A 57,671-nucleotide genomic window follows, 5' to 3' on the forward strand; every position below is an offset into this window, starting at 1 on the left:
CCCACTGACCCAACGCCTGCGCTGGAGTGACCTGGAGCTGGTACGGACCACCACCGGTGCCGCCCCCGGGGCCGGCACCCGCACCAACAACCCGAACCTCAACGGAGTGTCGGTCGACATCCCGGTCAGCGCGCCCGGCCGTACCGGTCGACACCTCGTCTACACGATCTGGAAAGCCAGCCACGCCGACCAGACCTACTACTTCTGCAGTGACGTCAACTTCGGCGGTACCGGCAGCACCCCGGCACCAACCACGCCGGCACCAGCACCAACCACGCCGGCACCAGCACCCAGCACCCCGACGCCGTCGACACCAGCACCGACCACGCCGGCACCAGCACCCAGCACCCCGGCACCGGGTACCGGCGGCTGCCGCGCCACGTTCTCGGTCGTGGCCACCTGGCAAGGCGGCTTCCAGGCCGACGTACGAGTGACCGCCGGCTCGTCGGCCATCACCGGCTGGACCGTCGGCTGGACCAACCCGGGCGGCCAGCAGGTGACCCAGGCCTGGAACGCGACCCTCAGCAGCAGCGGTTCCGCGGTGACGGCCCGCAACGTCGGCTACAACGGAAGCCTGGCCGCCGGGGCGAGCACCACGTTCGGTCTACTCGGATCGGTCAGCGGCACCCCGACGGCGGCGTCGCTGACCTGCTCGGCGACCTGACCGCCGCCGAGCCGACAGGGCGCGGCGTGCGGGTCGGTGATCAGCGGGCCGGCTGATCACCGACCCGCACGCCCAACAGGGCGTCGCAGGTCGCCGCCACCAGCCGCGGAGCGTCCCGGTCCGTACTACCCTCGCCGGCGAGCGCCCGATCGGCCCACTCGTCGACCAGAGCGACCGCGCCGGGAGTGTCGAGATCGTCGGCCAACCGACCGCGCACCCCGGCCAACAGGTCGGCCCCCGAGGGGCCCGCCGCGCACCCGGCCGCCTCCCGCCACCGCTGCCACCGCTGCTGACCGGTCTTGAGCACCTCGTCGGTCCACTGTCGGTCCGCGCGATAGTGACCGGCGATCAGCGCCAGCCGCAAGGCCATCGGATCCACCCGGTCGGCCCGCAGCCGGGAGACGAACACCAGGTTGCCCCGGGACTTGGACATCTTCTCGCCGTTGAGCCCGATCATCCCGGCATGCACGTAGTGCGCGGCGAACGGTGCCTGACCGGACAGCCGCTCGGCATGCGCCGCCGAACACTCGTGGTGCGGAAAGATCAGATCGTTGCCGCCGCCCTGCACGTCGATCCGCGACCCGAGCAGGCGCAGTGCGATCACCGCGCACTCGATGTGCCAACCCGGCCGTCCCGGGCCCAGCGGCCCACCGTTCCACGCCGGTTCGCCGTCACGAGCGCCCCGCCACAGCAGAGGGTCGAGCGGATCGCGCTTACCGGGCCGCTGCGGGTCACCGCCGCGTTCGGCCGAGAACACCAGCATCTGCTCTCGGGAAAGGTTCGACTCGTAGCCGAAGCGCGGCGCGGCCGCCACGTCGAAGTAGACGTCCCCGGTGCCGTCGTCCAACCGGTATCCGGCACCACCGTCGAGCAGTACCCGTACCTGGTCGGCGATCGCCGGGATCGACTCCACCGCACCGACGTACCGGGTCGGCGGCAGGATCCGCAACGCCTCCATGTCCTCGCGGAACAACGCGGTCTCGCGCATGGCCAGGACCACCCAGTCCTCACCGTCCCGCGCCGCCCGCTCCAGCAAGGGATCGTCGATGTCGGTGACGTTCTGCACGTAGTCGACCTGATGGCCGGCGTCGCGCCACATCCGCTGCACCAGGTCGAAGGTGAGCATCGTCGCGGCATGGCCGAGATGCGTGGCGTCGTACGGGGTGATGCCACAGACGTACATCGTCGCCCGGTCCGCCGGCCGGGTCGCCGCCACCATCTGGCGCGCCGAGTCGAACAACGCCAACGGCTGGCTGGTGCCCGGCAGACGGGGCACCTCGTGGCCGGTCCAGGAGTCCATGCCGTCAGACTATCCAGCCGCACCGACCACCACGCAGGGTGTCCGCTATCGCATCACCGGGTAGACTCGATCGCACAGGCCCATCTCGATGCGCGGCCTGGCGATGATGACGCGCATCACGGCGATCACACCGGCGGCCACGGAATGGCGCTGCGCTCCGCCGGGGGCGCCGGAAACCGGCCGTCGGTGACCAGCCGCTCGGTCCGGACCGTCAACGCGGCGATCTCGGCCGGCGTCAACAGCTGGGCCAACCGCTCGGCGAGCGGACCGCCCAAGGCGTCACGCAGTCGACCCAGCGCGGGCTCCGCGCCGTCCGGCAGCGGCCGGCCCGAAAAGCCCCACAGCACGGTCCGCAGCTTGTCCTCCACGTGGAAGCAGAGCCCGTGATCGACTCCGTACAGCCGGTCGCCCGACCCCACCAGCACATGGCCACCCTTGCGGTCGGCGTTGTTCACCACCACGTCGAAGACCGCCATCCGGGCCAGCCGGGGATCGTCGGCGTGCGCCAGCGCGTACGCGGTGCCGGCCGGGTCCCGCGCGGCGGCGATCGGCAGCCAATCCGGTGGCACCTGGTCGGCGGGGACGAAATCCACAAGCGGCGTCACCTCCGCCGGCTCGTCGATCCACAGTTGACACGCGCCGGGACCGAACGGCCCGTCGCGCAGGACGGTCGGCGGCACCATCGGCCAGTCCAGCGCCCGCGCCACCAGATAGGCCGAGACTTCCCGGCCCGCCAGGGTGCCGTCCGGGAAGTCCCACAGCGGGCGTTCACCACGGATCGGCTTGTAGACACAGCGCGCGGTCAGACCATCGGCCGCGATCACGCCGCGCAGCGTGGTGTTGGACGCGTCGACCAGCTGCCCCTCCACCTGGACGGTGCCGGTACGCAGCAGCCGCAACGCGTCGGTGTCGTCGCCCACCGGCCGCAGATCGGAGGTCACCGTCGCCTCAGCGGTGGTAGCCGTTGTTCCGTGGACAGAGATGCCCACGTGGATCCAGCGGCTGGCCGCAGAGCGGACACGGTGGACGACCCGCGGCGACGACCCGCCGAGCCCGGTCGATGAAGCCCCGCGCGGCCGCCGGGGTGAGCCGGACCCGGAGCCGATCGAGACTGGCGTCGACCGCCTCCGCGTCGTCGTCCACCGCCTCCGCGACGACGTCGTCGTCGTCGCCGAGCTCGGCCTCGACCTCCTGCTCACCGACGGCGATCGCCTCGATGACCACCGTCGCGGTGTCGACATCGAACGCCAACCCCAACGTGCCGACCCGGAACTCCTCGTCGACCGGGGTTTCCAGCGGATCGTTGTCCGACTGACCGATCGGGCTCTCCGGCACGTCCACGCCGAAGCGGCGTTGCGCCTCGGCCAGCAACTCCTCGAGCTTCTCGGCCAGCAGCGACACCTGGACCTTTTCCAGTGCCACGCTCACCACACGGCCGCCGCCCCGGGCCTGCAGGAAGAACGTCCGCTCCCCCGGCGGCCCCACGGTTCCCGCGACGAACCGCTCCGGCGGCTCGAAGGCATGCACCTGGTGGGTCATGCCGTCGACCCTATCGGGCGGTCGCACCGAGCGCGTAACGCACCGACCCGATTGCGTGCCACCGTCACCGGAGTGCACCTTTGTCGCCACTCACGCCGGTGCCACCACCGACCGGGGCGTCGGAGTCGGTCGCGTCGGCTCGGCGGGCATGGCCCTGTTTCGCCGGGACCAGAGCGGCCAGGTCGGTACCGGTGTCGTTGAGCCGCAGCAGGAACGGCCGGGTCGGGGTGTACCGGATCACCGTGACCGAAGCGGGGTCGGCCACGATCCGCTGGAACATGTCCAGATGCAGACCGAGGGCGTCCGCGACGATGGCTTTGATCACATCACCGTGGGTGCAGGCCAACCAGAACGCGTCGGCACCACGTTCGGCCTCGACGACACCGTCCCAGTGCCGCACCGCGGCGACCGACCGGGCGGCCACCGCAGCCATCGCCTCACCCCCCGGGAACACCACGGCGCTGGGATGCTCCTGCACCACCCGCCACAACGGTTCCTTGGCCAGTTCGCCCAGCGGCCGGCCTTCCCACTCGCCGTACCCGCACTCGACGAGTCGCTCCTCCAACACCGGGTTCACCCCGGGCAGGGCCAACTCCACGGTCTGCCGACACCGGACCAGCGGGCTGCTGACCACCTGCGCCCAGGGCACCCGGGACAGCCGGCTGCCGACCGTTTGAGCCTGCTCGCGGCCGGTCTCGTCGAGTTCGACCGGTCGCCGGCCGGCGAGCCCGCCCTGAGCGTTGGCCGTCGTCCGGCCGTGTCGTAGAAGCACCAATGTCGCCACGGCCGCCAGCCTACGCCGGCCGTGGCGACAGTCCGGCCGCCGCGATGGTCAGGTCGCCGCGATGGTCCCCGTCATCAGCAGCGCCATCACCAGAGCGCCGAGTGCGACCCGATAGAGCACGAAGGCGTACAGGGTGTGGTGCGCCACGAACCGCAGCAGCCAGGCGATCGCCGCGTATCCGACAGCGAACGCGATGACCGTGGCCACCACCATCTGCGCGACGGTCGGTGCCCGGCCCTGCGGATCGAACACGTCCGGCAGGCTGAACACTCCGGACATCACCACCGCCGGAATGGCCAGCAGGAAGGAGAACCGGGCCGCCGCCTCCCGGGTGAGGTTCAGGAACAGGCCCGCGGTGAGGGTCCCGCCCGAGCGGGAGACGCCCGGTATCAGCGCCATCGCCTGCGCGAAGCCCATCACCACGCTGTCCCGGGCGGTCAGCCGCTGCAGGGTGCGGGTCTGCCGCCCCCAGTACTCGGCGACGGCCAGGATCAGCCCGAACACGATAAGCACCGTCGCCGTGATCCACAGGTTCCGCAGCCCGGTGCGGATCTGATCCTTGAACAGCAGACCCAGCACGCCGATCGGAATCGAGCCGATGATGACGTACCAGCCCATGCGGTAGTCGGGGTCCGACCGTACCGAGGAATCCCAGATCCCCACGATCCAGGTCTTCGAGATCCGCCAGATGTCCTTGGCGAAGTAGAGCAGCACCGCCGCCTCGGTGCCCAACTGGGTGACAGCGGTGAACGAAGCGCCCGCGTCGGCCTCGAAGAACAGCGCCGACGTGATGCGCAGATGCGCCGAGGAACTGATCGGCAGGAACTCGGTGAGCCCCTGCACGACGCCGAGCACGATGACCTCGATCCAGCTCATCGCCGTACCCCCGATCGGCGCGACCGACCCCGACCCCACCGTGCCGGCCGTGACCCGGACTGATTCACGCGCCCACCCCGGCGGCGTCGAGCGCCTGCGCGACGGTCCGCAGGGTCGCGACTCCCGCGTCGGCGTCCGGGGTGAACAGACTGACCGACAGGGTGGTCACCCCGGACGCCGCGTACTGGCCGATCCGGTCGGCGATCCGCCCCGGCGGACCGAGCAACGAGGTCCGGTCGATGAACTCCAGCGGTACGGCCGCCGCCGCCTCACGGTAGCGGCCCGCCAGGTAGTGCTCCTGGACCAGGTCGGCCGCTTGCCCGTAGCCCATCCGGGTGGCCAACTGGTGATAGAAATTCTGTGTCCGGCTGCCCATCCCGCCGACGTAGAGCGCCGCGTAGCCACGGACCAGATCGGCGCAGGCGGCCACGTCGTCACCGACCACCACCGGTACGGTCGGCACCACGTCGAACCCGGCCAGCTCCCGGCCGGCCCGGGCCCGGCCGGTGGTGAGCACCGCCAGCTGCTCGGCGGCGGTTTCCGGCGCGTAGAAGATGGCCAGCCAGCCGTCGGCGATCTCACCGGCCAGCTCCAGGTTACGCGGGCCCACCGCCGCCAGGTAGACCGGGATGTCCGGCCGGGGTGGGCGGAAGTTGAGCTTCAGCGTCTTGCCGGGACCGTCGGGCAGGGGCAGGGTGTAGTGCTCGCCGGAGTACTCGACCCGCTGCCGGCCGACCGCCATCCGGACGACGTCGACGTACTCCCGGGTCCGGGCCAGCGGACGGCCGAACCGGACCCCGTGCCAACCCTCGGACACCTGCGGGCCGGAGACACCCAGGCCGAGCCGGAACCGGCCGCCGGACAACGCGTCGATGGTGGCCGCAGTCATCGCGGTGGCCGCCGGGGTGCGGGCCGGGATCTGCATCACCGCGGCACCCAGGTCGATCCGGGCGGTCTGGCCAGCCAACCAGGCGAGTACGCTCGGCGAGTCGGATCCGTAGGCCTCGGCCGCCCAGACGACCGCGTAGCCGAGCCGGTCGGCTTCCTTGGCCAGGGCCAGGTGAACCGCCGGGCTACTGGCAGTCGTCAGGTAGCCCAGGCTGAGTCCGAGTCGCACTCCACTCACCCTCCATCCCCGTGTGCGGGAGTCGACGACGCCGTCGGCGTCGGTCGTGTCTCAAGCCGCATCAGGGTACGCAATCGCCCGCCGTCATCGGACGACGGCTCGAACGACTCGCCGGGTGGGGGTCCGGGTAGGCCGAGGGAGTCGACGGGAGTGAGGATATCCGTACGGCCGGGTTCTGCATAAGGTGCATCCATGCAGCAGCGACCGCTCGGCCGAAGCGGGCTGGCGGTTTCCCGGCTCGCGCTCGGCACGATGACGTGGGGCCGGGACACCGACGCGGACGACGCGGCGGCACAACTGAAAAGCTATCTCGACGCCGGTGGCAACCTGGTAGACACCGCCGACGTGTACGGAGACGGTGACGCCGAAGCGGTCATCGGCTCCCTGCTGGACAGTCTGGTCCCCCGCGACGAGCTGCTGATCGCCACCAAAGCGGGGCTGCGGCCGGGTACGGCACGCCGCCGGGACACCTCCCGTGGCCACCTGTTGCGCACGCTCGACGCGTCGCTACGCCGGCTCGGCACCGACTACGTCGATCTGTGGCAGGTGCACGGGCACGACCCGCAGACGCCGCTGGAGGAGACGCTCAGCACGCTGGACCACGCGGTGGCCAGCGGTCGGGTCCGCTACGTCGGGGTCTCCAACTTTGCCGGCTGGCAGACCGCCCAGGCCTCGGCCTGGCAGGCGGCGGTGCCGGGCCGGGCTCCGGTGGTCGCCGCCCAGATGGAGTACTCCCTGCTGGAACGGGGCATCGAACGGGAGTTGCTGCCGGCGTGCGCGGCGCTGGGACTGGGGGTGCTGCCCTGGTCCCCGCTGGGTCGCGGGGTACTCACCGGGAAGTACCGACACGGCCGACCCGGTGACTCACGGGCCGCGTCGACACACTTCGAGCGGTTCGTCGCCGGTTATCTGGAACCCCGCTGCTCCAGCATCGTCGAGGCGGTCGCGACCGCGGCCACCGGACTCGGCGTGGCACCGCTGGAGGTCGCCCTGGCCTGGGTGCGGGACCGCCCCGGGGTCACCGCGCCGATCCTCGGCGCGCGCACCGCCGGGCAGTTGGTCGGGGCACTACAGGTGGAGCGGATGACGCTGCCCGTCGAGATCGCTCATGCGCTCGACGACGTCTCGGCGCCGCCGGTCGGGTACCCGGAGCGCGACGGGTGACATCCCCGCGGATCATTGGGCAGGATGGATCACATGGACTACGAATACACGCCGCTGCGGTTACCACCGAACGTCGACCGGGTGACCGCGGCCGCGCAACTGGCGATCCAGGCCGAATTCGCGGGGTGGGAACTGGCCCGGGTCCGGCTGTTCCGGGACGGGACCCGGCAGGTGATGCTCCGCCGCAAGCTGGTCGCCCAGCGGCAGCCGGGCCTGTCGGTGTGACGGCGACGCGGGCCGGCGAATCGGACAGCGGCCCACGTCGCCGATAGGTTCAGCGGATCGACGGAACGTCCGGTTCGTCGACTGCCCCGTCGTCTGGCAGATAGGCGTGTTCGTCCAGCCGGCCGACGATCTGATCACCGGCGGCGGACCGGAACGGTCCGTCGACGTCGCCGTCTTCGAAGGCGTCCGGGTCCAACGGGGTGTCCACCTCGTGCACCATGACCACGCCGTCGAGCGGTTCCAGTTCCGGGATGTCCAACGCGCCGAGGGACCCGTCACCGGCCTGGAGCAGCTCCAGCACCGCCTCCCCCACCCCGTCCACCGGCTCCACGGCCTCCCCCGACGGCGAGCCCTGTCGACGCGCGGCGTCGGCGATCCGGACCAGCGCGGCGACTGAGGGGACCCGGTAGTCGCGCCGCTGGCGGACACTGACCACCTGGGGGTGCGGGTCGTCCGGCTCCGCGCCGTCGACCCCACCGGCGCCCACCCCGAACCGTTCGTCCGCCTCCTGGGGGTCGATGGATTCGACATCCCAGGGAGTCACCTCGCCGAACGCGTCGAGCAGCAGTTCGTCGTAGGCGTACGAAGCGTTGTTCAACGCGACGTACGCCTGCCAGACGTCGTCGTCGTCGATGCGACCCTGCGCGGCCTTGACCGTGGCCAGGTGGGCCCGGGCGGCCTGGAACACCTGCTCCAACGCGGCGTCGAGGGCGTTGTGCTCGTCGGACATTCGGTGGGGTTCCCTTCACCGTCGATACGGTCGGCGCTGCCCGGCGGCAGCGCCGACCGGTGGATGCCGTGGGTCGGCTGTGGTGTCTCGTCTGGTCAGCTCTGGCGCAGGAAGCGGTCGAGCACTCGCACGCCGAACTGTAGCCCCTCCACCGGAACCCGCTCGTCGATGCCATGGAACAACGCGGAGAAATTCAGGTCGGCGGGCAGCCGTAGCGGGGTGAAGCCGAAGCAGCGGATCCCGAGTTGTTGGAACGCCTTGGCGTCGGTGCCGCCGGAAAGCATGTACGGCACCACGCGAGCGCCCGGATCCACGTACCGCAACGCGGCGGCCATCGCGTCGACCAACGGGCCGTCGAAGCTGGTCTCGATCGGCGGCTGCCGCTCCACGTGCTCGATCTCCACGTCCGGCCCGATCAGTTCCCGCAGCTGTTCCAGGAACTGCTGGTCCTGGCCGGGCAGGATACGGCAGTCGAGGGTGGCGCTGGCCCGGCTCGGAATGACGTTCTCCTTGTAGCCGGCGGCGAGCCTGGTCGGGTTGGCGGTGTTGCGGATCGTCGCGCCGATCATGTTCGCGACCGGCCCCAGCTTGGCGATGGTCAGCTCCGGGTCGTCCGGATCGAAGGTGATGCCGAGCAGTTCGGAGACCTCGGTCAGGAAGTCCCGTACGGTCGGGGTGACCACGACCGGGAACTGGTGTCGCCCGACCCGGGCGACCGCCTCGGACAACGCGGTGATCGCGTTGTCGTCGTGCACCATGGATCCGTGTCCGGGCCGGCCCCTGGTGTGCAGGCGCAGCCAGTTGATGCCCTTTTCGGCGGTCTCGATCAGGTACAACCGCAGATCGTCGCTGACGGTGTAGGAGAAGCCGCCGACCTCTCCGATGGCCTCGGTGCAGCCGTCGAACAGATCCCGGTGCCGGTCGACCAGGTGGTGCGCGCCGTACCGGCCGCCGGCCTCCTCGTCGGCGGTGAAGGCGAGCACGATGTCCCGGGGCGGCCGGATCCCGGTGCGCTGCCAGTCGCGGACCACCGCCAGCACCATCGCGTCGAAGTCCTTCATGTCGATCGCCCCGCGACCCCAGAGGTAGCCGTCGTGTAGCTCACCGGCGAACGGGGGGAACGTCCACTCGGCGGCGTCGGCGGGCACCACGTCGAGGTGTCCGTGGACGAGCAGGGCACCGCGTCCGGGGTCGGTGCCGGGGATCCGGGCCACCAGGCTGGCCCGGCCGGGTGCCGACTCCACGATCTGGCTGTCGACCCCGACTTCGGCGAGTCGACCGGCGACGTACTCCGCGGCGAGGCGTTCCCCGGCGCTGGTGAGCGGGTCTCCGGTGTTGGTGGTGTCGATCCGCAACAGGTCACGGCAGATGGTGACGACCTCGTCCGTCGGTACGGGCGGCGCGGCGGGTGTGCTCATGCGGTTCTTCATACCAGTACGGCCGGCCGTACCCCAGCCCCGCGTCGAGCCGGGCGGTGACTCGGGGGCACGCCGAACCGGGGCGGTGTCGCCGGATCGTCTGGTTTGACGAGTGCGTCCATCGGGTACCGCCCCACCGCCGGAGACGTCGGCGCGAACGCGCCGAGCGACGGCCGCGCCGGAGGCATCCGGCCACGCTGGTGAGGAGGCGGTCATGTCGGTAGGGCTCCCCCCGATTCCGTCGCTGGGCGACGACCTGGACCCACGACACGACCCCGGCGGGCGCGACCTGATCGATCTGCTGACCGAGGAGCATCGCGCGATCGACCAGCTGTGCGCCGAGCTCACCGACGTCACCGACCCGCCCCGCCGGCGGGAGTTGTCCGAGGTGCTGGTGGCGACGGTCTCCCGGCATCTGTCGGGCGCGCAGCAGTACCTCTACCCGGCGGTCGAGGCCGCGCTCGCCGACGGTGCCGGTCTGGTGGCGGCGGCGATCGCCACCGACCGCGCGCTACGGTCGGCGATCGCCACACTGGACCAGGAAGGACCGGAGCACCCGACGGAAGCCGGTCCCGAGCCGGTGGACGCGGTCAGGGTCGAGCCGGGCGCGCCGTCTGCTCCCGGCGCGCCGGCGCCGGCGACCACGGCGGTGATCGAGGCGTGGCACCGGCATCGGCAGCTGGTCGCGACCCGGTTGCTGCCGTCGTTGCGCGAGGCCGCCACGCCGGAGGAGTTGATCCGGCTGGGCAACCGGGTGGAAATAGCCGAGGAGGCGGCACCGACCCGGCCACACCTGCACGCCCCGCTCAGCCCACCGTGGAACCGGGTGGTGGAGCCGGCGCTCGGAGTCGTGGACAAGGTGCGCGACGTGCTGGCCCGACGGACCACCTACGCGCAGGACCTGACCCCTCCCCGGGGTGCGTCGCCCACGGCTCCCGGTGGCACCGCGATCCGCGGACCGCAGCGAGGTCCTGCCGCCGAGGAGTGAGGGGACCGAGGCCGGTCAATGCGAAACGATCACCGAAGGTTCGTTGCCGACGGCGGCGAGTAAGGTCGGCCTGTCCGTTCAGTTCCGTTTCATAATGATGTCGGAGAACGTTTCCCACATCGAAGGTCTTCCCGTCGATCCCGTTCTGGTCCTACCGTCACGTTATGAACCTGGAGCTGCGGCACCTGCGGGTGGTCTGCGCCATCGCCGAGACGGGTAGCGTCACCAAGGCGGCCTCCATGTTAGGCCTCGCACAACCAGCACTCACCGCCCAGCTGCAGCGCATCGAGCGGACGTTGGGCGGCCCACTGTTCGAACGCGACCGCCGGGGTGCCCGTCCGACGGCCCTGGGTGAGCTGGTCCTGGCCAGGGCCAGGGTGCTGTTGCCGGCGATGAAGGGCCTGCAGGACGAAGCGGCCCGGCTCGCCGGCACGGGCAGCGTGATGAGCCGGTTCCGGCTCGGCGGGGTGAACAGCCCCATCCTCGGGGGTCTGGTGCACCGGCTCGCCGCCGACCAACCACAGGCACAAATCAGCACCTACGCCTCCTGGTACGTCGACGAACTCGCCCAGATGGTGCTCGGCGGCCGGCTCGACTACGCGCTCACCGGCGTCTGCGGTGACGCGACGCCGTCAGCGGAGTTCGGACTCGCCTGGCGGCCGGTGGCGGTCGACGCGATCTTCGTCCTGTTGCCGGAGGGGCATCCGATGGCGCAGCACCGCGAGGTGGAACTCGGCATGCTCGCCGACGAACAGTGGGTCGCCGCGCCCGGGGACGGCTGCTTCGGCGACTGCTTCGCCGCCGCCTGCGCCCGATCAGGCTTCACTCCCCGCAAGATGTACGAAACCGACATCCGCGGGTGCGTCGACCTGGTCGAGTCCGGGGAGGCGGTCGCCCTGTGCCAAGCTACCTTCCGCCCGATCAGCGGGTTGGTGACCCGCCCCTTGGCCGGCGCGCCACTGCGGTGGCGGCTGTTGCTCGGTTGGCATCCCGACGCACCGGCGGCCACCCTCGCCGACCGGGTGTTCGACCACGCCGCCGCCGCCTACACCGACTCACTGGCCCGCAATCCGCAGTACCTGGGGTGGCTGGATCACAACCCCGGCTTCGGCGCGCAGACCAGGACCAGGACCGACATCACGCCCACCTGAGTCTGTCGATGTGACGGTATGAGTCAGCTGGTATCTGCCAGGTGACATAGACCGCCTTTACGGTGTCAGGAACTCGACGTTCCCGCACCCGCCGGTCCCGACACCACGAGACGACCACTCGGACAGCGGCACGGTGCGCCGGTCACGCCGGGTTGCCCCGCCCCGGGTGGTCGGGGTCCGCCAGGTGGCCCCTGGCGGACCCCGACCACCCGGACTCCCATCCGATCCAGCTCAGGGGAGCCCCATGAGACGAACACTGATCGCGGCGGCCGCAGCTGTCGCCCTACCGCTCGGCGTGGTCGGGGTGGCGACCTTGCCCGCCGCCGCCAACCCGGCACCGGTCACCCAACCGGCCGCCGACGCCGCCTCCGCCGAGATGCTCGAGGCGATGCAGCGCGACCTGCGCCTCACCGCCGAGCAGGCCCGGGTCCGCATCGCCAAGGAAGCCCGGGCCAGCAAGGCCGAGTCGATGCTGCGGACCACCCTCGGCGCCGACTTCGGCGGCGCCTGGCTGTCCCCGGACGCGGCGACCCTGACCGTGGCGGTCACCGACGCCAGCCAGGCGGCGGCGGTCACCGCCGCTGGCGCGACGGCCACGGTCGTCGACCGCAGCGAGGCGGAGCTGGACCGGATCAAGGCGACTCTGGACCGGCACGCCCGGCTCGCGCCGGCGAGCGCCGTCGCCGGCTGGTACGTCGACGTCACCAGCAACACGGTCGTCGTACTGGCGCGCGGAGACGCCACCGTGGCCCGGTCCTTCGTGGCCGGCAGCGGTGCTGCCACGGACGCCGTCCGCGTGGTGCGGTCCCAGGAGAGTCCGACCACGCTGTACGACGTACGCGGCGGGGACGCCTACTACATGGGCGGCCGTTGCTCGGTCGGCTTCTCGGTCACCGGCGGCTTCGTCACGGCCGGTCACTGCGGCACGGTCGGCACCGCGACCCAGGGCTACAACCAGGTGTCGCAGGGCACCTTCCGGGGATCGTCGTTCCCCGGCAACGACTACGCCTGGGTGCAGACCAACTCGAACTGGACCCCGCAGCCCTGGGTGAACAACTACAGCGGTGGCAACGTCACCGTGGCCGGCTCGGCCGAGGCTGCCGTCGGCGCCTCGATCTGCCGCTCGGGTTCGACCACCGGCTGGCGGTGCGGCACGATCCAGGCGAAGAACTCGACGGTCAACTACCCCCAGGGTCGGGTCACCGGCCTGACCCGGACCAACGCCTGCGCCGAGCCCGGCGACTCCGGTGGCTCGTGGCTGTCCGGCCAGCAGGCGCAGGGCGTCACCTCCGGCGGATCGGGCAACTGTTCGAGCGGGGGCACCACCTACTTCCAGCCGGTCAACGAGATCCTGTCGGTGTACGGGTTGACCCTGCGGACCGGCAGCGGCGGGACTCCGCCGCCGACCACCCCGCCGCCCGGCGGTGGCACGTGCAGCGGCTACCAGAACACCTACACCGGCTCGCTGTCCAGCGGCGGCACCGCCATCCAGCCCAACGGCACCTACTTCACCGCCAGCGCCGGCACCCACCGGGCCTGCCTGGACGGGCCGACCAGCCGCGACTTCGACCTCTACCTGCAGCGGTGGAGTGGAAGCAGCTGGGTGAGCGTGGCCAGTGGGACCAGTCCCGGACCGGACGAGACGCTCACCTACTCCGGTAGCTCCGGCTACTACCGGTACGTGGTCCACGCGTACAGCGGATCGGGTAGCTACTCCCTCGGCATCACCCGCCCGTAACGGCACCAGCGGATGCCGCCGGTGGTGCCCGGTCGGGTACCACCGGCGGCGGCGTCGGGCGGCGGCGGCGTCGTCGGGCCGGCCGCACGGCGGGCACGAGGCCGTACCACCGCGGTCACCCGGCGGTGTCGACCCCGCTGTCCCGCAGTGGATCGTGGCCCAGGTCCAGCAGCGCGTGCCGCCACTGGTCGTCGCTGGCGCCGCGCGCCGGCCGTCGCCGGCGCAGGGTCCGGATCTGGTCGACGACCTCGGCCATGATCCGTCGATCGGCGTCGGTCAGGTCGACCCGGCGCTTGCCCAGCACGGCGAGCACCGCGCCGCCGGGCTGCGGCAGCTCGACCCCGACGCCCTCGCCGGTGCCGGCGTAGGCGACCTCACCCGACGCCTCGGTCAGCAGCCAGTCGCGCAGCTGTTCGGACGTCATGTTGACGCAGGAGTGGAAGTCGTTCCACAACGTGTCGACGTCGGTGTCCGTCCGCCGGTGTGCGGCCATGGCGCAGTCCTCTCCAGATCGTCCAACGGGCGCGGGTCATCGTCCGGCCGTGGCGGCGGCCGGGCTGCGGTCGGCGGCACGGCCGCCGCTCACGTCGAAGTGCAGTCCCCCGTCCCGTACGTCGATGACGACCTGCTGTCCGCCGCGCAGACCGCCGTCCAGCAACATCCGTGACAGCTGGTTGTCGACCTCGCGGGCGATGGTGCGTCGCATCGGTCGCGCGCCGAACTCCGGCTGGTAGCCGACTTCGGCGATCCAGTCCGCCGCCGCATCGGTGATCTCGATGGTGATGTCCTGGGCATGCAACCGACGGCGGGTCTCCTCCAGGAGCAGGTCGGTGATCTGCCGCAACTGGGCGGCGGCCAGCTGCCGGAAGATGATGATCTCGTCGATCCGGTTGAGAAACTCCGGCCGGAAGTCGTCCTGCAGCCGGCGCAACAGCCGCTGGCGCAGGTCGTCGTCGGCGCTGTCCGCACCGCCGGCGCCGAACCCGACGCTGCGCCCACCACCGGTGATCAGCTCCGATCCCAGGTTGCTCGTCATGATCAGGACGATGTTGCGGAAGTTGACCACCCGACCCTGACTGTCGGTGAGTCGACCTTCGTCGATGAGCTGCAACAGGATGTTGAACACGTCCGGATGGGCTTTCTCGATCTCGTCGAGCAACACCACCGCGTACGGACGCCGGCGGACCGCCTCGGTCAGCTGCCCGGCCTCCTCGTAGCCGACGTAGCCCGGCGGGGCGCCGACCAGCCGGCTGACCGTGTGCCGCTCCTGGAACTCGCTCATGTCCAGCCGGATCATCCGATCGGCGTCGCCGAACAGCGCGGCGGCCAGCGCCCGCGCCAGCTCGGTCTTGCCCACCCCGGTGGGTCCCAGGAACAGGAAGCTGCCGACCGGACGGTCCGGGTCACCGAGACCGGCCCGGGAGCGGCGGACCGCCTCGGCGACCGCGGTCACCGCGTCGTCCTGGCCGACCACCCGCTGGTGCAGCTCCCCTTCGAGCCGCAACAGGCGTTCCCGTTCCTCCTCGGTGAGCTGACTGACCGGGATCCCGGTGGCCCGGGACACCACCTCGGCGATCTCCTCGACGCTGACCTGCGGTACCGACGAACCGTCCGGGCTGCGGGCCGCGTCGATCCGCCCCTGCACCTCGGCCAGCTCGTCACGGAGCTGACAGGCCCGCTCGTACCGCTCGTCGGCGACCGCCTGGGCCTTGTCCCGGTGCAGTTGCTCCAGCTGGCGCTCCAGCTCCCGTACGTCCGCGGCCGGGGTACGGGTCCGCAGCCGGACCCGGGCGCCCGCCTGATCGATCAGGTCGATCGCCTTGTCCGGCAGGAACCGGTCGCTGACGTACCGGTCGGCCAGCTCGGCCGCCGCCACCAGCGCGTCGTCGGTGAACCGCACCTGGTGGTGCGCCTCGTAGCGGTCCCGAAGGCCCCGCAGGATCGCTACGGTGTCCTCGACGGTGGGTTCGGGAACCAGCACCGGTTGGAACCGACGGGCCAACGCGGCGTCCTTCTCGATGTTGCGCCGATACTCGTCCAGTGTGGTGGCACCGACCACGCGCAGTTGGCCACGGGCCAGTGCCGGTTTCACCATGTTGCTGGCGTCCATCGATCCCTCGCTGCCCCCACCACCCGCCCCGACCAGGGTGTGCAGTTCGTCGAGGAACACCACCAGATCGTCGCCGTGGTTACGGATCTCGTCGATGACCTTCTTGAGCCGCTCCTCGAAGTCGCCCCGGTAGCGGGTCCCGGCGACCAGACCGGCGAGGTCGAGCTGCACTACCCGCTTTCCGGCCAGGGTCTGTGGCACGTCTCCGTCGACGATCCGCTGGGCCAGCCCTTCGACGATCGCGGTCTTGCCGACGCCGGCCTCGCCGATCAGCACCGGGTTGTTCTTGGTCCGCCGGGACAGGATCTCCACGGCCTGTTCGATCTCCTCGCCCCGTCCGACGACCGGATCGATGGCTCCTTCCCGGGCCAACTCGGTCAGATCAAGACCGTACTGGTCCAAAGTGGGCGTGCCGTGGTCCGGACGCGGCTGCGGCGCACCGCCCCGTTCGGCACTGGCGTTCTGCAGGGACCGAGGTTCGACGTGGCCGGCCGCCAGCATCCGACCCGCCGCCGACTCCGGGTTGACCGCCAACGCCATCAACACGTGCTCGGGACCGATGTAGGTGGCCCCGGTGGCACGGGACAGCTGGTGGGCGTCCAACAGCGCACGCTTGGCTGCCGGGGTCAACGACAGATTGGGCGGCACCTCGCCACGGCTGGCGGCGGGTCCGCCCAACTCGGCGAGCAGACCGTCCGGGTCGGCACCGGCCCGCCGGACCAACTCGCGCAGCGGCTGGCGTTGCAGCGCCGCCCAGAGCAGATGGTCGGTGTCCAGATCACTGGTGCCGGACTGGGCGGCACGCCGCGCCGCCGCGGTGAGCAGGTCCCGCGCGTCCGCGCTCATCAACCGGGTGATGTCGACCCGGTGCACAGGCATTCGTGGTTCCCCGCCGGAGAGGAACCGGGCCAGCAGGTCCTCCCAGGGGTCGGTACCCAGCCCACCCGGCCCGTACGGTCCGTCGCTCATGGTTGTGCCCCTTCGCCCGGGCCGCCCACCGGTGACCCGGCCGGTGGCTACCCGGGCGGACCCGACACAAACGTGCCGGCGGACGGCGGGTCCGGTACGGCACGCTTGCCGTTACCGATCAGTGCGCGGACGTGAGCGCACGATCAGCAGTTCACCGTTGCCGATCAACAGTCCTCGTCTGACCCGCGTGAGCGGCGCGAGGTTGACGCTTCACAGCCAGCAGCCCCGCAAGCGGGGTCTCACAGTCGGCTCCACGTCCGTTTAGAGTCTCCGGGCCACTCCCGGCGACCACCAGTTCGGCGAGGTTCCGTGCGGCGTTCTCATCCCGGTCGAGGGCCATGCCGCACGTCTCGCAGGCGTAGATCCGGACTCGCAGCGGCAGCTTGGCTTTCACCGCGCCGCAGCCCGAACAGGTTTTCGATGACGGGTACCAGCGGTCGGCCGTGACCAGCCGGCCACCGTTCCAGGTGGTTTTGTAGGTGAACTGGCGGCGGATCTCCCCGAAACCGGCGTCGCTGACCGCGCGGGCCAAGCTCCGGTTGCGGACCATACCGGCCACGTTCAGATCCTCCACCACGACGGTGCCGTACTCGCGGGTCAGCCGGTTGGTCAGTTTGTGGATGCCGTCCCGGCGCAGGTTGGTGACCCGGTGATGCGTCCTGCCACGCGCCCGGTTGGCTCGCTCCCACCGTTTCGACGCCCGCTGACCGGTGCGTCGGTCCGGGCCAGCCTTGCGCGACGCCCGCGCGGGAGAGTCGCCGTAGCTTCCGTAACGCCGCCGCGAGGTGACGCGGGTTGTCGACCACCTCACCGGTGGACAACACCCGGTCGGCCGCGGCACGCCGGCCATACAGGCGGGCACACAGACTGGTCAGGATCTCCGTCATGTCGCGCACCAGATCGTCGTCGACCTCGCCCGGGTCGGCTACGGGCAGCCGGCGGCCATGGGCGGCCAGCGACGCTTCGACATACTCGGCACCGAAGCGCGCAAACCGGTCTCGGTGCTCGACCACGATCGTTGTGACAGCCGGGTCAGCGAGCAACGCCAGGAACTTCTTTCGTTTCCCGTTCAGCGCGGACCCGACCTCGGTGACGACGCGGCCGACGGAAAGACCCTGCCTGGTCGCCCATTCTGTAACCCGTGCGACTTGCCGGTCCAGGTCGGCGCGCTGGTCGGCCGACGAGACGCGGGCGTACACCACGATGGACCCGGCCGGGCCGGCGGACGCGGCGGTGTCGACCATGATCGTGCCGGATGGCAGCTTGCGGACGGGTACTGGCATGGTCCCCTCACGGACCCACCGGTACGCGGTCTGCGGGTGCACGCCGTTGCGGCGCGCCCATTCGGCAAGCTTCACAACTCGATGCTAGAACTCACGTTCGCTCACGTTCGCTCACGAAACCAGCTACAGATCGGAACCCCATGCGGACCCTGGTGATCGTGGATGGCGCGAACGTGGTCGGTTCGCGGCCGGACGGGTGGTGGCGCGACCGCCACGGCGCCGCCGTTCGGCTGCGCGACCAACTGGTGGCGGTGGCCCTGCGAGGGCTGCCGGACGTCCCGCCACCGGTCGAGGTGGTGCTGGTCGTGGAGGGAGCGGCTCGGGGGGTGCCGTCGGTGCCGGAGGTCCGGGTCGCCGCCGCGCCCGCCTCGGGTGACGACCTGATCGTCCGGCTTGTGACCGAGCAGCAGACCGCCGACCCGGAGACCTTCGACGCCGTGGTGGTGGTGACGGCGGATCGGCAGCTGCGCGAGCGGGTACGCCGGTGGGGAGCACAGGTACGTGGCCCGCGCTGGCTGACCCAGCCCTGATGCCCGACGAGCTGTCGGACATCTGACCGGTATTCAGACTGAAGACCTGATTCGCGGTACGCCGTTGCGCAGCTCACGTTGCCACCGGTCGCTATGGTGGCGGCACCGAACCGCCGGCCCGTCCGCGACAACAGACAGCCGGGCAGCAATCGCCCACCGGCGGTAAGCTCTAATAGAGCCTTCATCCCCTCGAGGAGGTTTCACCCGTGGCGAGTGTCGCCGAGGTCAAGTCCGCCATCGAGGCCGCGATCATGCAGGTGTCCGAGAGCCAGGCCGCCGTACAGGCCGCCAGCGAGAAGCTGGCCGAAGCACAGCAGAGTCTGGCGGCGGCGTTCGAAGGCAGCGGTCACGAAGCGGTCGGGGCCGCGCAGGCGGCGCTCTTCCAGGCCAGCAGCGAGCTGGAGGAATGCCTGGCGGCCACGCTCGCCGCCGTGGAGCAGGCACAGACATACAGCGCGACGCTGTAGCCACGCGATGTCCCTCGTCCACGACCTCGCCGCACGCGTCCGGGCGACCGCCGACGACCTGCCCGTCGGACACGTCGCGCTGGCTGTCGAGCGACTCCGGGCGGCCACCGAGTTGCTGATCTGGGTCCGCCAGGAGTCGAGCGATCCGATGGCGGTACCCCAGCTGACCAACGCGACCGAACACGCCGAACAGGCCGGGCACGCCATCCGGGTGGCGCAACAGTCCGTCACCGACTACCTGGGGGCTATCGGAATGGGCGCGGCCGCCCCGGCCGGACCGGACGACACCTGGCGTACCGCGCTCCGTCCCGCCGAGCGCTCAGACCCCGCCGACCCCGCCCGGACCGGCGCGCCGGAGCTCGGCAACTGGTGGGCGGCCCGAGTGGCGGAACTGACCGACCGACCCGCCGGTCCACCCACCTCACCGGCGGCCGGTCCGCCCGAGTCACCGGCCGCCACCGACACGACGGAACTCCTGCGACAGGTCGCCCACGCGGTCCGCGCGCAGGACCGGGCCACCTTGCACCGCGACCTCGCCGCGGCGGCGACCCCGACCGGCCTCAACCTCGCCGCGGTGACCCCGCCGGTGCTGCACCGGCTCGCCGGTGACCTCCTCGACCACGAACCCCGCCCCGAAGATCTCCGGCGGTTGGCCACGGCGGCCGGACGGCCGGTCCGCGAGCTGCTGCCCGGGATGCCGGAATCGGTGTTGGACACGCTGCTCGCCCGGATCTGTCGGGTGCCGCCCGAGCACCGCCGCGACCGGGACACCGCGCAGGCGGGCCACGACCGACGCACCGACCCCGACGAGGACGTCCCACCGCATCCGGCCGACGCCGCCGTCGCCGGCGCCGTCCTCACCGGAGTGCTGCTGCGGCTCCTCGACCGTGAGCCGCAGACCCTCCGTGCCGACCAGCCGCAACCGGTCCGGGGCCGGGATGCCTGACGCGCGGACCGAGTTGGTGCTCGCCGTACGCCGGGCCCTCGGGCACGCCCGAGCCGCCGCACAGCACCGGCTCGAGACCATCGAGGAAGAACTGGCCGCCGCCGAGCAGCATCTGAAACGGGTTCGCCGGGCCGCCGAGCAGGTACCGCAGCGGGCCGGCGCGCACCGCGACCAGCGGCTCGCCACCCTCACCGAGCGGTACCAGCAACGGATCGCGCAGGTCGCCGGAGAGGCGGGCGCGGCAGCGACCGCCGTGGCACCCGGCGCCGCCATGGCCGGCTGGCCAGACTGGCGACCGACCCCGGCCGGGCGGACCGAAGCCCCGGGAATGGCCCGGATCGGTTGCACCGGAGTGACCGGGTCACCCACCGTCCCCGCGTTGGTGCCGCTGCTCGACGACGGCCACGTCGCGCTCGACGGCGACGACCGGATCGGCTGCGACGCCGTCGTCGCCACCCTGCTGCTGCGGGCCCTCGGCCGCGCCGTGCCAGGGGCGGTGCGGCTGACCGGTTACGACCCGGAGCAACTCGGCGGCGGACTCGCCGGCTTCGCCCCGCTGGCCGGCCCGCGGCTGCTGACCTTCGTCGGGCCGGGAGGCCTCGGCCGACACCTCGACGACCTGGTCGACGACATCCGCCGGATCAACGAGACGGTACTCGCCGGCGAGTACCGTTCGCTGCGGGAACTGGCGGCCAGCACCGGCCGTCGTCCGGAACCGTGGCGGATCGCCGTACTGCTGGGTAGCCCCGGGGAGGAACTGTCCCGGCACGAACGCGCCCAACTCGACCGGATCACCCGGGCCGGCGCGGCGTGCGGCGTACACCTGGTCGTGCGCGGTGTCGAGCTGCGGGCAGGACCGACGGTGACCACCGTGTCGGTCTCCGCCGGCACCGCACGGGTCAGCGGATATCCCGCACTGCCGGTACGGCTGGACCCGCCGCCTCCGGCGGAGCTGATCACCCGTACCTGCCGGGACATCGCCGGCACCATCTCGGCCGGACCGGTTCCGGCCGTCTTCGGCGACCTGCTGCCGCAGCGGGAGTGGACCGAGGACGCCACCGGCGGGCTCACCGCTCCGGTCGGCGACAGCCCGCAGGGCCGGCCGGTCGCGGTGACCCTGAGCGACTACCCGCCGCACGCCCTCATCGGCGGCCCGTCCGGTACCGGCAAGACCAACCTGATCTACGCCTGGATCGGCGCGCTCGCCGCCCGCTACTCCCCCACCGAGCTGGAGTTCTATCTGCTGGACTTCAAGGAGGGCGTGTCGTTCGCCCGGTTCGCCCCCGGTCGACGGGACCCGAGCTTCCTGCCGCATGTCCGGCTGGTCGGCGTCAACGTCAACACCGACCGGGAGTTCGGACTGGCGCTCCTGCACTTCCTCGGGGCCGAACTACGGCGCCGCGCCGACGCCGCAAAGCGTCACGAAGTGACCAAGCTCGCCGAACTCCGCGCGGAGGATCCACAGGGCCGCTGGCCACGGATCGTCGCGGTGATCGACGAGTTCCAGGTCCTGCTCGCCGGAAACGACGCTCTCGCCAGCGAAGCCGCCACCCTGCTGGAGGACCTGGCCCGACGCGGACGATCCCAGGGCATCCATCTGATCCTCGCCTCACAGGACGTCTCCGGCATCCAGGCGTTGTGGGGCCGCACCGCCCTGATCGCGCAGTTCGCGCTGCGGATCGCGCTGCCCAAGGCACGCCGGATCCTGCCGGAGACCAACAACGCGGCCGACGGACTGCCCCGCCACCACGCCGTGGTCAACGCCGAATCCGGCGCGATCGAAGCCAACCGGGTGGTCCGGATCCCGGCCGCCAGCGACCGCGACACCTGGCACGAGCTGCAGCACCGACTCTGGCGACGACGTCCGGAAGGGCTCTCCCCGCCCCGGCTGTTCGACGGTGACGCCGTACCACGGCTCACCGAAGCCCCCGACTACCTGGCGCTGGCCGGCACCGACGGCGGACCGCGCGAGCCGGTCGCGCTGCTCGGCGAGACGATCGACGTACGGGCGGGATCGGCCCGGCTCGCCCTGTCCCGGTCGCCCGGACGCAACCTGGCGGTGCTCGGCACCCGGGCCGACGAGGCCTGCGCCCTGCTCGACTCGGCCGCCCGTTCACTGGTCCGGCAGTACCCGGCCGGCACCGCCCGATTCGATCTGGCCTGCCTGGATCGTGACGCCGAGGCGGCCGCCCGGGACCTGCACGCGGCCCTGCCCGCCGGGACCGGTCTGTACGACCTCGACACCCTGCCCGGACTGTTGGCCGACACCGGGGACCGGCTCGCTGCGGACGACCCGGGCAGGCCGGCACGCCCGCACTTCCTGGTGCTATACGCGGTGGACGCGGCGGCGACCCGGCTCACGGCGAAGTTCGACGGACGCAGCGGGCTGGACCGGCTGCGTCGGATCCTGCACATCGGCCCGGAACGGCACACGCACGTGCTCGGCTGGTGGCGCGGCGTCGCCCGGATGCGCGACGACCTCGGCGGGGTGGGTTCCCGCACCGACCAGATCGGCGCCTGGGTGGCGTTGGATGTCCAAGGCACCGAGCTCGGTCCGCCGCTGTACCCCCGGGCCGGCGGCCCCGCCTGGTATCCCCGGCCATGGCGCGCGTTGTTCTTCGACCGGACCGTGCACCGCAACGCGGAAGTCATCATCCCCTACGGACCGTCCTGATGTCGGGGTCCTATCCGGCGTTGATGCGCCGCTTGGCGGAGCTCGCGGCGGGCCTGCAGGCCCGCCGCGACGAGGCGCAACAGTGGTACGCCGACCGGTTCGCCGCCGCTGAGGCGGCGGTGGCCGAGGTGGAGGCGGAGCTGGCCACGCTGCGGCGGCTCCACGCGGCGGCGAGCAAGGAAGCCGAGGACGTGGATCGGGAGGCGGCCGCGATCTGGGCCGAGGCGAGTCACCGGTTCGGTTCGGCGGCCAGCCGGTTCGTCGGCCCGCCGGTGCCGCCGCCCGGCTCCGGTGTACCGGACCACGAGCCGGAGCACTGGCTCACCGCCGCCCGGCAGGTGTTGGGTCGTACGGCCGAAGCCGGCCCGCTGTCCTCGTCCGGCTACCCGGTACTGGCGTTGTTCGGCGTCCTCGGCGCGGCCGCCGCGTGGGGCCTGGCCACCGCCGGCCGGATGGCCGGAGAACGGTACGGCGGCGACCTCGCGGTCGGGATGCCGGTGATCGCGCTGGTGGTCACCCTGCTCGGCCCGTTCGTCGGGCTGGGGCCGGCCAAGTTGCTGGCCGACCGCCGCCACGCCGTACTCGACGCGCGCACCGGCGCGATCGTCGTGGCGGCCGGCCTGCTCACCACCACGATCCTGCTGGTCCTGCTGCGGTGAGCCCCGGGTGGTCGGCACGCCACGACGGTCGGCGAACCGGCGGTCGGCGACGACCGGGGCACTCGCACACCACGATCGTCACCCGACGTCGGGGACCACGACCGCCTCTCGGAGCAGCCGCCGGGCGAGGACCAGCCGATCGTCGTCGGTGTCCAGGCCGGGCAGATCGCCGACGCGGATCCGGTCCGTTTCGAGCGCCGCGCGCAGGGCCAGCGCGCACTGGCCGGGGAAGCTGACCGTCCGGTCGAAGATCCGCAGTGCCACCCGGCCGTCCGGCTCGGGTACGAGTCGCCATCGCAGGCCGTCCCGCCGGCGGAGCGTGTCGTCGACGGTCAGGACGGCGATCCGCTCGGCCTGGGCGAGTGGCCGAAGCGGTGCGGGACGCGTCGCCGCCCAGCTCCGCTGCCGCAACCGGTCGGCGACCTCGGCTGGACTGACCGTCGTCAACCAGTCCCGCAGTGCGTCGACGGCCTCGGTCAGTTCGGGCTCCAGTTGACCGGTGTCGGCGACGTCCAGGCCCAGTGGCAGCGTCGCCCGCAGCCGGCGGTCGTCGACCGCCAGGTCCAGGAGCGTCTCCACCACCGAATAGCGGGTCAGCGCCCGTACGCCGACGGTCAGGTGGATGGAACTCTCCTGCTGGGCGGCGGCGCTGTGCAGCCAGCCTCGGGGCAGGTACAGCGCGTCGCCGGGTTCCAGCACCACGTCCACCGCCGGCTCGCCGTCGGCCCGGCAGGCGACCTCGTCGGCCCGCCCCGACCAGGTGTGCCGGGGCAGCGGATCGACCAGCACCGGTTCGTGAATTCGCCAGTGCTTGCGGCCGGCGACCTGGAGGACGAACACGTCGTGGGTGTCGTAGTGGGTCGCGAAGCCCTGGTTGCCGGCCGGGGTCAGGTAGGCGTTGACCTGCAGCGGCTGGCCGAGCATGCCGCCCAGTTCCCCGGCGAAGTCGATGATCGGCGGCCAGATCCGGTGCAGACCCTGCAGCACCAGAGTGGCGCCGTCGGCGTACTGCGCCAGCAACCGCTCATCGAGAACCTGGTCGGCGATCTCCGCGCCGGCGCCACCGCTGCCGGTGTACGCCGACTCCGGTACGAGCGTCCCCTCCCGCGCCACCCGCAGGAAGGGGACGCGGAGCCCACGTCGGCTGAGTAGCTCGTCGGCGGCGTCGGAGTCCAGCAGGTCGGTGAAGCCCGCCGGACCGTCGAGGTCGGCTGCGCGCGACACCAGCGGTGCCCGTCCCCAGTAGGCGGTGGCGAACTTCGCGGGCTCGATTCCGACGCACCTCGCCAGCGCCGGACGGTTCCGCCCGCCCGGCGCCGGGGTGGTCACCGTCGATGGCGGTGCGGTCATGTCCGTCGACGTGGTGCCCGTCGCCGTCGCGGCTGTCAACGCTTGTTGGCGCCGCCGTCGGCACCACCGTCGCGGCCCGCCGGGTTGGCCCCACCATCGGCCGGACCCTCCTGGGACTTCGGACCCGCGCCGCCGTCGGCACCACCGTCGCGGCCCGCCGGGTTGGCCCCACCATCGGCCGGACCCTCCTGGGACTTCGGACCCGCGCCGCCGTCGGCACCACCGTCATGGCCCGCCGGGTTGGCCCCACCATCGGCCGGACCATGGCCGGCGGCGGTACCGGTGCTGCGGATGTCGTCGTCGTCGAGTTTCATGCTGCCCCCTGCGGTTGTTCGACGCCCGTCGTACGCGACGGGGCGATCGTGCCCGCAGTTCCTACCCGGGCCGGCCGGCCACTAACCTCGCGGACGTCACGAACCAACGGGATGCCGGAGCATCCGGATATCGCCCGCACCGGGTTATGGCGCCCGCCGCAGGTAACGGCTACCCCGTGGCTACGAGACCGGTACGGACCGGGTGCGTACCGGTCGAGCGGAGGCGCGGTCCGCTGCGGAGAACGGCTCACCGGTCCCGGTACGGGGCGCAGCTGTCGCGGACCACGAGCTCGGTCGCCAGTTCGACCCGTGGGGTGTCCAACGGCTCGCCCTGGGCCAGCCGCAACACGGTACGCGCGGCCAGCAGGCCCATCTCGGCGAGTGGTTGGCGGACCGTGGTCAACGGCGGCGAGGACCACCGTACCTCGGGTAGGTCGTCGAACCCCACCACGCTCACGTCGTCGGGAACCCGCAGCCCGCGCTGGCGCAACGCCTCGTACGCGCCGAGGGCCATCTGATCGCTGGAGGCGAAGATCGCGCTGGGCCGTTCGTCGAGGTCGAGCAGGGCGTTGGCCCCCTCGAAGCCGGATTCGTGGTAGAAGTCGCCGGGCACGATGTAGTCCGGACGCAACGGGATGTCGGCGGCCTCCAGCGCCGCGCGGTAGCCGTCGAGCCGGGCCCGGCTGCACAGCAGTCGCGGCGGGCCGGCGATGAACCCGATCCGGCGATGCCCCAGCGAGATGAGATGCTCGGTGGCGCGCAGCCCGCCGGCCCAGTTTGTCGCTCCGATGGTCGGGATGTCCAGGCTGGGTACGCCGGCCGGGTCGACCAGCACCATCGGTACGTTGAGTCGTCGCAACTCGGTGTGCAGCGGCGGGGCCAGTTCGCTGGTCACCAGGATGACGCCGTCGGTGGCCCGGGTACGCAGGTTCTGCAGCCACTGCCGGGTCGAGGTGGAACGGCGGTGGATGGCCGAGACCACGGTGCCGACGCCCGCCGCGTGGGCGACGTCCTCCACCCCACGGATGATCTCCACGGCCCACGGGCTGTCGAGGTCGTTGAAGACCAGGTCGATCAGGCTGGCTCCGGATCGTGATCGGGTCGCCCGTCGACGGTAGCCGTGCCGTCGGAGCAGTTCCTCGACCCGTTCTCGGGTCTGCGGCGCGACGTCGTTGCGACCGTTGAGTACGCGTGAGACCGTCGGTACGGAGACGCCCGCCTCCTGGGCGATCGCGGTGATCGTGATCCTGCGTCCTTCGTCGACCGTCACGGCAGCTCCTTCGTCGAGGCTCCAGCGTAAGACCGGGACAGGTCCAGCCTGAGACCGGGACCTGCCGGGCCCGGAAACCGACAGTTCCAGCCTGGGGCCCGAATTTTCCGGAGCCGATCTGGCCGGACGCGCGGGAGCCCACCTGCCATCTTGCCTGATCCGAAAAGCGCTTGGCGGCCCGGCGGGTCGGTGTCACCACCGAGGGGTGGACCTGGACCGACCCGGCGTGTCGCTGACGTGTTTCGGAATCACCTGGTCGCCGGCGGGCCGGCAGCCGCTGAATCGTCGCGGCGTCACGGGGTCGTCGCCCGGCGCAGGTCGGGACGAATCCCGGCAAGTTGTAGGGCGGCACGACTCGACGAGACCGCAAACTTCCGGAAACATGTCGGAATACACGGCCGTTCCGGCCCGCAGGTGTGCGATCTGGCCGGGGGTGGCTCCGATCGACAGGAGACTCGGGTGAGCAGCAAGGATGACGCCGTGGACGGCAGCCGAACCAGCACGGATCCGGCCGAGCACCCGGATGGTCACGCCGCCGCGACAGCGACGAGCAACGGCTCGGCGTACGCCGGCACCGGCGAACCGGTACCGGTCTGGCGAGACCGCACCATGCCGGTCGAAGAACGGGTCTTCGACCTCCTCGGCCAGATGTCGCTGACCGAAAAGGTCGCCCAGCTGTACAGCTTCTGGATGGGGGCCAACGCGAGCGTCGACGACATGGCACCCCATCAGCACGATCTGGTCGACGACTCGGTCGACTGGAGCGACCTGCTGCACACCGGACTCGGCCAGTTGACCCGGCCGTTCGGCACCGCGGCCGTGACACCGATCGAGGGCGCCCGGGCGCTGGCCCGGCTACAGACCGAGATCGCCGCCGGCAACCGCTTCGGCATTCCGGCCCTGATCCACGAGGAATGCCTCACCGGGTTCATGACGTGGGGCGCCACCGTGTACCCCACACCGCTGGCCTGGGGAGCGACCTTCGATCCGGAACTGGTCGAACGGATGGCCAACCGGATCGGTGCCGACATGCGGTCGGTCGGGGTGCACCAAGGGCTGGCCCCGGTGCTCGACGTCGCCCGCGACCCCCGCTGGGGCCGTACCGAGGAGACGATCGGCGAGGATCCGTACCTGGTCGCGACGATCGGTACGGCGTACGTGCGCGGGCTGGAGTCCGCCGGCATCGTCGCGACCCTCAAACACTTCGCTGGATACTCGGCGTCGCGCGCCGGCCGCAACTTCGGCCCGGTCGCGGTCGGCCCGCGCGAGTTCGCCGACGTCCTGCTCCCGCCGTTCGAGATGGCGGTACGCGAGGGCGGCGCCCGTTCGGTGATGCACTCCTACGCCGAGATCGACGGGGTCCCGTCGGCGGCCGACGGCGGTCTGCTGACCGATCTGCTTCGTGGCCGGTGGGGGTTCACCGGCACCGTGGTCGCCGACTACTTCGGCGTGTCGTTCCTGGAGCTGCTGCACCGGGTGGCGGACGGCCCGAGCGAAGCGGCGGCTCTGGCCCTGACCGCGGGGGTCGACGTGGAACTGCCGGCGGTCCGGTGTTTCGGCACCCCGCTCGTCGCGGCGGTACGCAAGGGCACCGTGCCGGAATCGGTGGTCGACCGAGCCGTGACCCGGGTACTGCGGCAGAAGTGCGAACTCGGGCTGCTCGACCCTGACTGGGATCCCACGCCACCGATCCTGGCGTCACCGGCCCAGACGTCGGCGGACCGACCCGTCGACCGGACGGCGCTCGACGGTCCTGACAATCGGAAGCTGGCGCGCCGGCTGGCGGAGGAATCGGTGGTCCTGCTGGCCAACGACGGGACTCTTCCGCTGCCCCCGGAGGCCCGCCTCGCGGTCGTCGGTCCGCTGGCCGACGACGTCACCGGGATGCTCGGTTGCTACACCTTCCCCAGCCACGTCGGGACCACGCCCGCCGGTGTGGATGACGACCTGGGCATCGGTACGGTCCTGGCCGGGCTCCGAGTCGAGTTGCCGCAGGCCGTGATCGAGCATGTCGCCACCGGCGGTGTCGATCTGCAGGACACCCCGAGCATCGTGGTGGCCGCCGACGCGGCGGCCCGGGCCGGTATCTGCGTCGCGGTCGTCGGCGACCGCGCCGGCCTGTTCGGCAACGGCACCTCGGGAGAAGGGTCCGACGCGGTCGACCTGGAGCTGCCCGGTCGCCAGGGGGAGCTGATCGAGGCGCTCGTCGCCACCGGCACCCCGGTGGTGCTGGTGTTGCTGACCGGGCGACCGTACGCGCTCGGCCGGTACGCCGACCGGCTCGCCGCGGTGGTCCAGGCGTTCTTTCCCGGCGCCGAAGGCGGCCGGGCCGTCGCCGGCGTCCTCGGCGGCCGGGTCTGCCCGTCCGGTCACCTGCCGATCGGGGTGCCTCGGACCGCCGGCGGACAACCGGCCGGCTACCTCAGCCCGCCGCTGGGACACCGTACCGAGGTCAGCAACATCGATCCGACTCCGTTGTATCCGTTCGGGCACGGCCTGTCGTACACCACGTTCGAGTGGTCCGCGCCGCAGATCGACGGAATCGACGTGCCCGACCCGGATTCCGGCGGGGCGGATCACCCGGCGTCGTGGCTCGACACCCGGCCGACCGAAATCGGCACCGACGGCGCGGTCGACGTGTCCATCCGCGTCCGCAACACCGGCACGCGGGCCGGGACCGAGGTCGTACAGCTGTATCTGCACGACCCGGTGGCCCAGGTGACCCGGCCGGTCGCCCGACTGATCGGGTACGCGCGGGTGCCCCTGGAGCCGGGCCAGGAGCGCCGGGTCGACTTCACCGTTCCCGCCGACCTGGCCGCCTTCACCGGCCGGGAGGGCCGCCTCGTAGTGGAACCCGGAGACCTGCACCTACGGCTGGCCGCGTCCAGCGAACGGACCGTCCGCCAGGTGTCGATCCGACTGGTCGGCCCGTATCGGCAGGTTGATCACCGTCGACGCCTCACCTCACAGGTGACGGTACGGTGACCGTGGTGCGCGGCCGCGGCCCGTACCGGTCGGGGCGGACGCCCCACCGGACGGCGACGGCTGCCGATTCGTCATCCGGCCAGCAGGCCCCGCAGGTCCGCCGGCAGGTTGCTGTGCACGTCGTCCCATTCACCCGCGCTGACGTGCCGGCGCAACACCTGGGTCACCGCTTCGATGACCCGTACCGCTCCGCCGTCGACGTCGAAGCGGACGTCACGCCGTACCCGGGCGACGAAGGCGTCGCGGTCCAGCTTGACCGGGACCGACGCCGGCTCCCACCCTTCGTAGTACAACCCCCGCACGAGCAGCGGCAGCTGGGCGCCCAACTGCACCGCCTCGGTCACCGGAAGTCGGTCACGCAGCGCGTGCAGGACCGCGGTCAGCGCGGCGTACGACTGGTGTCGTCGCTGGGCCGGCCACCCGAGAAGCTGGTCGATCTCACCGAGCATCCGGTTGGTCTTGTCCACCGTCGCGTCGACGGTGGATAGCTGAGCGGTGGCCATGGTGGCTCCCCCTGTTCGCGGGTCGGTCGGGTCCTGGGGGGCAGGCATATCGTGGCAGCACCGTGGATGAGCGGCGGTCGCCCGTACCGGGTGACCGCCGCTGCGGGTCGGCGGACATCGCCCGGCCGGGATGGCCGCCGTCAGGCGACCCGACGCTCGCGCGACTGTTTGCAGGCGACGCAGGTCGTGGCCGATGGATAGATCTCCAGCCGCTCCACCGGGATGGGTTGGGCGCACCCTTCGCACCGGCCGTAGTCACCGGCGGCCAGTCGGGCCAGGGCATGCTCGAACTGGGTCCGACGTTCCGCGATGGTGCGGATCAACGACTGGGCGGCGTCACGCTCGGCGGTCTTCGTCCCGCTGTCCGCCTGATCGTCGCCGGCGGTGTCGCCGCCTTCGATGAGCCGTAGTACCTGGCTCTGCGCCACCGCCTGCTCGTATTCCGCGCTCAGCTCCTGGTAGCGGTGGTGCAACGCGGTCCGAATCCGGCGACTGTCAACAGCGGCCGGCTCCGGTTCGGCCGTGGCCAGCACCGCCGTCTGGACGGGGGTGTCCACCTGTTTCCCCGCATCGTGCGTCAGCATGCGCCCATCCCCCTTCGATCGAGTACGGCGGCCCGCCGACGCTTCTGCCAGCCAGCGGTCCGCCGCGAAGATCGGCCTCATACCCCGGGCGTCGGGGCGGCAAACCCGGCGGTGGGCGACGACTTCAGCCCGCCCGGTCGATGGTGATGCGCACGTCGTCGGCGAGCCGGTAGCCGACACCGTAGACGGTGGTGATCAGTGGCGTCTCGCCGACCTTGACCCGGAGCCGACGGATGTGCACGTCGACGGTACGGACCCCGGTGTGCTCGTAGCCCCACACCGCGGCGAGCAGCTGCAGCCGGGTGAAGACCCGGCGTGGATTCTCGACCAGGTGCAGCAGCAGGTCGAACTCGAGCCGGGTCAGCGGCAAGGGCTCGCCGTCCAGTAGCACGGTCCGGGAGGCGACCATCACATGCAGCGCGGTGGCGGTCGTGGTGGCCCCGCGTCGGGGGTGGTCGGTACCCGAGGTGACGCGGCCGGCCCCCCGCTCGGCTTCCACCGCGACCGTGTCCGGCCAGGGGTGGTCGGTGCCCGGCACGGTGACGGTCGCCTCGCCGCGTTCGACCAGTTCGCGGGCGGCGTCGAGCAGTCGGCGGGCGGTCGGGGTGAGTGCGTCCTCGCCAGCGGCGATCGGGATCGACACGGTCACGGTGACCATCGCCACCGCTGGGCCGCTCCCCCGCCGTGGTGCGCCGGGAGGACGAGAGGCACCAGACGGCGGTAAACCGGACCACCCGGCACGTGGCGAGGCAGGACTGACCGACATGGTCCTCCTTGGCAGGTCCGGCCGGGACATCTCCCGCCGTCAGGTACCCGTGGGAGCGACTCCCCGGTGGGACACGGCGACCAGCACCGGACACAACAGACAGGTGTGCACCGAACGGCCCCGTACGCACCGATGTTCCCGGCCGACGGGTCTGCGGTCAATAGCAGACGGTGTTGCGGGAATGTGATGATTGACAAACGCAACGTAATCGATTGCTCGCTCTAGATACCTGATCTCGATGCTATTGGCGACCGGGCAGGATGCTCACATGCGCGCAATCGTCGCCGGCTTCGCCGCGATCTGGTCGGTCACCCTGATCGGCTACCTGATCGGCCGGTACGACCTGCTCGGACCAGACGGTACGACCGTTCTCGCGCGGCTGACGTTCTTCGTCGCCACCCCGGCACTGCTGTTCGTCACCCTCGCCCGCAGCGACCCGACCGAACTGTTCAGCGGAATCTTCGCCGCCTACCTGGCCAGCAGCGTCGTGGTCGCGGGCGGCTATCTCGTCGTCGCGCGCGGCATCTGGCGCCGGCCGGCCGGTGACGTCACCATCGGCACGCTCGGCGCCTCCTACGTCAACGCCGCGAACCTCGGCATCCCGGTCGCCGCCTACGTCCTCGGCGATGTCTCCGTCGTCGCACCGGTGCTGCTGTTCCAGGTGCTGGTCGCCGCGCCACTGGCGCTCGCCGTACTCGACCTCGCCACGGGAGGCGGACGGCCGTCGCCACGACGGCTCGCGTCGCTGCCCGCCCGCAACCCGATCATGGTGGCGTCCGGGGCCGGACTGGCGCTGGCGGTCACCGGCTGGCGTCCCCCTGACGAACTACTCCGCCCGTTCGACTTGCTCGGCGCCGCCGCCGTGCCGTTGGCACTGCTCGCACTGGGCATGTCACTGCCCGGTAGCCGACTCCTGGCGTCCGGCGTCGACACCCGCGAGCGCTACACCGCCGTCGGGCTCAAGGTCTTCGGCCAGCCGATCGTGGCGTACCTGATCGGTCGCTACGGCCTCGGACTGGCCGGACCGGCGCTGCTCGCGGCAGTGGTCACGGCGGCGCTACCCACCGCGCAGAACGTCTTCATCTTCGCCACCCGCTACCGGCACGCCGAACGGTTGGCTCGGGACACGGTGGTGCTGTCGACCATCGCCACCGCCGTCACCCTGCTGCTGATCGCCGCCTGGCTGGCCTGAGCCGGCACCCCACTGTCGCGCCAACGACGGGGCCAGCGCCTCTCCTTGACGCACGCCGGCGGCCAGCACCGCGGCGCGGTCGGTGGGATCGTCCGAGTCGGAACCGATCGCCGCAACGGCCACCGGCGACGGCCGGACGAGCACCGACAGCGCGGCCTCGGCCCGCCGCGCCAGCGGCCCCGGCTCCGGCTCCGGAAAGAGGTCGTCCAGCGGTGCCAGGACCAGCGCCACGTCGGCCTCCGCCGCCAGGTGGGCGTTGGTCGTCGAATGGACGCAACCGTCGAGATGGCGGCGACCCACGACGGCGACCGGCGGGAACACCCCGGGTACGGCGCAGCTGGCGGCGAGGGCGCTACCCAGCGACACCCCGTCGTCGGCGTCCCAGGACACCTCCGCGCCGGTGTGGGCGTCGACCGCGACGATCACCAGACGAGGGACTCGCGGCCAGTCCCGTACCGGAACGATCTCCGCGAGCGTCTGCCGCTGACGCTCGGGCAGACCGGATCCGGCGGCGATCGCCAGCCGACCGATCTGGGCCCGGACCTTGGCCGAAGGCAGCTCGGCGTACCCGTCGATCCGGTACGCCTCGGCGACCAGCTCCAGATGCGGCCGTCCGGCGAGGGCGCCTCGCACGTCCGCGTGCACGGCGAACCGGGCCGCCTCGGCGAGGCTGCCACCCGCGATCAGCACACCCGCGATCGCACCCGCCGAGGTCCCGACGACCAGATCGGGCGCGGCCAGACCGCGGGTCGCCCGCGCCACCCCGGCCAGCACGCCCACCTGCCACGCGATCCCGGTGATCCCGCCACCGCCCAGCACCAGCGCACGCCTCATCGACGCCCCCCTGACCTCCCGCCGCCGCGAGGGACGACGGGCACCTCTCGACCATCCGCCGCGATCGGCGCCTCTCGACCATTCACCGCGATTTCGGTTGCCGTACCAACACCCACCGCAACGATCGATTGGTGAACGAACGCCGACCCACTGGCGAACGGCAGGCGAACGGCGTCGCCGGTACGGCGATGGTCCACGCCGAACGTCGCTTGTCACTCGGGTGGGCCTGGACCGGGCAGCTGCCCGGTCCAGGCCCACCCGCGGATCCTCGTCGTACGGTTCAGACCGGGCCGGTCCTCACGCGCACGGGGACCCGTTCAACGCGACACCACTCGGGCCCGGGTTCGACGAACCACTACCGATGAACCCGATCGACGTCGACGCGCCTGGCGCCAGGCTCTGCGCCCAGCTCGGCGCGGTGGCGGTCACCGTACTGCCGCTCTGCGACACGGTGGCGTTCCAGCCCTGGGTGACGGAACTACCGCCGGGCATGGTCCAGGTCGCCGTCCAGGGGCTGATCGCCGACGAGCCGGTGTTGGTCACCGTCACGGTCGCCTGGTATCCGCCGGACCAGGAGCTGTCCACCCGCACGGCGGCGGTGCAGGCTCCCGCAGGCGGGTTCGAGGTCGGGGCAGCGGTGGTCGGCGGCACCGTCGTCGGCGGCACCGTCGTCGGCGGCGCGGTGGTCGGCGGCACCGTCGTCGGCGGCGCGGTGGTCGGCGGCGCGGTCGTCGGGTCACCACCACCGACGAAGTTGACGTCCGAGCAGTTGTAGAACGCTTCCGGGCTGTCCGACCGCTGCCAGATGGAGTAGATGATGTGTCGGCCGCTCTTGTTGGGCAGCTGCGCCTGCCACGAGTACTCCGCCCCCGATTCCCCGCCACCCAGCGGCGGGTTGGTCACCTGGTCGAACGGTGCCGGCTCCAGATCGGACCAGCGCAACGGCTGGTTCGGGTTCCAACCGTCCTTGGTCACGTACTGGTACCAGGTACCGGGATGCGGCGCCCAGGCGTTGTACTTGAACGTGACGCTGGCTCCTGAGCGCAGAGTCGTGGTGGGCCAATCGGTCCGCGCGGCGTTGTAGGCGGCGTACTTGTCCGTTCCGGCGCCGCAGAGCTCGCCGTCGGGGATGATCTCCTGGTGCCGGCCGCCGGCGTTGCCGATCAGGACCGCGTAGAAGTCCCACAGCGGCTGCTTGCCGCCCTGGGCCACCGCGTCCACACACGCCGGGTTGGTGGGGTAGAGATCGCCGCCGCCGGCGGCCCGCCCATCGACATAGCAGGCGTAGGTCCTGGTCGCCGGGTAGACGAACGCCCCGTGGGCCATCGCCGCGTCCGGCTTGAGCAGGAGCGGAACGCCGGTGCCCAACACAGCTGCGGCGGCCACGACCGCCATCTTCCGTCGAATTGTCACAGAATTCCCTTTCAGTGGCTGCACCCGTGCCCGCCGGGACGAACCGGCGTCGACGACACGGGTACGTGGGTGCGGGGCTGGGCAGCCATGCCCACCGATCCCACACCCGATCTGTCCGACGATGCGCGCTGCGTCGTACGGCCACTCTGGAAGCGTTGCCCTGGACGCTCCCGGCCCGGTACACCGTGACAGCGCGCGGCCACTCGCGACCGCCACGCACCGACATTGCACCATGATCCGACGCAGTGAGCAACGTGAATGCGGGCATGGCGCTGGGCCGGGCCGCCGACCGCGTGCGGTCGGCGGCCCGGCCCAGCGCACCGTCAGGACCGGTGGTGAGTCGTCTCGCGCGTCACCAACTGAGATACCAGGACTGCGTCTGTACGTTGAGCTCGGGGAACCGGACCAGCTTGGCACTGGCGGTCCGCCAGTCGCGGATCTCCAGGACGTCCAGGCCTTTCTGGATGTCGCTGGAGTAGATGTATCCGTTGTAGTAATAGGTCGACCACGGCCCACCGGTGACCCGGCGCTCCAGGTCGAGTGGACCACGCTCCCAGAACCCGATCTCCACCGGAGCAGCGGAGTTGGTGAAGTCCCACACCGAGACACCACCCTGATACCAGGCCTGCACCATGATGTCGCGGCCGAGCACCGGGATCAGCGATCCGTTGTGCGCCACGCAGTTCTCGGTCGGGCCGTTGGTACGGGGGATCTTGAAGTAGCTACGGAACACCAGCGTCCGGGCATCTGCCGTACCGGTGATGTCGTAGATCGCGTTCGCTCCCCGCTGTGGACCGATCTCCGGGTTGCACGTCGCCGAACCACCGCCGCCGAGCTCGTCGGTGAAGACCACCTTCGTGCCGGAGTTGTTGAAGGTCGCCGAGTGCCAGAAGGCGAAGTTGGTGGTGTCGCGCACCTGGTGGATCACCCGGGGCGCCTCGCGGTCGGCGATGTCCAGCAGCACACCGTCACCCATGCAGGCACCGGCGGCGAGGTCCTTGGCGGGGTAGGCGGTGATGTCGTGGCAGCCGCTCGTGGTCGAGCTGCCGTTGCCGCCTGGGTTACCGCCGTCCGGGAACAGGTTCGGAGTGTCGATGAGCACCGCCTCGGTCGGCTTCTTCAGCGGGACCTTGATGATCGAGATGAGGTCGTGCGGCGGTTGGCAGTCGGGAAAGCTCGCCGACGGGCTGTACGACGAGACGTAGATGTAGACCGACTTGCGGTTCTTCGCCGGCACCAGGGTGTGCGTGTGGGAGCCACAGTTCGTCTCGACCGACTTGATGTACCGGGGGTTCTTCTTGTCCCGGATGTCGAAGATCTTCATGCCCTCCCAGGACTCCTTGACCGACGCCGACTGCGAGACGCTGTCGCAGGAGTCGTCGCTACGAGACGAGTCGGTGGAGAGGAACAGCAGATCGCCGTAGACCGAGATGTCGTTCTGCGCGCCGACGCAGACCACCTGGGACACCAGACGCGGCGCGCGGGGGTCGCCGATGTCGTAGATGACGAAGCCGTTGTAGTTGCCGACGAAGGCGTACCTGCCCTGGAACGCCAGATCCGAGTTCAGGGCCGATTCGGTGTTGAACGGCGCCGGTTTCGGCAGGTTGGCGATCTGACGCAGGTTGGGACTACTCGCGATCTCGTCCACGCCGAGCCCGGGATCGTCCGTGGCGTCGAGTGTGCGCTGCGCGAGACACAACTCGACGGCGAGTGCGTCGGTCGCATCGGCACAGTCCTCGTCGAACGGCGTCCTGGCGTGGCTCGGCGTGGCCACCGCGACGCTGGTCAGCAGGGTGACGATCGCCACCACCGCGACGGTCCGGAGCTGCCGCAGCCCTTGTGGGGAGCGTGTGATCATGTGCGGCACCCTTCGAAAGGGGTTGATGATGGAGCTGACCTTACCGTTGAGTTCCCGGCATCGATGTGATAGTCATCACATCGATGCCATCCGACTCCGTGGATAGCATCGCGGCAACTCCACTGGGGGGCATCGTTGAGTCGACACCGTCGTCACCTGCTGGTGATCCTGCTGACCGCCACGGTGGTCGGTACCGCCATCGGCGTGTCCCGGATGGCCGATTCCGGACCCGGCACCCAGGAGCCTTCCGGTGTGGACATCCAGTCGGCTGGTGACGCCGCCAGCGACCCGCCGGTCATCCTGCCGGGCAGACCGGGCGAACCGGCCGAGGTACGTCCGGGATCGGACGTGGTCATCGATCCACCGCAATACAACGCGGTGGACACCTGGTACGTCCAGATGATGATCCCGCACCACGATCAGGCAGTCCGGATGGCGTCGCTGGCCGCCGGCCGCACGGACAACCCCGCCGTCGTCGCCTTCGCCGACCGCATCCGGGCCGGCCAGTCTGCCGAACTCGACGTCCTGCGCGGCTGGCTGCAGGACAGAGGCCTGCCGGCCGGCACCCACGACCACGCCACCATGCCCGGGATGCAGACGTCCGAGGCGATCCGCCGACTGGCCGCCGCCCGCGACGGCGAGTTCGACCGACGGTTCGTCGAGATGATGAGCGCCCACCATCAGGGCGCCATCGACATGTCCACCCGGGTACTACAGGCCGGCAGCGACCTCGCGGTAGAGGAACTCGCGACGGCGATCGCCGCCGAGCAGGCGGTGGAGGTCGATCGGATGCGGGACATGATCGCCAGCTGAGCCCGTCACGCCCTGCGCCCCCGGGCCGTCTGTCCGCCCTGGACGTCCACCGTGATCCGATGGTCGAGGTCGGTCACCGACGAATCCCCGGAGTGGCGCAACAACGCGCCGACGTACCGCAGGCCGACCCCGCCGACGCCCAGGCCGACCAGCTCGACCAGCAGCAACGCGGGTCTCACCAGCACGACGGTGGTACCGGCGCGGATCAGACAGACCAGCAGGAACACCGCCCCCATGCCGGCGGCGAACAGGTTGAAGCGCACGAGTGCCGACCGGAAGGCCCCGGCGGGCTCGTCCCACAGATCGATCAATCCCGCCCCCGTCGTGACCGCCATCGCCACCAGGCCGGCCACCATCGTCCAGTAGCCGACCTCCCCGAACAGCGTCGGGCCGCCAGCGAGCGTCGAGACGTCGAACAACGTGGCGCAGACGAAGAGCCCGAGGGGTAGCGTGACCAGCATCGGCTGGATCGGATGACCGGGCACCCGCTGTCGGCTGTCCATCGAACTCCCGCCTTTCCGCAGTTCGTCACGCTGTCGCGGCGCCGTCACTCCCGAGTGTGCTCCTGGTCCGACCGGACCGCCACTGTGCACACCCGTGGGGCTCACCCGCCAGTGCGCTCCACCGAGGAGACGAGCCGCTCGGCTACCTCGGCCAGCGGGATGGCGGTCGCCGCCGCGGCGTCCTGGAGCACCTCCAGCGCCTGCTCCGCCCGGCAACGGCGCTGCGTCATCACCACCCCGATCGCCTGGCTGATCACGTCACCGTGCGGACGGGTCGGGTCGACCCGGTCCGCCTCGCGAGCGCGGTCACGGACCGCGCTGAGCAGGAGTCCCGCGTGTTCGGCGAGCAGCATCGCGGTCAGTTGCTCGCGAGCGGCGAGCGCGCCGGGACGCTCGGCGTACAGGTTGATCGAACCGATCGCCTCTTCGTCGACGTCCACCGGCGCGCAGAGCACCGCGTGGATGCCCCGCCCAGCCGCCGCCGAGGTCCACCGGGGCCAGCGACGATCGTCCGTGAGGGACGGGGCGAACACGATCTCCCGGTCCCGGATCGCGGTCATCGCCGGGCCGTCGGCGGCGTACTGCAGTTCGTCGAGGTCCTTGATCAGTGGATCGGAGGCGGTGACCGACGCGGGTTGGCCGGCCCGCAGCACGCACACACTGGCGTACGCGACAGCGGGCAACGCGTGCCGGGTGGTTCCGGCCAGGTGGTCCAGCGCGTCATCGAAATCGACACACCGGATCATGCCAGCGGTCAGTTCGCGAAGCACCGCAGCGGTCTCCACGACCGCCAGTCCGGCGGAGTCCCACTGATCGGTCCGCTTCACCGGTCGGCGACCGGACGGGCGGCACCGCCGATCGGCGGGCAACCGCTGGTGTACGTCACCTCGGTCATCGGATTGTCAACTCCGGTCTCCCGTCAGCGCCCAGACTCGACCTGCCAGTTGCGAACTTTAGTGCAATCTGTCGCTTCCGGGGACGACCTACCCGAGTGCCTCCCGATCACACCGCACGGCGGGAACTCCAGCTGATCCGCCGCGCGGGCGGGAACGGCATCGCGGTCACGCCCGACCCGCCAGACGACGCCCGACCGAGGAGATCAACCGGTCCAGCTCGGATCCGAACGGGTTGTCGTGCACCAGGTAGGTCCAGGTGGCACTCGGTCGCACCAGCTGCGCCTGGTCCGGCTGCCAGTCGTCGTCCAGCTCGGTCTCGGAGAACGTCTCCACGGTGCGTGCCTCGATCTCCGGTACCAATCGGTTGAAGGCCGGAACAGCCGCCCGGTGAAACTCGTCCAGCGGATCCAGCCGGCCCAGCGCGCGCAGGTGCACACCCTCGCGGACCTCGGACAGTTCCGCCAGGTGCTCGGCCCAGAGCCGGTCGAGGTGGTAAAGAGCGATGCTGCGGGCGGCTCGGGACAGCACGTCCTCGTCGAGCTCGGCACAGCGCTGCGGGAAGCGCTCCATCAGCATCAGCGCGGCGACCTCGGTGGTCAGCAGCCGCTCGCGGCGTTGCGCCAGCGCCTTGCGCTGTTGCTCGATGACGACGCTGTAGCGCCAGGTGTTGCGATGGATCTCGTAGTCGACTCCTTCGGCGATTCGCTGCGCGTGCTCGATGGCGAAATCGACCTGTTCGTCCTGCACGATGCCGTCGGCGGTCATCCGGGGCGACGGTGGAATGGCGTCCGGGGCGTGCCGAACCACCAGGTCGTCCTCCAGGCTGACGAAGAAGACCGAACCACCCGGGTCGCCCTGCCGGCCCGCCCGGCCCCGCAGTTGGTTGTCCACCCGTCGGCTGTCGTGCCGGCCGCTACCGATGACGTACAGCCCGCCCAGTTCGGCGACCTGATCCCGATCGGCCTGGTCACTACCGCCGAGCCGGATGTCCACGCCACGACCGGCCATCTGCGTGGACACCGTCACCGCGCCCAGCGCACCGGCCTCGGCGATGATCGCCGCCTCCTCGTCGTCGTTCTTGGCGTTGAGGACCACACAGGTCACTCCGGCCTCGGCCAACGCCGCGGCCAGACTCTCCGACTCCTTGACGTCGAGCGTGCCGACCAGCACCGGACGACCGGTGGCGTGAGCGGCGGCGATCTCGGCTACCAGCGCCTCGTCCTTCTCCGCCCGGGTGGCGTAGATCCGATCCGGCTCGTCGACACGGACGTTGGGCTCGTGCGGCGGAATCACCGCGACTTCCAGTTTGAAGAACTCCCGAAGCTGGTCGCCGACGAGCACCGCCGTGGCGGTCATGCCACACAGGGTGCGGTACATCCCCACGAACGCCTGGACGGTGATCGTGCCGAGCACCTCCCCTTCGGCGGTCGCGTTCAGGCCTTCCTTGGCCTCGACCGCCGCCTGCAGGCCGTCCGGCCAGCGACGTCGCTGCGCGACCCGGCCCCGCATCTCGTCGACCAGTTCCACCGCGCCGTCCCGCACGATGTAGTCGACATCCCGCTTGAGCAGGGCGTGCGCGTGCAACGCGACGTGGATCGCCGACAGCTGCCCGACGTTGTCGTCGGCGTACAGGTCGATGCCGGCCAGCTTCTCCTCCACGGCGGCCAGGCCGGCGGTGGTGAAGGCCACGCTCCGACCGTCGTCGGCCACCTCGAAGTCCCGCCCCGCCCGCAGATTGCGTACCAGCGCGGCGGCGGCGTGCACCGGGTCCTGCTCGCCGGGCACCGCACCGGCCAGCACCATCGGCACCCGCGCCTCGTCGATCAGGATCGAGTCGGCCTCGTCGACGATGGCGGTGGCCAGCGCCGGCTGGACCCGGTCGGCGATGTCGGTGACCAGCTGGTCACGGAGGAAGTCGAAGCCGGCCTCACTGACCGAGACGTAGGTGACGTCACGCTGATAGGCCTCGCGCCGCTGCTGCGGCGTGCTGGCCTCGGTGACCCAGCCGACGCTCAGACCCAGCAGCCCGTACACCGGAGCCATCCATTCGGCGTCCCGGCGGGCCAGGTAGTCGTTGACGGTGAGCACGTGCACCGGGGCGTTACCTCGCCGGACGTGGCCGTAGGCCGCGATCGTCGCGGTCAGGGTCTTGCCCTCACCGGTCGCCATCTCCGCCACCTTGCCGGCGAGCAGCGACATGGCGCCCAGCAACTGCTCGTCGAAGGGGCGCTCGTCGATGGCGCGCCGCGCCGCCTCGCGGCCCACCGCGCACAGGTCGACGAATTCGCGGGCCTTGTCCGCACGGGCGGTCAGGGCCATGTCGTCGAGCTCCCGTAGCTCGTCTTCGCGCGCGGCGATCGCGGGTAGCAACTTCTCCAGCGGCGCGAGATCGACGGTACTGCCCGGCCGCTGGAGGAAACGCCGGAACCGACTCTTCAGACGATGCGACACACCCATGTCGGTCAACGCTACGCGACGCGGCGACGATCGGGCGCCCCGGCCGGGCACTGTCGTCGCGAGCCCGCCGGGCGCGGGCAGGCATACCCGGGTTCCGCCCGGGTAGCCAGGAGCCGGCCCAGCGTCGGCACCGAGGAGTGGATCATGAGGTACGCGCGGCAGACCGTCACTCCCACGGTCGGAGACTGGACGGTCCGACGCACCGCGTCGGCCCGCCGATGGGCGCCCTGGGAACTGGCGTCGGTGAAGGCCGGCCACCGGGTGAGCGTCGTGTTGCCGGCCCGCGACGAGGAAGCCACCGTCGGGGCGATCGTCGGGGCGATCCGCGAGCATCTGGTCGACCGGGTTCCGCTCGTCGACGAGATCGTGGTGGTCGACTCGCGGTCGCAGGACGCCACCGCGGCCGTGGCCGCCGCGGCGGGGGCGCGGGTCGTCAGCCAGGACGAGATGACCATCGGGCTGCCCCGGTTGGAGGGCAAGGGCGACGCCCTCTGGGCCGGGTTGGCCGCCAGTGACGGCGACCTGATCGCCTTCGTCGACGCCGACCTGCGGGAGTTCCAGCCGGCGTTCGTGACCGGCCTGCTCGGTCCGCTGCTCAGTGACGCTTCGGTCAGTTTCGTCAAGGGCTTCTACCACCGGCCGCTGGTGCGGTCCAGCGACGTGGAGGCCGACGCCGGTGGACGGGTCACCGAGATCATGGCCCGCCCGCTGTTCAATCTCTTCTGGCCCGATCTGGCGGGTTTCGTGCAGCCGCTGGCGGGCGAGTACGCCGGGCGCCGGACGGTGTTGGAGCAGATCCCGTTCGTGTCCGGCTACGGTGTCGAGACGGCGATGCTGATCGACCTGCTGGAGCTCTGCGGGTTGGACGCGTTGGCCCAGGTCGACCTCGGCGAGCGACGGCACCGCCACCAGAGCACCGAGGCGCTGGGGCGGATGTCCGCGCAGATCATGCTCACCGCGTGGTCGCGGCTATACCGCAAGGGGTGGGTGATCTCGGAGTACCCGCCCGGCAGCCTGATCACGCAGTTCCGCCGGGGCGGAGCTGACGCGTTGAGCAACCTCGACCGCGAGATCGTGGTGAGCGACGTGTCGGTGCGGGAACGGCCTCCGTTGGGTCAGCACCGGCGGTCGCTGGCGACGGCGGCCGGCTGATCAACGCTGCCGGCAGCGTTGATCACGCTGCCGGCACCGCCGGATCACACCGCTGCCGGCCCTGCACCGCCGGTGCGCCGCTCCGCCGGCATCGGCTCCAGACGACGGCACGGGTCACTTCTTGCTGTCGGCCTTGGGCTTGGTGGCGCTGAAGACGACCACTCCGACGACCACTCCGACGAGGGCGATCGCGCCGGCGTTGGAGGTGTCGTCACCGGCTCCGGAGACACCGAAGCCGAAGGTCACGACACCCGCGACGACTGCGGCGACCAGACGATTACCACGTTGCTTCACATTGCGGATGTTAGCCACTTTTGTGCTGTAATCTGCCTGGTGCCTCGATCGGGTGACGCGGGCCCGGTGGGCCGATCAGCGCTCTGCCTGATCAGCGCTCTGCCCGCTCAGCTGACGGCTCGTCGAAGAGCCCGGCCAGGCCGGCGACGGCGAGGCTACGGCGTACGTAGGGCTGCGGCCGGGCCAGCCGCAGGCGTATCCCGGCCCGACGCGCCACCTCCTGGCTGGCCAACAGAGCGGCGACCCCCGAGGCGTCCACGGACGGTACGCCGTCGAGGTCGACCAACACCTCGGTCTCGGCGCAGGTGCGTACGGCGTCGGCCAGGCCGAGACGGACCTGCTCGGCCGAGTCCCGGTCCAGATCGCCGCGCACCGTGACCCGGACGCGGCTGCCGGCGCGGTCCACCGACAGGGTCAGCGACGCGACGTTGTCCGGTTGACCGGTGCCGGACTCCCAGCGGGGCGGGGAGTCGGTCAGCATCGCCTGACGCAGCCAGGTCAGGGTCCGGGAGAGCAGCCGTGAGACGTGCATCTGGGAAATGCCGAACTCAGCGGCGATGTCGGACTGCGTGTAGTTGCCGTAGAAGCGCATCGCCAGGATCCGACGTTCCCGGGCCGGGAGCCGGTAGAGCAGGTCGCTGACGGTCAGCCGGTCGTCGACCGACTCCAGGTCCGCGTCGAGTGCGCCGAACATGTCACCGAGTTCGGCCGGTCCGTCGTCACCCACCGGCCCGTTGAGCGAGGCGGGCGTGTAACCGGCGGCCGACTCCAGCGCGGCGAGGATGTCCTCTTCCGAGGTCTCCAGTCGCGCGGCCAGCTCGGCGACCGTCGGTGACCGGGACAGTTCACTGGTCAGTACGGCGGTCGCCTGGCTGACCTCGATGGTCAGGTCCTGGAGCCGACGGGGCACGTGCACGCCCCACGTACGGTCCCGGAAGTGCCGCTTGATCTCGCCGGTGATCGTCACCGCCGCGTACGCGGTGAACGAACCCCGCTCCGGGTCGTAGCGGTCGACGGCCTTGACCAGGCCGAGGCGGGCCACCTGCTCCAGGTCCTCCAGCGGCTCGCCCCGTCCCCGGTAGCGGCGGGCGAGACGACCGGCGAACGGGAGCGCGAGTTGGACGAGCTCCTCGCGTGAGCCTCGGCGTTGGTTCTCCGCCTGGTCGGCGAAGCGGGCCGCGTAGGACAGCGCGGCACCGTCGAGATCTTCCAGTACGTGTTCCGAGCGCGTTGCTGTACGCTTTTGTCCGGACATTCCGCCCCTCCCGGGTGATCCGGCTCCGAGCTACGCATTCCGGTACATGGGATCGACCGGTCCCGTTCCACGTGCCCCGGTCGTGATTCCCCGCCGCGACCCGTCACCTGCCGTTCACTCCCTACGCCGGACCTTACTGCCCGTGACCGAGCGGCTTCGCGCATAGCCAGGAAAAGGCGTGGAAATTCCATGCCGGAATCCGCTCACCGGAACCACCGACCGGGAACCACCGACCGGGAACCGCCATAGGCCCCGCTCGGCTCAGGCGGTCGACTGGTCCGCGTACCGCAGCACGGCGCCGACGCCGCCGTCGAGGTCGGCTTCGTCCGGTCCCACCAGCACCAGATCGGCGTCGGTGGCGGCCAGCGCACGCAGCAACGCGGCGTCCGCTCGGACCTCACGCGCCTCGGCGACCGACATCGCGCCCAGTTCGCCGGGCTCCAGCGCGATCTGGGTGGCCTCCGGGCCGATCCACAGCCGCCGGGTCGACGACGGATCATCGACCAGCAGCAGCGTGTCCACCTGAGCCCGCCGCAGCGCCTCGACGACGGCGGACAGCCCGACGCCGCGCCCCTGTTGGGCGCCGAAGCGGTCCAGCACCCGCGCGGAGCGCCCGGCCGCGACCTCGGCGATCGCCTGGATGGTCACGTCGGTCAGCGGCTCCGGGTCCGCGCCGAGGGCACGCGCGCCGGCATCGGTTTCGACGGTGCGTTCCTGCCAGCGTCGCGGCAGCTGGGCGATGAGCAGCCGCCGTGCCTGCGGATCACCCGCCACCACGAGCACCTCGGCACCCACCTCGTCGGCGAGGGCGGCCGTGGCGACCGCGCTGTCCCCGGCGTTGCGCCGCCAGCTGACCTCCGCCGCGCGTTGGAACCGCGCCTGCGACCACGCGCCGGGCTGGACCTTGCGGATCGGGTACGCGGCGGACCCGTCGACCGAGAGCTGCCGGGGCAGCGCACCGGCACTGACCGCGTCGACGTCGGCGCCGGTACGGCTGACGAGTACCCGCAGCCAGCTGATCTCCTCGCCCCGCTGAGCGACCAGTGGCATCACGTGGGGTAGCGGTCCCACCGTGGCCAGGTCGCGGCGGGGTGGCGCGGACAGGTAGTCGTGCATCATCACCTCGCCGCCGGCGGCGCCCAACGCGAGGCCGTACTCCCCCGGCCGAGGGACGTGTCGCCGCAGCGCCAGGTCCATGGCCCGAACGGTGTCGGGATCGGCTCCCTGCTCGTCGAGACGGTCGCGCAGGGACCGCCACCGCAAGTTCAGCGCCTCGGCGGCGTCCTCGGTGTCCCGGGACGCGTCGAGGTAGACCGAGGCCCACGGTCCGGGGCGGGCGTAGAGCGGTCGCAGGAAGGACAGGTCCATGGCAGCACCCCCTCATCTCACGACCGACATACCCGGCTAGGTCCGCCAATCACCTCAAATCTCCCGGTAATCGCCCGCTGAGCGCCATTCACTCATGGCATTCACGTACACCCATCGATACAATGCGTAAACAGTCACAGACTTTGGGTGGTGATCGATGGATCCCGAACTCTTCCCGGAACGTGCCGTCCACCGCCCAGGACCGATCATCACCGGACACGTGGTCCGGCTGGTCGGCGGCTACTCCCGCCCGATCAAGGTGGGGCAGCCGGTCCTCGTCGGGGTCCTGGCCGCCGCCGGCGTGGTCCGGGTGCTGAGCGCGGCCATCTCCTCGCTCCGGCTCGCCGGAAGCGGTTCCACCGCCGGCCGACGCAAATGGAAGGAGCTGCGCAACGGCCCGGAATTCCTGGTCACGCCGCTGCACATCCGAGACACCAGCGGCGTGCTCTGCGAAATGGAGATCCACGGACACGTGCCGCAGAGCGCGCTCGACCCCACCGACCACGTCCAGGTCACCGTACGGCGGCAGAAGGACCCCGAACTGCCGCCCCGGGTCGAACGGATCGTCAACCTCACCACCGGGCAGTTCCTCACCCCCCGTACCCCGACGGTCTGGTCCCACCTCGGACCCGCACTGCTGTTCCAGGCGATCCTCGGTGTCGCGCTGCTCGCGGCCGTCGGCGCGGCGGTCGTCGCGCTGGCGCGCACCGGTGGGTGATCCACCCATGATCCACCCAACCGCCCATCCCTCTGGCGGATGAGTCCGCCCGACGGCGTACTGCGTGAGACGTAGGCGACTGACCCACGGCCGGGCGACGCCAACCGTGACGGTCTCGGAGATCATGAGGTGATGAGGACGTCAGCCGGGCGACAGGCCGCTCGTGAGTGATCTGCTGATCGCGGTCGCCTTCGCGGTCGCCTCCGCCGGCGCGTACGCCCTCGCCGCGGTGTTCCAGGAACGACTCGCGGTCCGGCTTGGCGCGCAGGCACCCTGGCGAAGGACCCTACGAGCGCTGCTCGGCGCACGACGATGGTGGCTGGCCGTGGCGCTCAACGGCACCGGCGCCCTGCTGCACGTCGCCGCGCTGGCCTACGGACCGCTGTCGGTGGTGCAGCCGCTCGGCGTACTCACCCTGGTGTTGGCGTTGCCGATCGGCGCGGCCCTGAGCGCCCGACGGGTCGGTGCCCGCCAATGGCAGGGTGCCGCGTTGACCATCGTGGGGCTGGCACTGCTGCTCCTGCTCATCGTTCCGAGTAGCGGCGAACGTCTGGACGGCGCGGACGGGACCATCTTGATGCTCGCCGGCGGCGGAGTCGTGGCCGTACTGACGACCGGTGCCACACTGGTCCGCAGAGCGGTGCCGCGCAGCCTGCTGCACGCCACTGGGTCCGGCGTCGCGTTCGCCGTGGCCTCCGCGTTGACCCACGCGGTGACCCGCGAGTACGACGCCGCCGGGCTCCCGGCCCTGGTCACCCCGCTGATACCGGCCATCGGCGTGATGGCGGTCGCCGGGGTGCTGCTGTCCCAGCTCGCCTACCGGGGCAGCGGGCTCGGCGCACCGCTCGCCACCGTCACACTGGCCAACCCGGTCGCCTCGGCGGTCATCGGAGTGGCGTTGTTCGACGAGCGATTCGCCGCCGGCCCGGTCGCCGCCGCGCTGTTGGTCGTGGCCGCCGCCACCGCTGGTGCCGGCATCCTGTTGCTGGTGCCCGGGGAGAAACCGATGGCCCCGGCAGACCCACCCGCCGGATCGGACGCGGAGCCGCCGCTCGACCCGCGATCCGGGTCGCCCCGACCCGAGGCGGAGGTTGCGTCATCCGCCGACGGCGTGCCGGGAACGGGCAGGTCCCGCGCGTCGCGGACCTCGGCGCTGTGCCGCCGCTGACGCCGAACCGCGCGGAGCCGCCGCTGACGCCGAACCGCGCGGAGCCGCCGCTGACGCCGTGACACAGCCGCCCGAGGTGTCTTCGGTCACCTCAGGGCGGTTTGGGGATGCGGATCCGGCGCGGATGCCTTCTCCTTGACGCAAGGGGCACTCGAGCGCACCGCGGCGCCGGATCCCCGTCCCGGCTGTCAGCCACCTTCCGCACCACACGCACCCGCACCATTCCTCACCCTGCCCTGCCGCCATCGGCACCCGTTTCCGCCTGCATGGATGGAGAGATTGCGATGACCCCGCGGGTCGGCGACCAGTTCGCCAACGCACTGGTCACCCAGGACGGTCCGTGCCGTCCGGTCCCGACGTCACGTCCACACCCGCCGCTGCCGACCGACGGCGCGGGCACGAACGCCCGGCACCGCATCCTGATGTTGTCCTGGGAATACCCGCCGGTACTGGTGGGTGGGCTGGGCCGGCACGTGCACGCCCTGTCCGTCGCCCTGGCCAACGCCGGCCACGAGGTCACCGTCGTCACCCGCCACGCCCCCGGCGCACCCCTCGAGGAATACGCCGACGGCGTACGCATCATCCGCGCCGCCGAAGACCCACCCCTGTTCCCCCTGGCCACCCCCAGCCTCCTCGCCTGGACCATGGCCTTCAACCACACCCTCACCCGCGCCGCCCTACGCGCCACCCAGTCCGCCGAATACGACGTCATCCACGCCCACGACTGGCTCGTCACCCACACCGCCATCACCCTCAAGGAACACCTCGACATCCCTCTCGTCGCCACCATCCACGCCACCGAAGCCGGCCGCCACCAGGGCTGGCTGCCCAACGAGATGAACAAGTCCATCCACTCCATCGAGCACTGGCTCGGCCACGAGTCCGGCCGGGTGATCACCTGCTCCGGCTACATGCGTGACGAGGTGATCGACCTGTTCGGCGTACGGCCCGACCGGGTGGACGTGGTGGCCAACGGTGTCGACGCCGGCCGCTGGCAGGTCTCCCCCGACGCGGTCGCCGCGGCCCGCGCCCGGTTCGCCGGAGACGGTCCACTGGTCACCTTCGTCGGCCGGCTGGTCTACGAGAAGGGCGTGCAGCACCTGATCGCCGCCCTGCCCCGGCTGCGCCACCGACACCCCGGGCTCCGCCTGGTGATCGTGGGCGACGGCCCGTACCGGGCGGAACTGGAGGCCGAGATCGACCGGCACGGGCTGCGGAACGCCGTCAGCCTGCCCGGCTTCCTGGGCGGCACCGACCTGCCGGCGGTGATGGCCGCCTCGGACTGCTTCGCGGTGCCGAGCATCTACGAACCATTCGGCATGGTCGCCTTGGAGGGCGCCGCCGCCGGTGCGCCACTCGCCGTCGCCGCCACCGGCGGGCTCGCCGAGATCGTCGAGCCGGGCGTCACCGGGATGACCTTCCGGCCCAACGACCCCGACGGGCTGGCCGACGCGGTCGGCACCCTGCTCGCCGACGCGGACCTCGCCCGGCGGGTCGCCCGGCGGGCCCGCCGGATGGTGCACGACCAGTACGGCTGGTCGGCGATCGCGCATCGTACCGCCGCCACCTACTCGGCGGCGATCACGCAGTCGTCGGCATTCACCACGGAACGGGCGGCCGCCCGGATGGCGCAGGGTCAGACCACTATCGTCATCCCGGACGGAAATCTCCTCGCCGGTGCGGGGAGCAGGTGACCTCGACCGGGGAGGCTGCACTGATCGACACGATCAGCGACTTCGACCTGTACCTGTTCGCGCAGGGCCGCCACGAGCAGTTGTGGCGGATGCTCGGCGCCCACCCCCGGGCCGGCGGCTGCCGGTTCGCGGTGTGGGCGCCGAACGCCCAACAGGTCCGGGTGATCGGTGACGGGCCGGGCTGGGGTCCGTACGAGGGGCACGCCCTGGACCGGCTCGGCGCCAGCGGGGTCTGGGCGGGTTTCGTGCCCGGCGTGGTGGCCGGACAGCGGTACAAGTTCCGGGTCCAGGGCGCCGACGGCACCTGGACGGACCGGGCCGACCCGATGGCCAACGCCACCGAGGTGCCGCCTCGGACCGCGTCGGTGGTCTACCAGTCCGGCTACGTGTGGAACGACACCGACTGGATGACCCGCCGGCGCGGCGACCACCACGCCCGGCCGATGGCCGTCTACGAGGTCCATCTCGGCTCGTGGCGGCCCGGGCTCGGCTACCGGGAACTCGCCGACCAACTCGTCGGCTACGTCACCGACCTGGGCTTCACCCATGTGGAGTTCATGCCGGTGATGGAGCATCCCTTCGGTGGCTCCTGGGGCTACCAGGTGACCGGCTACTACGCGCCGACGTCCCGGTTCGGCACACCGGACGACCTGCGCTACCTGATCGACCGGCTGCATCAGGCCGGGGTCGGCGTGTTGCTGGACTGGGTGCCGGCGCACTTTCCCCGCGACGCCTGGGCGCTGGCCCGGTTCGACGGCACCGCGCTGTACGAGCATCCGGATCCACGCCGGGGTGAGCACCCGGACTGGGGTAGCCTGATCTTCGACTACGGCCGGCCGGAGGTCCGCAACTTCCTCGTCGCGAACGCGCTGTACTGGCTGGAGGAGTTCCACGTCGACGGCCTGCGGGTCGACGCCGTCGCATCGATGCTCTACCTGGACTATTCCCGTGGTCCGGGGCAGTGGCTGCCCAACGCCGAGGGCGGCAACGCCCACACCGAGGCGATCGAGTTGCTCAAGGAACTCAACGCCACCGCGTACCGGCAGCATCCGGGGATCGTCATGATCGCCGAGGAGTCCACCGCGTGGCCCGGCGTCACCCGGCCGACGGACTGGGACGGCCTGGGATTCGGTCTCAAGTGGAACATGGGGTGGATGCACGACACCCTGAGCTACCTGGCCCGCGACCCAGTGCACCGTAGTCACCACCACGACGAGATGACCTGGCCGGCGGCGTACGCGCACACCGAGCAGTTCCTGCTGCCGATCAGCCATGACGAGGTGGTGCACGGCAAGGGCTCGCTGACCGCCAAGTTGCCGGGTGACCGGTGGCAGCGGTTGGCCGGGCTGCGCGGTCTGCTCGGCTACATGTGGGCCTTTCCCGGCAAGCAACTGCTCTTCATGGGCTGCGAACTCGCCGACGAGCATGAGTGGAGCGAACAACGAGGGCTGGACTGGTCACTGGCCGCCGACCCGGCGGTGGGTGGGATCGGCAACCTGCTCCGCGACCTCAACCGGGCCTACCGGGACTGCCCCGCGCTGTGGGATCTCGACGTCTCCCCCGACGGGTTTCGGTGGATCGACCACACCGGCGCCGCCACCAACGTGCTGTCGTTCCTGCGGTACGCCAGTGACGGCGGTGTGATGGCCTGTGTGGTGAACTTCTCCGGCGTGCCACGGCACGATCACCGGGTGGGTCTGCCCACCGGCGGCGACTGGATCGAGGTGGTCAACACCGACGCACAGTGGTACGGCGGCTCCAACGTGGGCAACATGGGCGCGGTCCGGGCCGACGGTCCACCCACGAACGGGCAACCGACGTCGGCGCTGGTCCAGGTGGGGCCGTTCGCCGCGGTCTGGTTGCGGCCAAGGCCGACGGCCGACGCCACAACGACCGCAACGACGGGTGCGACGGGTGCGGAACCCGGGACGCGTGGACCTGACGGCGGAGCCGACGCCGACTCGGCGGCCGGCGCGCCCGGTCCGGCATCGGCCGCCGGTCCGGCGGCTGTCGCGCCCGGTCCGGCGGCGGAAGCCGGACTGACCAGCGGTACGCCGATGTCGTCGACCTGACCGCGCACGACGACGGGCCCGGGCACACGACGACGGCCGGTCGGCGATACGAGACGAGGTGGGTCTCGTACCGCCGACCGGCCGTCGGTGTCCGATCAGTGGGCAGCCAGCGGATCAGGACTGGTCAGCGCTGGTCGACCGGGACGAAGGCACGCTCCTGGGGTCCGACGTAGAGCTGCCGGGGTCGACCGATCTTGTTCGACGGGTCGCTGATCATCTCGCGCCACTGGGCGATCCAGCCAGGGAGCCGGCCGAGCGCGAACAGCACGGTGAACATCTTCGGCGGGAAACCCATCGCCTTGTAGATCAGACCGGTGTAGAAGTCCACGTTCGGGTAGAGCTTGCGCGAGACGAAGAAGTCGTCGCCGAGCGCGATCTCCTCCAGCTGCATGGCGATGTCCAGCAGCGGATCCGGCTTGTCGAGCCGGCCGAGAACATCGAGCGCCGCCTGCTTGACGATCGCCGCCCGAGGGTCGTAGTTCTTGTAGACCCGGTGGCCGAAGCCCATCAGCTTGACACCGCGTTCCTTGGCCTTGACCCGACGGACGAAGGCCGGTACGTCCCCGCCGGCGGCCGAGATGTCCTGCAGCATCTCCAGGACCGCCTGGTTGGCGCCGCCGTGCAGCGGGCCGAACAGGGCGTTGACCCCCGCGGAGACGGACGCGAACAGGTTGGCGTTGCTGGAGCCCACCAGCCGTACGGTCGAGGTGGAGCAGTTCTGCTCGTGGTCGGCGTGCAGGACGAACAGCATGTCGAGCACCTGTGCGGCCACCGGGTCGATCTGGTATTCGGTGGCGGGTACCCCGAACGTCATCCGCAGGAAATTCTCGACGTAGCCGAACGAGTTGTCCGGGTACAGCAGCGGCTGGCCGATCGACTTCTTGTGCGCGTACGACGCGATGGTCGGCACCTTGGCCAACAGCCGGACCGTGGAGATCTCCACGTGGTCCGGGTCGAACGGGTCGAGGCTGTCCTGGTAGAAGGTGGACAGGGCGCTGACCGCCGAGGAGAGCACCGCCATCGGGTGGGCGTCGCGGGGGAACCCGTCGAAGAATCGACGCATCTCCTCGTGCAACATGGTGTGCAGCCGGACCCGCTCACTGAACTCCGACAGTTGGTCAGCGGTCGGTAGCTCCCCGTAGATCAACAGGTAGGTGACTTCGAGGAAGGACGCCTTGCCCGCCAGCTGGTCGATCGGGTATCCGCGATAGCGCAGAATTCCCGCGTCGCCATCGATGTAGGTGATCGCCGAGGCGCACGACGCGGTGTTGACGTACCCCGGGTCGAAGGTGACATGTCCGGTTTCCTTGAGCAATGCGCCGATCTCGATCCCGGCTGGGCCCTCGACGGCCGGCTGCACCGGCATCGACATCTGGCCACCAGGATGGTCTAGCTTCACATCCGTCATATGGTCCCTCGCTTCGCCGGCAGATCTTCGTCGAGTGCCTGACTTTCACCGTAATCGTGCGGCGAGGTTACGCCACCTTTACCGGGCCATGGTGAGGGATGCGTCACCCCATTCAGCAGTGCAAACCCGCCATAAAGGTCGTAACGTGCGGTCACCTTGCATGGCTGCCACTACAGCGGGCCTGGCCTCGCCACTTACAGTCGGCGCAACTCGGTTCCGCCGGCGGCGACCTCGAACAGCTCCAGATCGTTGGATCCCGGCCGGAACAGGGACTCGTCGTCGATCAGGGCGGCGAACCGTCGCCCGCTGGCGTCCGGCGCCAGCGCCGGCACCACCGCGGCGATCCGACCATTGACCGCGACCGCGATCGGCGCGCCGGTCCGCACCGAGGCCGGCAACCGGCCGTACGGCAGCAACGGCAGGTCACCACTGTCCGGATCGACGTCGGCGAAATCCTCGATGGTGGCCACCTCGGCACGTACGCCGGAGTCGACCACCGACAGCCCGCCGACGGACCTACCCACCAGCTCCGGATGGACGGCGGCCGGCACCGGCGGGCCGGCCCGACCATCGATCAGCGCTGCGAAGGTGTCCGGTCCGGGTACGCTCACCGCCTCCCCTGGTACGTCCCGGAACTCCTTGTCCACCCGGTCGCGCGGTGGGCACGCCGCGCACCGACCATCGACCGGGAAGGGCAGCCGTACGCCCGCGTGGTCGGCGATGGTCGGCAACAGGTCGACGTGTTCCCAGTTCTGGTCGTCGACACGTCCCGCACGCTGTCCCGGCTCCTTGACGAAGGTGGGCACCCAGAGCACCTCGGCGGGAGCGGCCCGTACCGCGCCCATCCCCCGGCCCTGCTCGCCGAGCGTGAAGCTCACGCCATGGTCAGCGGTGACCACCAGCAACGCGTCGTCGTACTGTCCGCTGGCGCGCAACGCCGCCAGGGTCCGGCCGATCAGACCGTCGGTGTAGCCGAGCTGGGCGAGGTGGCGCTGCCGGGCCAGGTCCACCCAGCCAGCGCCCTCGTTCGGCAGATCACCCGGATCCGCGTACCGCACTCCGGACGGCAGGTAGGTCCACGGGGCATGCGGCATCAACAGATGCAGGAAATGCAGGGTCGGCGCGTCGTCCGGGACGGACAGGTCGTCGATGAACTCGGCGAACCTCGCCGGTTGGTTGTCGTCGAGGGTGTGAAAGCGGAACTTGGGGTCGGTGGGTCCGGACGCGGCCGGGCTGGCACCAGGCTCCGGGACGCCGACGGGATCGGCCCCGGCCGCCGATCCGGCGAGACCGGTGTCGCGGCGGGTCGGCTCGCGGAAGCTGGCCGTCGGATCGTCCTGACTGTCCACCGGAGACATGATCTGCCCGAGCAGGGTACCGGTCTCCTTGAACAGCACCGACCATCCACTGCCGCCGATGCCAGTGTCGGTGACGCAGACCTCCGGCGGACACAGTTCGGTGATGCTCTCCTGCGCCCTGATTTGATAGGCACCGCCGAGTGCGGTGAACAGATTGTCGGGATGTCGGGAGTAGTGCGGCGCCACCGACTCCTGGGGATAGCGTCCGGTGAGCATCGCCGGCAGGGCGTACGGGGTCCAGCCACTGACCGCCGTCGAGTTGCGGTACCAGGTGGAGCCGGCGGCCAACTCGGCGAAGTGCGGGTAGCGGTCCGCGTCGATCCGACCATCCGGGCCGAGCAACGACACCAGTGGCAGTTCGTCGAGGATCAACACCACCACCGGTGGATGGTCGGCCGTGGCGGCCTCGGCGGTCCCGGGTCCGGCGCTGTCCGGTCCGGTGGCCAGCACCACCGCCGATGCGGGTGAGGCGAACACGAACAACGCCACGAAGACCACCGGACCGACGGCCGCGAGTCGCAGAAGCTGACTCAAGGGGGACCATCGGCGCAACGCCCAGGTGACGCCGCCACCGACCAGCACCGCCGGTACGATCAGCGCCAGCCCGCGCAGGGGCAGCAGGTGTTTGCCGATCTGCACCGCCAGGGCGATCATCAGCACGGCGACCGTGGCCAGGTGGGTGATCTCGCGCGCCCGATCGCCAGCCAGCCGGGCGAGCAGCCCCGGCACCCAGCAGACCAGCGGCGGTACGATCGTGTAGAACGCCACCAGCAGCACGATCTCGGCGGTCGCCGCATCGTGGAACAGGAAGAAGTCGGGACTTCGGCCCATCACGTCGAGCAACGGCGCGACGACGACCAGCCCACAGAGCGCGACGATCTCGACGAGCCGGCGCAGTTCCGCCGTCCAACCGCCGACCGCCGACGGCGCGCCGACGACCGGCGTCGGCGCGCCGTCGCCCGCCGAGGCCGCGGCGTCAGGCACGACGCGGTGTCCCGACGTACAGGGTCCGCGTGCCGGAAGGCAGCTCCTCCCGCCGGGTGATCTCGCAGCGCTCGGTCAGCAACCGCTCGAATTCCGGCCGGTGGTAGTCGGCGAACAGGCCGGCCGGCTTGTTCGCCAGCAATTGGCGCGCCATCGGATCATCCGGATGCACGAACTCGACGATCAGCTGCCCCGCCCCCGGCCCGGGTGCGGTGGGCAGCAGCGCCAGCAGCCAGTCCAGGATTCGCGGCAGCGGCACGTTTCGGCCGATGGCCAGGTGGTGGATGACCGCCAGCGCCAGGACCGTGTCGGCTCGGGCTCGGGTGCCGAACGGCGCGCGCTCGGTGCCGGCCCAGCCACCACCGGATGACGGGTCGGCCAGGTCCATCAGGATCGGCAGGATCCGATTTTGTCGTGCACCGCGCAGATCGCGGTAGAGCGTGTCGACCACGGCGGGGTCGCTCTCCACCGCGACCACGTACCGGGCGTGTCGGGCGGCGAGCCGGGAGTAGGTGCCGTCGTTGGCGCCGAGGTCGAAGACCAGGCCCGGCCGGCTGCTGGCCAGCTCGGCGTCGACGAACGCGGTCTTGGCGTCCCGGTCGGCCGGCGAGTAGGTGCAGGTCTGCTGGTAGTTCACCCAGTGGCTGCGGGCAGGCGCCCAATCGAGGCGGTCGACCAGCTTGGCGACCGCGCGGACGGTGGCCTGCACCAGTTCACGGGAGAAGCCGGCGTCGCGAATCTCGGCGCGCACCGCACCGGTGGTGGCGCTGGCGTTGCGGGCCTGCATGGCGTCGTGCAGATGCACGTGCTTGAGCACCCCGGCCCGTAGCCGCCGGGTACCGCTGAACAGCCGACGCATCTGCCCCGACTCGATGCCGTCGATGCGTGCCCGTAGCCAGGGCTGGAAATCGAGGTCGAGATGTGCCTGGAGCAGCAGTGGGTAGAGCATGGTCTGGCAGAACTGCCGATATCCGGCCCAGGGCTCACCGTCGCCTCCGGGTTGGAACGACCCGACGTCGATGAAGACCGGCTCAGCGCCCCGCCACTGCAGGTTGTAGGCCGAGCCGTCCCGCATGGTGACCCCGTCGGCCAGCGCCGCCTGCAGGATCTCCAGATGCAGGCGGGCGGCGTCGCGCAGCATGGCGAAGGACCACTCGTACGGATAGCTCACGAACGGTACGCGTTCGTGCCGCAGCACGGTGGTCCAGCGGCCGGCGGCCTCCGGCAGATCGGTCAGGTCGGCGGTCTCGGTGCCGATGACCTTGCCGGCCGCGATCAGCGGTGGCAGGAACGCGCCGCCGCTGATCGTTTGCCAGTCCTCGGCCGCTTGCGGATCCATGCCGCGCAGAACCTGGTCCCCGACGTAGAAGACCTGGTTGGCCGGGTCTCGGAAGGAGCCGGGTTCGGGGCGTGCCGTCGAGAGGGGAGTCTCGGAGATCATCGAACCGGAGTCACTCAGTCTTTCTTGGTGGGCTGCTTGCGGAACCGACTGACCAGCCTGCGCCAGTAGAGCTTGGTGGCGACGACCATGCCGGCCGCACCAGCCACCACTGCCTGGACGATCAGACTGCCGGAACCGGCATCCAGGTAGGCCAGGTCCATCCGCCGGCCACCTCCCAACTGTGTTCGGACTCGCAACGACAGGTACGGCCGCGCTGGCGGGCTGCCGCGCGGCGACGGTCGAGTCGCCGCAGAGTCACCCCTTGTTGGCCCCTACGCCAACCCGCCGTCAACAGACGTACACCACACCCTACGCCGTCAACCTCACCGGTACCGCCAGCCCCACCACTCGCGGCGGGACGCGGTCGACGAAGTGCGGCCTGATTCACGGCGCCGTGGGCGTTTCGCCCGATTCGTCACGAGCGGTGACCTGGCCACCGATCGACCCTGACGGCCATCAGCAGGAGATGTAACGGTTCCGCAACGGCCTCGTTCCGTTCACCTTCACCCCGGCGGCGACACTCGCCGATCATCACACCGACATCAGGTGGTCATCATCCGCACGACTCGCGGGTCGGACCGGATCAGCCCGGGTCGGCGAGCACCGCCGGCAGGTCTCCCGAATACAGCACGCCGAGTCGCGCCGTCGCCCGGGTCAACGCCACGTACAGATCGTTGTGACCGCGCGGCGACTCGGCGAGGATCCGTGCTGGGTCCACCACCAGCACCGAGTCGAACTCCAGCCCTTTGGCCTGCGCGACGGTCAACACCACAACCGTCGCCGTCAGGTCGGGTTGGTCGCCGAGCGCGACCTCTGCCACCGACTCGTCGACCGCCGCGCCGAGCTCGGCAGCCGTCCCCGCCGGCACGATCACACCGAGGCGGCCTCCGCCCACCTCGGGCAGCTCCTGACGCACCAGCTCCACCAGCCGACCGGCCAACCGACCGCCGTCGTCGACCCGCTCCCACCGGGGCGCGACACCGGATTCCCGGACCGCGACCGGCACGGCCGCAGTCGGGTCGATCGCCGCCAGCACCCGGGCCGCGACCGTCAGGATCTCGGCTGGTGTCCGATAACTCACCGCCAGCTCGGCGAGGCGCCACCGGTCGGCGACGTACGGCGCCAACAGCTCCGACCAGGACGCCGCCCCCGCCAGCGTGCCGGTCTGCGCGACATCGCCGACGATGGTCATCGACCGACTCGGGCAACGCCGCATCAACAGCCGCCACGCCATGGCCGAGAGTTCCTGCGCCTCGTCGACCACCACGTGCCCGAACGCCCAGCGACGATCCGCCGCCGCCCGTTCCGCCGCCGTACGGTGGTCCGTCTCCTGCTGGCGGGAGGCCAACGCCGCCGCGTCCACCACGTCCGTCGCGCCGAGGATCTCCGGCTCCGCCTCGTCTTCGACATCGATGGACTCCGACCCACGCAGCACGTCGAGCGCCTCCTCGGCGTATGCCAACCGCCGCTGGCGTTGCTGCTCCGTCCGGGCCCGCTGCGCGCTCTCGTCGACCCCGAGCAGTTCGGCTGCCTCGTCGAGCAACGCGACGTCGGCCGGGGTCCAGCCGCCGCCGGGGGCGCGCCACAACAGGTCGTGTTCGCTCGGATCGAGGTGGCCTGTCGCGGCGGCGGCCAGCCGCTCGGTGCTGGCGTAGAGATCACTGAGTAACCGCTGCGGGG

49 protein-coding genes and 2 pseudogenes (2 of these 51 running past the window's edge) are annotated in these 57,671 nt (G+C 71.0%); 19 read left to right on the forward strand and 32 right to left on the reverse strand.

The window, feature by feature from the left end; translation table 11 throughout:
* A protein-coding gene (locus O7632_RS19395) for a lytic polysaccharide monooxygenase (protein ID WP_278116256.1) crosses the window boundary here: on the forward strand, positions 1-664 show its 3' portion. The gene continues 473 nt to the left of window position 1, outside the view; 664 of the gene's 1,137 nt are visible here — the last part of the coding sequence; the start codon falls outside the window, past its left edge; the stop codon is at positions 662-664.
* A gap of 40 nt (positions 665-704) precedes the next feature.
* Here the strand turns inward: O7632_RS19395 and mshC are convergent, their stop codons facing one another.
* The 6 genes from mshC to O7632_RS19425 form a co-directional block, all read right to left on the reverse strand.
* Positions 705-1,964, reverse strand: coding sequence for a cysteine--1-D-myo-inosityl 2-amino-2-deoxy-alpha-D-glucopyranoside ligase (gene mshC / locus O7632_RS19400; protein ID WP_278116258.1), 1,260 nt, complete (start codon positions 1,962-1,964; stop codon positions 705-707).
* Between the two features lie 125 nt (positions 1,965-2,089).
* Positions 2,090-2,905, reverse strand: a complete 816-nt coding sequence (locus O7632_RS19405; protein ID WP_278116260.1) for an SCO1664 family protein — start codon at positions 2,903-2,905, stop codon at positions 2,090-2,092.
* A 7-nt stretch (positions 2,906-2,912) separates the two neighbouring features.
* A complete protein-coding gene (locus tag O7632_RS19410) occupies positions 2,913-3,503 on the reverse strand; it encodes a DUF3090 domain-containing protein (protein WP_278116262.1) in 591 nt (196 codons plus the stop codon).
* A 64-nt stretch (positions 3,504-3,567) separates the two neighbouring features.
* The gene (locus O7632_RS19415) at positions 3,568-4,296 is read right to left on the reverse strand and encodes an MSMEG_4193 family putative phosphomutase (RefSeq protein WP_278120193.1); all 729 of its coding nucleotides are present in this window, start codon (positions 4,294-4,296) and stop codon (positions 3,568-3,570) included.
* Between the two features lie 39 nt (positions 4,297-4,335).
* Positions 4,336-5,163: an undecaprenyl-diphosphate phosphatase gene (locus O7632_RS19420; RefSeq protein WP_278116264.1), complete on the reverse strand. Its 828-nt coding sequence runs from the start codon at positions 5,161-5,163 to the stop codon at positions 4,336-4,338.
* 64 nt (positions 5,164-5,227) lie between these two features.
* Positions 5,228-6,280: an LLM class F420-dependent oxidoreductase gene (locus O7632_RS19425; RefSeq protein ID WP_278120195.1), complete on the reverse strand. Its 1,053-nt coding sequence runs from the start codon at positions 6,278-6,280 to the stop codon at positions 5,228-5,230.
* 201 nt (positions 6,281-6,481) lie between these two features.
* Between O7632_RS19425 and O7632_RS19430 the strand changes: the two genes are divergently transcribed.
* Together O7632_RS19430 and O7632_RS19435 are read left to right on the forward strand one after the other, a co-directional pair.
* Positions 6,482-7,453 (forward strand): aldo/keto reductase, encoded by a 972-nt coding sequence (locus O7632_RS19430; protein WP_278116266.1) that lies wholly within the window; start codon positions 6,482-6,484, stop codon positions 7,451-7,453.
* Positions 7,454-7,486: 33 nt separating this feature from the next.
* Positions 7,487-7,678: a DUF5703 family protein gene (locus O7632_RS19435; RefSeq protein WP_278116268.1), complete on the forward strand. Its 192-nt coding sequence runs from the start codon at positions 7,487-7,489 to the stop codon at positions 7,676-7,678.
* Positions 7,679-7,727: 49 nt separating this feature from the next.
* On the opposite strand, the gene O7632_RS19440 is transcribed toward O7632_RS19435, so the two are convergent.
* Positions 7,728-8,408 carry a hypothetical protein gene (locus O7632_RS19440; RefSeq protein WP_278116270.1) on the reverse strand — a complete coding sequence of 227 codons (681 nt, stop codon included), beginning with the start codon at positions 8,406-8,408 and terminating at the stop codon, positions 7,728-7,730.
* Positions 8,409-8,503: 95 nt separating this feature from the next.
* The gene (locus O7632_RS19445) at positions 8,504-9,826 is read right to left on the reverse strand and encodes a M20/M25/M40 family metallo-hydrolase (RefSeq protein ID WP_278116272.1); all 1,323 of its coding nucleotides are present in this window, start codon (positions 9,824-9,826) and stop codon (positions 8,504-8,506) included.
* A gap of 214 nt (positions 9,827-10,040) precedes the next feature.
* On the opposite strand from O7632_RS19445, the gene O7632_RS19450 reads away from it, so the two are divergent.
* The 3 genes from O7632_RS19450 to O7632_RS19460 all read left to right on the forward strand — a co-directional run bounded on the left by O7632_RS19450 (position 10,041) and on the right by O7632_RS19460 (position 13,703).
* Positions 10,041-10,814, forward strand: coding sequence for a hemerythrin domain-containing protein (locus O7632_RS19450; protein ID WP_278116274.1), 774 nt, complete (start codon positions 10,041-10,043; stop codon positions 10,812-10,814).
* A 164-nt stretch (positions 10,815-10,978) separates the two neighbouring features.
* Positions 10,979-11,965, forward strand: a complete 987-nt coding sequence (locus O7632_RS19455; RefSeq protein ID WP_278116276.1) for a LysR family transcriptional regulator — start codon at positions 10,979-10,981, stop codon at positions 11,963-11,965.
* Between the two features lie 244 nt (positions 11,966-12,209).
* The gene (locus O7632_RS19460; RefSeq protein WP_347403584.1) at positions 12,210-13,703 is read left to right on the forward strand and encodes a S1 family peptidase; all 1,494 of its coding nucleotides are present in this window, start codon (positions 12,210-12,212) and stop codon (positions 13,701-13,703) included.
* Positions 13,704-13,818: 115 nt separating this feature from the next.
* Here the strand turns inward: O7632_RS19460 and O7632_RS19465 are convergent, their stop codons facing one another.
* From O7632_RS19465 to O7632_RS19480, 4 genes and pseudogenes are all read right to left on the reverse strand, one after another.
* A complete protein-coding gene (locus O7632_RS19465) occupies positions 13,819-14,196 on the reverse strand; it encodes a DUF3140 domain-containing protein (RefSeq protein WP_278116278.1) in 378 nt (125 codons plus the stop codon).
* Between the two features lie 36 nt (positions 14,197-14,232).
* Positions 14,233-16,782: an ATP-dependent Clp protease ATP-binding subunit gene (locus tag O7632_RS19470; protein WP_278116280.1), complete on the reverse strand. Its 2,550-nt coding sequence runs from the start codon at positions 16,780-16,782 to the stop codon at positions 14,233-14,235.
* 151 nt (positions 16,783-16,933) lie between these two features.
* Positions 16,934-17,593: an RNA-guided endonuclease TnpB family protein gene (locus O7632_RS19475; RefSeq protein ID WP_278116282.1), complete on the reverse strand. Its 660-nt coding sequence runs from the start codon at positions 17,591-17,593 to the stop codon at positions 16,934-16,936.
* Positions 17,594-17,609: 16 nt separating this feature from the next.
* Positions 17,610-18,140: pseudogene (locus O7632_RS19480) on the reverse strand (IS607 family transposase); the annotation flags it as partial.
* 65 nt (positions 18,141-18,205) lie between these two features.
* Between O7632_RS19480 and O7632_RS19485 the strand changes: the two are divergent.
* The 5 genes from O7632_RS19485 to O7632_RS19505 all read left to right on the forward strand — a co-directional run bounded on the left by O7632_RS19485 (position 18,206) and on the right by O7632_RS19505 (position 23,341).
* Positions 18,206-18,595 carry a hypothetical protein gene (locus O7632_RS19485; protein WP_278116284.1) on the forward strand — a complete coding sequence of 130 codons (390 nt, stop codon included), beginning with the start codon at positions 18,206-18,208 and terminating at the stop codon, positions 18,593-18,595.
* 206 nt (positions 18,596-18,801) lie between these two features.
* On the forward strand, positions 18,802-19,062 hold the full coding sequence (locus O7632_RS19490) for a hypothetical protein (protein ID WP_278116286.1): 261 nt from the start codon (positions 18,802-18,804) through the stop codon (positions 19,060-19,062).
* A gap of 7 nt (positions 19,063-19,069) precedes the next feature.
* A complete protein-coding gene (locus tag O7632_RS19495) occupies positions 19,070-20,008 on the forward strand; it encodes a hypothetical protein (RefSeq protein ID WP_278116288.1) in 939 nt (312 codons plus the stop codon).
* Positions 20,001-22,682 carry an FtsK/SpoIIIE domain-containing protein gene (locus O7632_RS19500; RefSeq protein ID WP_278116290.1) on the forward strand — a complete coding sequence of 894 codons (2,682 nt, stop codon included), beginning with the start codon at positions 20,001-20,003 and terminating at the stop codon, positions 22,680-22,682. The genes O7632_RS19495 and O7632_RS19500 overlap by 8 nt, the downstream gene beginning before the upstream one ends.
* The gene (locus O7632_RS19505; protein WP_278116292.1) at positions 22,682-23,341 is read left to right on the forward strand and encodes a hypothetical protein; all 660 of its coding nucleotides are present in this window, start codon (positions 22,682-22,684) and stop codon (positions 23,339-23,341) included. The genes O7632_RS19500 and O7632_RS19505 overlap by 1 nt, the downstream gene beginning before the upstream one ends.
* Before the next feature lie 78 nt (positions 23,342-23,419).
* Here the strand turns inward: O7632_RS19505 and O7632_RS19510 are convergent, their stop codons facing one another.
* The 3 genes from O7632_RS19510 to O7632_RS19520 form a co-directional block, all read right to left on the reverse strand.
* Entirely contained in the window at positions 23,420-24,691 is a 1,272-nt protein-coding gene (locus tag O7632_RS19510; RefSeq protein WP_278116295.1) for a cupin domain-containing protein, read from the reverse strand.
* 35 nt (positions 24,692-24,726) lie between these two features.
* On the reverse strand, positions 24,727-25,005 hold the full coding sequence (locus tag O7632_RS19515; RefSeq protein ID WP_278116297.1) for a BatC protein: 279 nt from the start codon (positions 25,003-25,005) through the stop codon (positions 24,727-24,729).
* Between the two features lie 247 nt (positions 25,006-25,252).
* Positions 25,253-26,275, reverse strand: a complete 1,023-nt coding sequence (locus O7632_RS19520) for a LacI family DNA-binding transcriptional regulator (RefSeq protein ID WP_278116299.1) — start codon at positions 26,273-26,275, stop codon at positions 25,253-25,255.
* A 459-nt stretch (positions 26,276-26,734) separates the two neighbouring features.
* Here O7632_RS19520 and O7632_RS19525 point away from each other — a divergent pair, with 459 nt between their 5' ends.
* Positions 26,735-29,260, forward strand: coding sequence for a glycoside hydrolase family 3 N-terminal domain-containing protein (locus tag O7632_RS19525; RefSeq protein WP_278116301.1), 2,526 nt, complete (start codon positions 26,735-26,737; stop codon positions 29,258-29,260).
* A gap of 71 nt (positions 29,261-29,331) precedes the next feature.
* Here O7632_RS19525 and O7632_RS19530 read toward each other — a convergent pair whose 3' ends face one another.
* The 3 genes from O7632_RS19530 to O7632_RS19540 form a co-directional block, all read right to left on the reverse strand.
* Entirely contained in the window at positions 29,332-29,763 is a 432-nt protein-coding gene (locus O7632_RS19530) for a DUF2267 domain-containing protein (RefSeq protein WP_278116303.1), read from the reverse strand.
* Positions 29,764-29,903: 140 nt separating this feature from the next.
* Positions 29,904-30,347 carry a TraR/DksA C4-type zinc finger protein gene (locus O7632_RS19535; RefSeq protein WP_278116305.1) on the reverse strand — a complete coding sequence of 148 codons (444 nt, stop codon included), beginning with the start codon at positions 30,345-30,347 and terminating at the stop codon, positions 29,904-29,906.
* 124 nt (positions 30,348-30,471) lie between these two features.
* On the reverse strand, positions 30,472-30,996 hold the full coding sequence (locus O7632_RS19540; protein ID WP_278120199.1) for a winged helix-turn-helix domain-containing protein: 525 nt from the start codon (positions 30,994-30,996) through the stop codon (positions 30,472-30,474).
* 385 nt (positions 30,997-31,381) lie between these two features.
* Here O7632_RS19540 and O7632_RS19545 point away from each other — a divergent pair, with 385 nt between their 5' ends.
* Positions 31,382-32,305, forward strand: a complete 924-nt coding sequence (locus O7632_RS19545; protein WP_278116307.1) for an AEC family transporter — start codon at positions 31,382-31,384, stop codon at positions 32,303-32,305.
* Between the two features lie 255 nt (positions 32,306-32,560).
* Here O7632_RS19545 and O7632_RS19550 read toward each other — a convergent pair.
* The 3 genes and pseudogenes from O7632_RS19550 to O7632_RS19560 all read right to left on the reverse strand — a co-directional run.
* Positions 32,561-33,139, reverse strand: a pseudogene (locus O7632_RS19550) (patatin-like phospholipase family protein); the annotation flags it as partial.
* Positions 33,140-33,436: 297 nt separating this feature from the next.
* Complete coding sequence (locus tag O7632_RS19555) at positions 33,437-34,534, reverse strand: lytic polysaccharide monooxygenase (protein ID WP_278120201.1); 1,098 nt, start codon at positions 34,532-34,534, stop codon at positions 33,437-33,439.
* Positions 34,535-34,904: 370 nt separating this feature from the next.
* Entirely contained in the window at positions 34,905-36,407 is a 1,503-nt protein-coding gene (locus O7632_RS19560) for a hypothetical protein (protein WP_278120203.1), read from the reverse strand.
* 138 nt (positions 36,408-36,545) lie between these two features.
* Between O7632_RS19560 and O7632_RS19565 the strand changes: the two genes are divergently transcribed.
* Positions 36,546-37,223 (forward strand): DUF305 domain-containing protein, encoded by a 678-nt coding sequence (locus tag O7632_RS19565; RefSeq protein ID WP_278116309.1) that lies wholly within the window; start codon positions 36,546-36,548, stop codon positions 37,221-37,223.
* Positions 37,224-37,228: 5 nt separating this feature from the next.
* Here O7632_RS19565 and O7632_RS19570 read toward each other — a convergent pair whose 3' ends face one another.
* The 3 genes from O7632_RS19570 to secA2 all read right to left on the reverse strand — a co-directional run bounded on the left by O7632_RS19570 (position 37,229) and on the right by secA2 (position 41,079).
* Positions 37,229-37,726 carry a DUF2231 domain-containing protein gene (locus O7632_RS19570; protein WP_278116311.1) on the reverse strand — a complete coding sequence of 166 codons (498 nt, stop codon included), beginning with the start codon at positions 37,724-37,726 and terminating at the stop codon, positions 37,229-37,231.
* Between the two features lie 101 nt (positions 37,727-37,827).
* Positions 37,828-38,472: a GAF and ANTAR domain-containing protein gene (locus O7632_RS19575; RefSeq protein ID WP_278120205.1), complete on the reverse strand. Its 645-nt coding sequence runs from the start codon at positions 38,470-38,472 to the stop codon at positions 37,828-37,830.
* 315 nt (positions 38,473-38,787) lie between these two features.
* Positions 38,788-41,079, reverse strand: coding sequence for an accessory Sec system translocase SecA2 (gene secA2 / locus O7632_RS19580; RefSeq protein ID WP_278116312.1), 2,292 nt, complete (start codon positions 41,077-41,079; stop codon positions 38,788-38,790).
* Positions 41,080-41,223: 144 nt separating this feature from the next.
* On the opposite strand from secA2, the gene O7632_RS19585 reads away from it, so the two are divergent.
* Positions 41,224-42,231: a glucosyl-3-phosphoglycerate synthase gene (locus O7632_RS19585; protein WP_278116314.1), complete on the forward strand. Its 1,008-nt coding sequence runs from the start codon at positions 41,224-41,226 to the stop codon at positions 42,229-42,231.
* A 114-nt stretch (positions 42,232-42,345) separates the two neighbouring features.
* Here O7632_RS19585 and O7632_RS19590 read toward each other — a convergent pair whose 3' ends face one another.
* The 3 genes from O7632_RS19590 to O7632_RS19600 all read right to left on the reverse strand — a co-directional run bounded on the left by O7632_RS19590 (position 42,346) and on the right by O7632_RS19600 (position 45,148).
* A complete protein-coding gene (locus O7632_RS19590) occupies positions 42,346-42,525 on the reverse strand; it encodes a hypothetical protein (RefSeq protein WP_278116316.1) in 180 nt (59 codons plus the stop codon).
* A gap of 91 nt (positions 42,526-42,616) precedes the next feature.
* Positions 42,617-43,780: a SigB/SigF/SigG family RNA polymerase sigma factor gene (locus tag O7632_RS19595; protein ID WP_278116319.1), complete on the reverse strand. Its 1,164-nt coding sequence runs from the start codon at positions 43,778-43,780 to the stop codon at positions 42,617-42,619.
* A gap of 261 nt (positions 43,781-44,041) precedes the next feature.
* Positions 44,042-45,148 carry a Vms1/Ankzf1 family peptidyl-tRNA hydrolase gene (locus O7632_RS19600; RefSeq protein ID WP_278116321.1) on the reverse strand — a complete coding sequence of 369 codons (1,107 nt, stop codon included), beginning with the start codon at positions 45,146-45,148 and terminating at the stop codon, positions 44,042-44,044.
* A 157-nt stretch (positions 45,149-45,305) separates the two neighbouring features.
* On the opposite strand from O7632_RS19600, the gene O7632_RS19605 reads away from it, so the two are divergent.
* From O7632_RS19605 to glgB, 4 genes are all read left to right on the forward strand, one after another.
* Positions 45,306-45,866, forward strand: a complete 561-nt coding sequence (locus O7632_RS19605; protein WP_278116323.1) for a hypothetical protein — start codon at positions 45,306-45,308, stop codon at positions 45,864-45,866.
* Between the two features lie 163 nt (positions 45,867-46,029).
* On the forward strand, positions 46,030-47,034 hold the full coding sequence (locus tag O7632_RS19610) for a DMT family transporter (RefSeq protein WP_278116326.1): 1,005 nt from the start codon (positions 46,030-46,032) through the stop codon (positions 47,032-47,034).
* A gap of 284 nt (positions 47,035-47,318) precedes the next feature.
* The gene (locus O7632_RS19615) at positions 47,319-48,728 is read left to right on the forward strand and encodes a glycosyltransferase family 4 protein (RefSeq protein ID WP_278116328.1); all 1,410 of its coding nucleotides are present in this window, start codon (positions 47,319-47,321) and stop codon (positions 48,726-48,728) included.
* A complete protein-coding gene (gene glgB / locus O7632_RS19620) occupies positions 48,725-50,800 on the forward strand; it encodes a 1,4-alpha-glucan branching protein GlgB (protein ID WP_278116330.1) in 2,076 nt (691 codons plus the stop codon). The genes O7632_RS19615 and glgB overlap by 4 nt, the downstream gene beginning before the upstream one ends.
* A 124-nt stretch (positions 50,801-50,924) precedes the next feature.
* Here glgB and O7632_RS19625 read toward each other — a convergent pair whose 3' ends face one another.
* From O7632_RS19625 to O7632_RS19645, 5 genes are all read right to left on the reverse strand, one after another.
* Entirely contained in the window at positions 50,925-52,208 is a 1,284-nt protein-coding gene (locus O7632_RS19625; protein WP_278116332.1) for a citrate synthase, read from the reverse strand.
* Between the two features lie 194 nt (positions 52,209-52,402).
* The gene (locus O7632_RS19630) at positions 52,403-54,550 is read right to left on the reverse strand and encodes a sulfatase-like hydrolase/transferase (protein ID WP_278116334.1); all 2,148 of its coding nucleotides are present in this window, start codon (positions 54,548-54,550) and stop codon (positions 52,403-52,405) included.
* On the reverse strand, positions 54,543-55,991 hold the full coding sequence (locus O7632_RS19635; protein WP_278116336.1) for a class I SAM-dependent methyltransferase: 1,449 nt from the start codon (positions 55,989-55,991) through the stop codon (positions 54,543-54,545). The genes O7632_RS19630 and O7632_RS19635 overlap by 8 nt, the downstream gene beginning before the upstream one ends.
* 14 nt (positions 55,992-56,005) lie before the next feature.
* Complete coding sequence (locus tag O7632_RS19640; RefSeq protein ID WP_278116338.1) at positions 56,006-56,152, reverse strand: hypothetical protein; 147 nt, start codon at positions 56,150-56,152, stop codon at positions 56,006-56,008.
* 422 nt (positions 56,153-56,574) lie between these two features.
* Positions 56,575-57,671, reverse strand: the end of a protein-coding gene (locus tag O7632_RS19645; protein WP_278120207.1) for an ATP-binding domain-containing protein. It continues 1,189 nt past the right edge of the window; only the last 1,097 of its 2,286 coding nucleotides appear in the window; its start codon lies off the right edge, out of view — the gene reads right to left on this strand; it ends in the stop codon at positions 56,575-56,577.

The sequence above is a fragment of the Solwaraspora sp. WMMD406 genome (assembly GCF_029626025.1).
GTDB lineage: Bacteria > Actinomycetota > Actinomycetes > Mycobacteriales > Micromonosporaceae > Micromonospora_E.

Bases quoted from the DNA above. Each gene is read 5' to 3' on its own strand.
- mshC (WP_278116258.1), bottom strand. From the start codon at position 1,964: ATGGACTCCTGGACCGGCCACGAGGTGCCCCGTCTGCCGGGCACCAGC.
- O7632_RS19460 (WP_347403584.1), top strand. From the start codon at position 12,210: ATGAGACGAACACTGATCGCGGCGGCCGCAGCTGTCGCCCTACCGCTC.
- O7632_RS19465 (WP_278116278.1), bottom strand. From the start codon at position 14,196: ATGGCCGCACACCGGCGGACGGACACCGACGTCGACACGTTGTGGAAC.
- O7632_RS19570 (WP_278116311.1), bottom strand. From the start codon at position 37,726: ATGGACAGCCGACAGCGGGTGCCCGGTCATCCGATCCAGCCGATGCTG.
- O7632_RS19450 (WP_278116274.1), top strand. From the start codon at position 10,041: ATGTCGGTAGGGCTCCCCCCGATTCCGTCGCTGGGCGACGACCTGGAC.
- O7632_RS19545 (WP_278116307.1), top strand. From the start codon at position 31,382: ATGCGCGCAATCGTCGCCGGCTTCGCCGCGATCTGGTCGGTCACCCTG.
- O7632_RS19535 (WP_278116305.1), bottom strand. From the start codon at position 30,347: ATGCTGACGCACGATGCGGGGAAACAGGTGGACACCCCCGTCCAGACG.
- O7632_RS19455 (WP_278116276.1), top strand. From the start codon at position 10,979: ATGAACCTGGAGCTGCGGCACCTGCGGGTGGTCTGCGCCATCGCCGAG.
- O7632_RS19485 (WP_278116284.1), top strand. From the start codon at position 18,206: ATGCGGACCCTGGTGATCGTGGATGGCGCGAACGTGGTCGGTTCGCGG.
- O7632_RS19625 (WP_278116332.1), bottom strand. From the start codon at position 52,208: ATGACGGATGTGAAGCTAGACCATCCTGGTGGCCAGATGTCGATGCCG.
- O7632_RS19555 (WP_278120201.1), bottom strand. From the start codon at position 34,534: ATGGCGGTCGTGGCCGCCGCAGCTGTGTTGGGCACCGGCGTTCCGCTC.
- O7632_RS19615 (WP_278116328.1), top strand. From the start codon at position 47,319: ATGACCCCGCGGGTCGGCGACCAGTTCGCCAACGCACTGGTCACCCAG.
- O7632_RS19595 (WP_278116319.1), bottom strand. From the start codon at position 43,780: ATGTCCGGACAAAAGCGTACAGCAACGCGCTCGGAACACGTACTGGAA.
- O7632_RS19605 (WP_278116323.1), top strand. From the start codon at position 45,306: ATGGATCCCGAACTCTTCCCGGAACGTGCCGTCCACCGCCCAGGACCG.
- O7632_RS19515 (WP_278116297.1), bottom strand. From the start codon at position 25,005: ATGAAACTCGACGACGACGACATCCGCAGCACCGGTACCGCCGCCGGC.
- O7632_RS19435 (WP_278116268.1), top strand. From the start codon at position 7,487: ATGGACTACGAATACACGCCGCTGCGGTTACCACCGAACGTCGACCGG.
- O7632_RS19500 (WP_278116290.1), top strand. From the start codon at position 20,001: ATGCCTGACGCGCGGACCGAGTTGGTGCTCGCCGTACGCCGGGCCCTC.
- O7632_RS19510 (WP_278116295.1), bottom strand. From the start codon at position 24,691: ATGACCGCACCGCCATCGACGGTGACCACCCCGGCGCCGGGCGGGCGG.
- O7632_RS19470 (WP_278116280.1), bottom strand. From the start codon at position 16,782: ATGAGCGACGGACCGTACGGGCCGGGTGGGCTGGGTACCGACCCCTGG.
- O7632_RS19505 (WP_278116292.1), top strand. From the start codon at position 22,682: ATGTCGGGGTCCTATCCGGCGTTGATGCGCCGCTTGGCGGAGCTCGCG.
- O7632_RS19600 (WP_278116321.1), bottom strand. From the start codon at position 45,148: ATGGACCTGTCCTTCCTGCGACCGCTCTACGCCCGCCCCGGACCGTGG.
- O7632_RS19635 (WP_278116336.1), bottom strand. From the start codon at position 55,991: ATGATCTCCGAGACTCCCCTCTCGACGGCACGCCCCGAACCCGGCTCC.
- O7632_RS19495 (WP_278116288.1), top strand. From the start codon at position 19,070: ATGTCCCTCGTCCACGACCTCGCCGCACGCGTCCGGGCGACCGCCGAC.
- O7632_RS19585 (WP_278116314.1), top strand. From the start codon at position 41,224: ATGAGGTACGCGCGGCAGACCGTCACTCCCACGGTCGGAGACTGGACG.
- O7632_RS19440 (WP_278116270.1), bottom strand. From the start codon at position 8,408: ATGTCCGACGAGCACAACGCCCTCGACGCCGCGTTGGAGCAGGTGTTC.
- O7632_RS19530 (WP_278116303.1), bottom strand. From the start codon at position 29,763: ATGGCCACCGCTCAGCTATCCACCGTCGACGCGACGGTGGACAAGACC.
- O7632_RS19445 (WP_278116272.1), bottom strand. From the start codon at position 9,826: ATGAGCACACCCGCCGCGCCGCCCGTACCGACGGACGAGGTCGTCACC.
- O7632_RS19575 (WP_278120205.1), bottom strand. From the start codon at position 38,472: ATGATCCGGTGTGTCGATTTCGATGACGCGCTGGACCACCTGGCCGGA.
- O7632_RS19430 (WP_278116266.1), top strand. From the start codon at position 6,482: ATGCAGCAGCGACCGCTCGGCCGAAGCGGGCTGGCGGTTTCCCGGCTC.
- O7632_RS19640 (WP_278116338.1), bottom strand. From the start codon at position 56,152: ATGGACCTGGCCTACCTGGATGCCGGTTCCGGCAGTCTGATCGTCCAG.
- O7632_RS19420 (WP_278116264.1), bottom strand. From the start codon at position 5,163: ATGAGCTGGATCGAGGTCATCGTGCTCGGCGTCGTGCAGGGGCTCACC.
- secA2 (WP_278116312.1), bottom strand. From the start codon at position 41,079: ATGGGTGTGTCGCATCGTCTGAAGAGTCGGTTCCGGCGTTTCCTCCAG.
- O7632_RS19410 (WP_278116262.1), bottom strand. From the start codon at position 3,503: ATGACCCACCAGGTGCATGCCTTCGAGCCGCCGGAGCGGTTCGTCGCG.